The 57,279-nt window shown below is 69.5% G+C and carries 51 protein-coding genes (1 of these 51 only partly in view); 23 read left to right on the top strand and 28 right to left on the bottom strand.

Going from position 1 to position 57,279, the window contains the following annotated elements; translation table 11 throughout:
* The 6 genes from ACMCNK_RS34140 to ACMCNK_RS34115 form a co-directional block, all read right to left on the bottom strand.
* On the bottom strand, positions 1–1,245 hold the 5' portion of the coding sequence (locus ACMCNK_RS34140) for an RAD55 family ATPase (protein ID WP_412740448.1). 216 nt of this gene lie to the left of the window's left edge; the window shows 1,245 of its 1,461 coding nt (coding positions 1–1,245); the start codon lies at positions 1,243–1,245; its stop codon lies beyond the left edge, outside the window.
* Positions 1,242–1,601 carry a response regulator gene (locus tag ACMCNK_RS34135; protein ID WP_412740447.1) on the bottom strand — a complete coding sequence of 120 codons (360 nt, stop codon included), beginning with the start codon at positions 1,599–1,601 and terminating at the stop codon, positions 1,242–1,244. The genes ACMCNK_RS34140 and ACMCNK_RS34135 overlap by 4 nt, the downstream gene beginning before the upstream one ends.
* Before the next feature lie 555 nt (positions 1,602–2,156).
* On the bottom strand, positions 2,157–2,342 hold the full coding sequence (locus tag ACMCNK_RS34130; RefSeq protein WP_412740446.1) for a hypothetical protein: 186 nt from the start codon (positions 2,340–2,342) through the stop codon (positions 2,157–2,159).
* A 21-nt stretch (positions 2,343–2,363) separates the two neighbouring features.
* Positions 2,364–4,730 (bottom strand): putative bifunctional diguanylate cyclase/phosphodiesterase, encoded by a 2,367-nt coding sequence (locus ACMCNK_RS34125; RefSeq protein ID WP_412740445.1) that lies wholly within the window; start codon positions 4,728–4,730, stop codon positions 2,364–2,366.
* A gap of 59 nt (positions 4,731–4,789) precedes the next feature.
* The gene (locus ACMCNK_RS34120; protein ID WP_412740444.1) at positions 4,790–5,416 is read right to left on the bottom strand and encodes a hypothetical protein; all 627 of its coding nucleotides are present in this window, start codon (positions 5,414–5,416) and stop codon (positions 4,790–4,792) included.
* 77 nt (positions 5,417–5,493) lie between these two features.
* A complete protein-coding gene (locus tag ACMCNK_RS34115) occupies positions 5,494–6,540 on the bottom strand; it encodes a lysylphosphatidylglycerol synthase transmembrane domain-containing protein (protein WP_412740443.1) in 1,047 nt (348 codons plus the stop codon).
* Between the two features lie 494 nt (positions 6,541–7,034).
* Here ACMCNK_RS34115 and ACMCNK_RS34110 point away from each other — a divergent pair, with 494 nt between their 5' ends.
* A complete protein-coding gene (locus ACMCNK_RS34110) occupies positions 7,035–7,850 on the top strand; it encodes a hypothetical protein (protein ID WP_412740442.1) in 816 nt (271 codons plus the stop codon).
* Between the two features lie 223 nt (positions 7,851–8,073).
* On the opposite strand, the gene ACMCNK_RS34105 is transcribed toward ACMCNK_RS34110, so the two are convergent.
* The 4 genes from ACMCNK_RS34105 to ACMCNK_RS34090 all read right to left on the bottom strand — a co-directional run bounded on the left by ACMCNK_RS34105 (position 8,074) and on the right by ACMCNK_RS34090 (position 10,900).
* On the bottom strand, positions 8,074–8,469 hold the full coding sequence (locus ACMCNK_RS34105; protein ID WP_412740441.1) for a hypothetical protein: 396 nt from the start codon (positions 8,467–8,469) through the stop codon (positions 8,074–8,076).
* Positions 8,470–8,775: 306 nt separating this feature from the next.
* Positions 8,776–9,357, bottom strand: coding sequence for a dihydrofolate reductase family protein (locus ACMCNK_RS34100; RefSeq protein ID WP_412740440.1), 582 nt, complete (start codon positions 9,355–9,357; stop codon positions 8,776–8,778).
* Between the two features lie 278 nt (positions 9,358–9,635).
* Positions 9,636–10,511: a M56 family metallopeptidase gene (locus ACMCNK_RS34095; protein WP_412740439.1), complete on the bottom strand. Its 876-nt coding sequence runs from the start codon at positions 10,509–10,511 to the stop codon at positions 9,636–9,638.
* On the bottom strand, positions 10,508–10,900 hold the full coding sequence (locus ACMCNK_RS34090; protein WP_412740438.1) for a BlaI/MecI/CopY family transcriptional regulator: 393 nt from the start codon (positions 10,898–10,900) through the stop codon (positions 10,508–10,510). Before ACMCNK_RS34090 ends, ACMCNK_RS34095 begins: the two co-directional genes overlap by 4 nt.
* Positions 10,901–11,089: 189 nt before the next feature.
* On the opposite strand from ACMCNK_RS34090, the gene efeU reads away from it, so the two are divergent.
* Entirely contained in the window at positions 11,090–11,950 is an 861-nt protein-coding gene (gene efeU, locus ACMCNK_RS34085; protein ID WP_412740437.1) for an iron uptake transporter permease EfeU, read from the top strand.
* Positions 11,951–12,042: 92 nt separating this feature from the next.
* The gene (locus ACMCNK_RS34080; protein ID WP_412740436.1) at positions 12,043–12,423 is read left to right on the top strand and encodes a BlaI/MecI/CopY family transcriptional regulator; all 381 of its coding nucleotides are present in this window, start codon (positions 12,043–12,045) and stop codon (positions 12,421–12,423) included.
* Positions 12,424–12,631: 208 nt separating this feature from the next.
* Here ACMCNK_RS34080 and ACMCNK_RS34075 read toward each other — a convergent pair whose 3' ends face one another.
* Together ACMCNK_RS34075 and ACMCNK_RS34070 are read right to left on the bottom strand one after the other, a co-directional pair.
* Positions 12,632–13,510, bottom strand: a complete 879-nt coding sequence (locus ACMCNK_RS34075; RefSeq protein ID WP_412740435.1) for an alkaline phosphatase family protein — start codon at positions 13,508–13,510, stop codon at positions 12,632–12,634.
* Between the two features lie 318 nt (positions 13,511–13,828).
* A complete protein-coding gene (locus ACMCNK_RS34070; protein ID WP_412740434.1) occupies positions 13,829–14,479 on the bottom strand; it encodes an alkaline phosphatase family protein in 651 nt (216 codons plus the stop codon).
* 259 nt (positions 14,480–14,738) lie between these two features.
* Here ACMCNK_RS34070 and ACMCNK_RS34065 point away from each other — a divergent pair, with 259 nt between their 5' ends.
* A complete protein-coding gene (locus ACMCNK_RS34065) occupies positions 14,739–15,425 on the top strand; it encodes a response regulator transcription factor (RefSeq protein WP_412740433.1) in 687 nt (228 codons plus the stop codon).
* Here ACMCNK_RS34065 and ACMCNK_RS34060 read toward each other — a convergent pair.
* Positions 15,332–15,955, bottom strand: a complete 624-nt coding sequence (locus ACMCNK_RS34060) for an ATP-binding protein (RefSeq protein ID WP_412740432.1) — start codon at positions 15,953–15,955, stop codon at positions 15,332–15,334. The genes ACMCNK_RS34065 and ACMCNK_RS34060 overlap by 94 nt on opposite strands.
* A 310-nt stretch (positions 15,956–16,265) precedes the next feature.
* Here ACMCNK_RS34060 and ACMCNK_RS34055 point away from each other — a divergent pair, with 310 nt between their 5' ends.
* Both ACMCNK_RS34055 and ACMCNK_RS34050 read left to right on the top strand, forming a co-directional pair.
* Complete coding sequence (locus tag ACMCNK_RS34055; RefSeq protein ID WP_412740411.1) at positions 16,266–17,330, top strand: glycoside hydrolase family 26 protein; 1,065 nt, start codon at positions 16,266–16,268, stop codon at positions 17,328–17,330.
* A 180-nt stretch (positions 17,331–17,510) separates the two neighbouring features.
* Positions 17,511–18,221, top strand: a complete 711-nt coding sequence (locus tag ACMCNK_RS34050) for a response regulator transcription factor (RefSeq protein ID WP_412740431.1) — start codon at positions 17,511–17,513, stop codon at positions 18,219–18,221.
* On the opposite strand, the gene ACMCNK_RS34045 is transcribed toward ACMCNK_RS34050, so the two are convergent.
* Entirely contained in the window at positions 18,200–19,462 is a 1,263-nt protein-coding gene (locus ACMCNK_RS34045) for an ATP-binding protein (protein WP_412740430.1), read from the bottom strand. The two genes, ACMCNK_RS34050 and ACMCNK_RS34045, sit on opposite strands and share 22 nt — an antisense overlap.
* Before the next feature lie 88 nt (positions 19,463–19,550).
* Here ACMCNK_RS34045 and ACMCNK_RS34040 point away from each other — a divergent pair, with 88 nt between their 5' ends.
* From ACMCNK_RS34040 to ACMCNK_RS34025, 4 genes are read left to right on the top strand one after another with little or no spacing between them, the layout of a single operon-like run.
* Entirely contained in the window at positions 19,551–20,213 is a 663-nt protein-coding gene (locus ACMCNK_RS34040; protein ID WP_412740429.1) for a hypothetical protein, read from the top strand.
* On the top strand, positions 20,210–20,863 hold the full coding sequence (locus ACMCNK_RS34035; RefSeq protein ID WP_412740428.1) for an ABC transporter ATP-binding protein: 654 nt from the start codon (positions 20,210–20,212) through the stop codon (positions 20,861–20,863). Before ACMCNK_RS34040 ends, ACMCNK_RS34035 begins: the two co-directional genes overlap by 4 nt.
* Positions 20,860–21,483, top strand: coding sequence for an ABC transporter ATP-binding protein (locus tag ACMCNK_RS34030; RefSeq protein WP_412740427.1), 624 nt, complete (start codon positions 20,860–20,862; stop codon positions 21,481–21,483). The genes ACMCNK_RS34035 and ACMCNK_RS34030 overlap by 4 nt, the downstream gene beginning before the upstream one ends.
* On the top strand, positions 21,480–24,080 hold the full coding sequence (locus ACMCNK_RS34025) for an FtsX-like permease family protein (RefSeq protein ID WP_412740426.1): 2,601 nt from the start codon (positions 21,480–21,482) through the stop codon (positions 24,078–24,080). Before ACMCNK_RS34030 ends, ACMCNK_RS34025 begins: the two co-directional genes overlap by 4 nt.
* Positions 24,081–24,440: 360 nt before the next feature.
* On the opposite strand, the gene ACMCNK_RS34020 is transcribed toward ACMCNK_RS34025, so the two are convergent.
* From ACMCNK_RS34020 to ACMCNK_RS34005, 4 genes are all read right to left on the bottom strand, one after another.
* On the bottom strand, positions 24,441–25,688 hold the full coding sequence (locus tag ACMCNK_RS34020; RefSeq protein ID WP_412740425.1) for a hypothetical protein: 1,248 nt from the start codon (positions 25,686–25,688) through the stop codon (positions 24,441–24,443).
* 692 nt (positions 25,689–26,380) lie between these two features.
* Entirely contained in the window at positions 26,381–26,530 is a 150-nt protein-coding gene (locus tag ACMCNK_RS34015; RefSeq protein ID WP_412740424.1) for a hypothetical protein, read from the bottom strand.
* Between the two features lie 223 nt (positions 26,531–26,753).
* Positions 26,754–27,677 (bottom strand): transposase family protein, encoded by a 924-nt coding sequence (locus tag ACMCNK_RS34010; protein WP_412737889.1) that lies wholly within the window; start codon positions 27,675–27,677, stop codon positions 26,754–26,756.
* 414 nt (positions 27,678–28,091) lie between these two features.
* Positions 28,092–29,312: a glycosyltransferase 87 family protein gene (locus tag ACMCNK_RS34005; RefSeq protein WP_412740423.1), complete on the bottom strand. Its 1,221-nt coding sequence runs from the start codon at positions 29,310–29,312 to the stop codon at positions 28,092–28,094.
* A 651-nt stretch (positions 29,313–29,963) separates the two neighbouring features.
* On the opposite strand from ACMCNK_RS34005, the gene ACMCNK_RS34000 reads away from it, so the two are divergent.
* Complete coding sequence (locus ACMCNK_RS34000; RefSeq protein ID WP_412740422.1) at positions 29,964–30,182, top strand: hypothetical protein; 219 nt, start codon at positions 29,964–29,966, stop codon at positions 30,180–30,182.
* Between the two features lie 587 nt (positions 30,183–30,769).
* Here ACMCNK_RS34000 and ACMCNK_RS33995 read toward each other — a convergent pair.
* Entirely contained in the window at positions 30,770–31,714 is a 945-nt protein-coding gene (locus ACMCNK_RS33995) for an alkaline phosphatase family protein (protein WP_412740421.1), read from the bottom strand.
* A gap of 488 nt (positions 31,715–32,202) precedes the next feature.
* On the opposite strand from ACMCNK_RS33995, the gene ACMCNK_RS33990 reads away from it, so the two are divergent.
* Both ACMCNK_RS33990 and ACMCNK_RS33985 read left to right on the top strand, forming a co-directional pair.
* Entirely contained in the window at positions 32,203–32,910 is a 708-nt protein-coding gene (locus ACMCNK_RS33990; RefSeq protein ID WP_412740420.1) for a DNA-binding response regulator, read from the top strand.
* 47 nt (positions 32,911–32,957) lie between these two features.
* Entirely contained in the window at positions 32,958–34,541 is a 1,584-nt protein-coding gene (locus tag ACMCNK_RS33985; protein WP_412740419.1) for a glycosyltransferase family 39 protein, read from the top strand.
* Between the two features lie 101 nt (positions 34,542–34,642).
* On the opposite strand, the gene ACMCNK_RS33980 is transcribed toward ACMCNK_RS33985, so the two are convergent.
* Positions 34,643–35,281, bottom strand: coding sequence for a DedA family protein (locus ACMCNK_RS33980; protein WP_412740418.1), 639 nt, complete (start codon positions 35,279–35,281; stop codon positions 34,643–34,645).
* A 98-nt stretch (positions 35,282–35,379) separates the two neighbouring features.
* On the bottom strand, positions 35,380–36,804 hold the full coding sequence (locus tag ACMCNK_RS33975) for a sensor histidine kinase (protein WP_412740417.1): 1,425 nt from the start codon (positions 36,802–36,804) through the stop codon (positions 35,380–35,382).
* 167 nt (positions 36,805–36,971) lie between these two features.
* On the opposite strand from ACMCNK_RS33975, the gene ACMCNK_RS33970 reads away from it, so the two are divergent.
* The 3 genes from ACMCNK_RS33970 to ACMCNK_RS33960 all read left to right on the top strand — a co-directional run bounded on the left by ACMCNK_RS33970 (position 36,972) and on the right by ACMCNK_RS33960 (position 40,509).
* Positions 36,972–38,156, top strand: a complete 1,185-nt coding sequence (locus ACMCNK_RS33970; RefSeq protein ID WP_412740416.1) for a glycosyltransferase — start codon at positions 36,972–36,974, stop codon at positions 38,154–38,156.
* Positions 38,153–38,914, top strand: a complete 762-nt coding sequence (locus tag ACMCNK_RS33965) for a polysaccharide deacetylase family protein (protein ID WP_412740415.1) — start codon at positions 38,153–38,155, stop codon at positions 38,912–38,914. The genes ACMCNK_RS33970 and ACMCNK_RS33965 overlap by 4 nt, the downstream gene beginning before the upstream one ends.
* Before the next feature lie 344 nt (positions 38,915–39,258).
* On the top strand, positions 39,259–40,509 hold the full coding sequence (locus ACMCNK_RS33960) for a hypothetical protein (protein ID WP_412740414.1): 1,251 nt from the start codon (positions 39,259–39,261) through the stop codon (positions 40,507–40,509).
* Here the strand turns inward: ACMCNK_RS33960 and ACMCNK_RS33955 are convergent.
* Together ACMCNK_RS33955 and ACMCNK_RS33950 are read right to left on the bottom strand one after the other, a co-directional pair.
* Positions 40,483–41,589: a M56 family metallopeptidase gene (locus ACMCNK_RS33955; protein ID WP_412740413.1), complete on the bottom strand. Its 1,107-nt coding sequence runs from the start codon at positions 41,587–41,589 to the stop codon at positions 40,483–40,485. The genes ACMCNK_RS33960 and ACMCNK_RS33955 overlap by 27 nt on opposite strands.
* 2 nt (positions 41,590–41,591) lie before the next feature.
* A complete protein-coding gene (locus tag ACMCNK_RS33950) occupies positions 41,592–42,128 on the bottom strand; it encodes a BlaI/MecI/CopY family transcriptional regulator (protein ID WP_412740412.1) in 537 nt (178 codons plus the stop codon).
* 429 nt (positions 42,129–42,557) lie between these two features.
* Between ACMCNK_RS33950 and ACMCNK_RS33945 the strand changes: the two genes are divergently transcribed.
* Together ACMCNK_RS33945 and ACMCNK_RS33940 are read left to right on the top strand one after the other, a co-directional pair.
* The gene (locus ACMCNK_RS33945) at positions 42,558–43,622 is read left to right on the top strand and encodes a glycoside hydrolase family 26 protein (protein ID WP_412740411.1); all 1,065 of its coding nucleotides are present in this window, start codon (positions 42,558–42,560) and stop codon (positions 43,620–43,622) included.
* A gap of 187 nt (positions 43,623–43,809) precedes the next feature.
* The gene (locus ACMCNK_RS33940; protein WP_412740410.1) at positions 43,810–44,382 is read left to right on the top strand and encodes a phosphatase PAP2 family protein; all 573 of its coding nucleotides are present in this window, start codon (positions 43,810–43,812) and stop codon (positions 44,380–44,382) included.
* A gap of 133 nt (positions 44,383–44,515) precedes the next feature.
* Here the strand turns inward: ACMCNK_RS33940 and ACMCNK_RS33935 are convergent, their stop codons facing one another.
* Both ACMCNK_RS33935 and ACMCNK_RS33930 read right to left on the bottom strand, forming a co-directional pair.
* The gene (locus tag ACMCNK_RS33935) at positions 44,516–45,178 is read right to left on the bottom strand and encodes a response regulator (protein WP_412740409.1); all 663 of its coding nucleotides are present in this window, start codon (positions 45,176–45,178) and stop codon (positions 44,516–44,518) included.
* Positions 45,166–46,404 (bottom strand): sensor histidine kinase, encoded by a 1,239-nt coding sequence (locus ACMCNK_RS33930; protein WP_412740408.1) that lies wholly within the window; start codon positions 46,402–46,404, stop codon positions 45,166–45,168. Before ACMCNK_RS33930 ends, ACMCNK_RS33935 begins: the two co-directional genes overlap by 13 nt.
* 110 nt (positions 46,405–46,514) lie before the next feature.
* On the opposite strand from ACMCNK_RS33930, the gene ACMCNK_RS33925 reads away from it, so the two are divergent.
* Together ACMCNK_RS33925 and ACMCNK_RS33920 are read left to right on the top strand one after the other, a co-directional pair.
* Positions 46,515–47,267, top strand: coding sequence for an ABC transporter ATP-binding protein (locus tag ACMCNK_RS33925; protein ID WP_412740407.1), 753 nt, complete (start codon positions 46,515–46,517; stop codon positions 47,265–47,267).
* Entirely contained in the window at positions 47,264–49,663 is a 2,400-nt protein-coding gene (locus tag ACMCNK_RS33920; protein WP_412740406.1) for an ABC transporter permease, read from the top strand. The genes ACMCNK_RS33925 and ACMCNK_RS33920 overlap by 4 nt, the downstream gene beginning before the upstream one ends.
* 15 nt (positions 49,664–49,678) lie before the next feature.
* On the opposite strand, the gene ACMCNK_RS33915 is transcribed toward ACMCNK_RS33920, so the two are convergent.
* A complete protein-coding gene (locus ACMCNK_RS33915) occupies positions 49,679–50,737 on the bottom strand; it encodes a LacI family DNA-binding transcriptional regulator (protein WP_412740405.1) in 1,059 nt (352 codons plus the stop codon).
* A 354-nt stretch (positions 50,738–51,091) separates the two neighbouring features.
* Here ACMCNK_RS33915 and ACMCNK_RS33910 point away from each other — a divergent pair, with 354 nt between their 5' ends.
* On the top strand, positions 51,092–52,474 hold the full coding sequence (locus tag ACMCNK_RS33910) for a DUF1996 domain-containing protein (protein WP_412740404.1): 1,383 nt from the start codon (positions 51,092–51,094) through the stop codon (positions 52,472–52,474).
* 79 nt (positions 52,475–52,553) lie between these two features.
* A complete protein-coding gene (locus tag ACMCNK_RS33905) occupies positions 52,554–55,283 on the top strand; it encodes a discoidin domain-containing protein (protein WP_412741075.1) in 2,730 nt (909 codons plus the stop codon).
* Positions 55,284–55,373: 90 nt separating this feature from the next.
* Here ACMCNK_RS33905 and ACMCNK_RS33900 read toward each other — a convergent pair whose 3' ends face one another.
* On the bottom strand, positions 55,374–56,336 hold the full coding sequence (locus ACMCNK_RS33900; RefSeq protein WP_412740403.1) for a patatin-like phospholipase family protein: 963 nt from the start codon (positions 56,334–56,336) through the stop codon (positions 55,374–55,376).
* A gap of 436 nt (positions 56,337–56,772) precedes the next feature.
* On the opposite strand from ACMCNK_RS33900, the gene ACMCNK_RS33895 reads away from it, so the two are divergent.
* Positions 56,773–57,144, top strand: a complete 372-nt coding sequence (locus tag ACMCNK_RS33895; RefSeq protein ID WP_412740402.1) for a VOC family protein — start codon at positions 56,773–56,775, stop codon at positions 57,142–57,144.
* Between the two features lie 4 nt (positions 57,145–57,148).
* On the opposite strand, the gene ACMCNK_RS33890 is transcribed toward ACMCNK_RS33895, so the two are convergent.
* Complete coding sequence (locus tag ACMCNK_RS33890; protein ID WP_412740401.1) at positions 57,149–57,277, bottom strand: hypothetical protein; 129 nt, start codon at positions 57,275–57,277, stop codon at positions 57,149–57,151.
* Positions 57,278–57,279 lie beyond the last annotated feature (2 nt).

The following is a 57,279-nucleotide window of genomic DNA, read 5'->3' as shown; positions in this document are numbered from 1 at the left end:
GATGACGTTGTGGAACAGGTACATGAGTCCGGCCAGGGGCTCTCCGATCGGCCCGAAGGTGTTGGTGGCGCTGGTCACCCAGAGGGAGGCACTGGAGGCCCGGACCACGCCGAGGATGCTGCGCAGGTAGGCGGGGAACCGTTCGGTTTCGCGGGCGGTGGCGGCCATCTCGGCCAGGCTGTCGATCACGACCCGGGTTGTCGAGCCGTCGGTGAGGCGGTGCCGGACCACCGCCGCCAGGACGTCGAGCTCGAGTTCGCCGACCGGAACGTGGGCGATCATGAGCTGGTCGCTGCGGCGGGCGGCGGCGAAGTCCCAGCCGAAGTTGCCGGCTGTGGCGATCAGCTGGTCGGAGGTGTCCTGGAAGGTCAGGTAGAGGCAGCGTTCGCCGCGGGCCAGGCCCTCGGCGATGAAGTTGAGACAGCCGATGGTCTTGCCGACGCCGGAGGGGCCCAGCACGAGCGTGGCGTCCGAGTCCGGTATCCCGCCGCCCATCAACGGATCCAGGCCGGCAATGCCGGTGGGGACCCGTGCGCCCTTCGACGGCACCTCCTCGGGCCGTAGTGCCTCGACGCGGGGATACACCTGGAATCCGTCGGAGCTGATCTGGGCGGTGTGGGCGCCGTTGAGGTGGATGGAACCGCGCATCTTGGCCACGCGCAGGGTGCGCCGGTCGACGGGCTCGCGGGACTGGTAGGACAGGTGCACGATCGCATCGGCGAGGGTGAAGTCCGCCCTGGTCTGCGTCTCCTCGGCGGTGTACTCGCCCAGGAGCAGCAGCACGGCACCGCTGTGCGCGACCCGGCTGGTCAGGTCGTACAGCGCCGTGCGCAGAGCATGACTGCTGGAGAAGTCCCGCAGCATCTTGGTGCTGTCGATGACCAGCAATGCCGGCTCTTCGTCGACAGCTTTGCGGACCACCTCGTCCACGAATGGCCGCAGGTCGTCGCTGGCGTGATTGCGCAGCATATCTCCCAGGTGCACGTACTCCACCTTGGCTCCCAGCGCCTGCGGATCGAAGAACGCGAACTCGCGCAGGTGCTCCACGAGCTTGGAATGCGGCTCCGACAAGGTCGTGTAGTACACGGCCTTGTGCTCGACAGTGGCGCAGGCGAAACACATCTGTTGCGCCAGGATCGTCTTGCCGGACCCGGGCGGCCCGGTGAACACGACCGTCGAGCCCCGTTCGAGGCCTCCGCCGAGGATCAGGTCCAGGTCCGCCAGCCCGGTCGACAGCCGTTTCACCGCCCGTCACGTCCCTTCCGGAGGAGGTCGTTGACTACCGCGAGCAACTCGGTACCCTGCCAGGGTTTGGCCAGCGTGGCGTCGGCGCCGACCGCCAGGTGCCAGTCCCCGGTGACCGCCAGGATGGGGATCGCGGCGGTTTCCGGGTCGACCCGCAGCCGGCGGATGAATTCGACGCCGCCCATCACGGGCATCATCATGTCGGTCACCACCAGGTCCGGCAGCGACTCATGCACAAAGCCCAGCGCGGTGGCACCATCGCCGGCGTCGGTGACCTCGTGGCCCGCCGATGCGAGGACGCGCCGCAGCAGAAACCGCAGATCCGGCTCATCGTCGACCACCAGAATCCTGCCCATCGAAGCCACCCGCTCATCAAACGCTGCGCCTCCGCAGACTCCATTCCCGCCCCGGCACCGGCGAAACAGCATCACAGCGGCCTTTCTTGCTCGCTGGAAAGTCCCTGCCTGAATTACCGTCAGCGGAAAAGATGGCTCGCAGCCACGACCTTTCCGGCTCGCCGTCGAGACGCCGAGGCCGCGGGCGAGAGAGCTCAGACCGAGGGCGGCAGACCCGATACAACGTCAATGTGGGGCTCTCTAGTCCGCACACGGTGCCTTCCTCGGCCTCGGGGCAGCCCCCGCCACACGCGTACCGCTCCGACGAGCGCCAGTACCGCCTCGCCCCAGCCGGTACTCGGGCGGACGGCCTGGGCGCGCTCAAGCTCGGCATGACCGGAAAGGCGGCTGAGAGCACCGGCCTGGTGGCCAGGACCGGCGCCCCGCAGCCGACCAGCGGCTGCGGGATGCCGTACACGCTGAAGGGCGCAGGCAGCAGAGCTTCCGTGTTCCTCTCGACCGGGCGCGGCATCGTGTCGATCACCGCGTACCCGGAACTGGCAACGCCGGAAGGGATCAAGCTCGGCAGCTCGGCGAGCCGAACTCGGCGGCGCCGGCCAGCAGGCCCGCCGCGCCGCCCTCCGGGTACGCCCATGTGCTCAGGCCGCCGCCGACCTGGAGTCCCCGCACCGTGCTGGCCGGCAGGCCGGGCGCAGCGGTATCCCAGCCGTCATCGCGCAGCCGGCGCGCCCGTGCACCCACCGGAGGACGACTCGGCAGCGATCATCCCGCGGCGGTTGCGCGGGTCTCGGCAAGTTCGACCAGTTCCTCGGCGGGCATCGGCCTGGCGAACAGGTAGCCCTGGCCGGTACCGCACCCCAGTAGCTGCAGCTCCGCGGCCTGCGATGCTGTCTCGACGCCCTCGGCGATCGTGGTGAGATGCAGTACCTGGCTGAGCCGTAGGATCGCGCCGGCGATGCCCGAGCCCTCGGGTGTGCCGTTCAGCTGCGCCACGAAGCTACGGTCGATCTTGAGGATGTCAACTGGCAGCCGGGTCAGGTAGTGGAGCGACGAGTAGCCCGTACCGAAGTCGTCGATCGCCACCCGAATGCCGCATTCGCGGAACTCGCGCAGCATGGCGATCCCGGTGCTCTCGTCGACCAGCGCCGACTCGGTGATTTCCAGGACCAGACGGTGCGGCTCCAGCCCGGTGCGTGCCAGTACGTCCAGCACGTCATGCACCAACGTCGGTTCCTGCAACTGCCGCGGCGAAAGGTTGACACTGACGTAGAGGTCGCCCCACTGTGCGACCTGGCGGCACGCCGTCTTCAGCACGAACAGGCCGATCTCGGCAATCGCACCCGTACGTTCGGCGACCGGGATGAACTCCGCGGGCGCGATGCTGCCCAGTCGCGGGTGCTCCCACCGGAGCAGCGCCTCGACGCCGACCGGCCGGCCGTCGGCGAGGTCGACCAAGGGCTGGTAGACCACGTGCAGCTCGCCGCGCTCGAGCACGCCGGTCAGACCCTCGACGAGCGGGGACTGCGCCGTGCGCCGGTCGGTCATGGCTGCATGGTGTACCTGGACGCCGTGTTTGCCCAGGTGCTTGGCCTGGTACATGGCGGTGTCGGCGCGGCGCAGCAGTTCCTGCGGGGTGTCGCCGACGCGACCGGTGGCGACGCCGATGCTGGCCCGGATGGTCTGGGCGTCCTCGCCCATGCGTACGGGTGTCGCGGCCGCGCAGGCCAGGATGCGTTCGGCGGTGGTGACCGCGCTCGCCTCGTCGGGTACGTCGGTGAGCAGCACGACGAACTCGTCGCCGCCGAAGCGGGCCACCACATCACCGGCACGGGTGCTGGCATGCAGGACCCGGGCGAACTCGGTCAGCATCGCATCCCCTGCGGCGTGCCCGTAAACGTCGTTGACCAGTTTGAAGCCGTCCAGGTCGATGAGCAGCAGCGCGATGTCCGTGTTCGGTCCCACGCACTCGGCGAGTCGGGCGTCCAGCCCGGCCCGGTTGGCGAGGCCGGTCAGCGGGTCCTGCAGCACCATTCGTTGCAGTTCCAGTTCGCGTTCGCGCAGCCGTGTCTCGACCTGCTCGCGGCGTTCGATGTCGTCGCGCAGGGCGGCGGTCGCGGCGTCGACCTTGGCCATCGCCCGGTTCCGGGCGCTCGCCAGCAGACCGACGATCAGGGTGAGCAGCGCGGTGATCGTCATCGCCACCCGGAAGGTGGTGCCGACGATGCCCTGCCGGGATTCGCGAAGCAGCGCGTCGGTCGGGTACACCTCGAACGTCCAGGTATGCGCACCGATCGTGATACGCGCGACCCGGTCCAGCGACGCAGAGTAGTCGTGGGCGCGGCCGGCGGAGGCCGCGGCGACCGTCTGCACGACCGTGCCGTTCAGCTCCGAAAGGTCGGCGGCGACGGCGCCGGACGTCTGCGCCTGCAGCATCGCGGTCAGCAGGTCGTGGCCGTGCACACCCATGGTGAGCCAGCCGCCGAACCGGTTGCCGGTGTGATACACCGGGACGGCGAGCCGGAACGAGAGCTGCTGCTGTGCGACAGGCAGGGTGCGATCGGACTGCAGCACGTACGCGCGGCTGACCGCGAAACCGCCGGAGGACCGCGAGTCCCGCAGCGCCTCCGCCGCCTCGGGAACCGCGTACAGATCTGTGCCGCTGGGCCGGTTCCGGCCGTCGAGCGAACGTCTGAGGACCGTGAACGCGTGCCGGCCGCCGGAGGCGAGCGGTTTCAGCGTCAGGTTGCGCGCGCCGCGCTGGCGCCAGGAAGACTGCAGGCCGGCGACACCGCTGTCAGTCGACTCCGTGACCAGGTCGAACGACGTGGCGCCGGGCAACCGGCGGTTGCTGACCGTATTGGTGATCCAGGTGAAGTCAGTGGCGGTGAGGTCGGGTTGCGCCCCGACGGCGACGGCCACGTCGGTGAGCATCTCGCCGTACCGTTGGATCTCGGTGCTGATCGCCCGGCTGACGTCGCTGGTATAGCGGTCCATCAGATGGGCCGCGCTGCGCCGTTCGTCGGTACGTTGGGCAGCCCATGACGCGCCGGTGCCGGCGAGGGCGACCACCACGACGAGAGCGATGCCGGTCCAGCGTCGCCAGCTTGGCCGGACAAGCATCCGCAGCATGCCCGACAAGATCGGTCGACGGGCCGCCGACTGAAGGATTCAGGCACTGCCGCGCTGAGTCAGATCAGCGGTACGGCGGCGACGGTCTCGTCCGGCTGATTCTCGATCGTGCAGTACCGCCACTTCCCGTCGGCGCCCTTGTCGAGGGTCACCTCGAACAGTGCCGACGGGACCGCGTCGTACGAACCGATCGTGACCTTGCCGGTGGCGCTGCTGACCACCGGCTCAGCCGGGCGCGCGGCCGTGACCATCAGGACCTCATGGCCGTACGCCGGGGTCGGCGCGGTCACCACGGAGAACACCGGCGGGGCGGGCGTCACGTACGCGTTCTCCGTGATCAGCGACTGCACCTGCTGGGCCAGCAGCTGTGCGACCGGGCACCCCGGGGTGGCCACGTTGCCGACGAGTGCCGGGTTCGGGTTGGCCAGTAGCCACTGCCCGTAGGCGCTCAGCGAAGCGAGCACCTTTGGCCACGAGGTCCCGGTGGTCGCGAGCGCGGGCGGCGCCGTACGCGGCTTGGGCACGCCAGCCGTGATTGCCTTGAGTGGCAACGGCGGCACGGTAAGCGTCGGAGCGGGCGGCGCGGCCGCACCCGTCGCCGTCGCGGCCGTCATCGCGCAGCCGCTCAGGCTGGCCAAGGCGGTCGCGGCGATCAGCAGGCCGGAAACGAGACGAGGCACGATCATGTCAATCGGCAACCGCGCCGCTGTCCTGAGCGTTCACCAGCCGCCGGGCGTCCTGCACGGGGGTACGTAAGAGCGTGCTAAGAAGCGGTGGCCGTGCGGCGTAGCCCGGCCCAGCACACCAGACCGACCGGTAGCACGGCCCAGCACGACAACAGCCGGTAGACCAGCACCGCAGCGGTCGCTGCCACGGCTGGCGCACCTCCGGCGGTGAGCGTGACGATCAGGCCGGCCTCGATGACACCGATTCCGCCCGGCGTGAGTGGGATCTGCCGGGCGAGTTGCACCGCGAAGTATCCGGCGGCCATGACCCGCAACGGGACCGACAGCCCGAGGGCGTGCACGGCGGCACCAAGACACGCGAGGTCGGCCAGCCAGTTGACCGCCGCAAGCGCGATGACGGCCGCCCACCGGTGTGCCGGAACGAGCGCCGCCATCGCCACCGTGTGCGGCACCGACCGCCACACCCGGCGGGACAACGAGCTGGCGCGCATGTCGTGGAGGCCCGATCCGCCGCTGGCCGGCCGGGGCGCGAACCGCCATGCGAGCCACGCGAGTGTGGCACCCCCGGCAAGAATGGCCAGGCGTTGCATGCGACTCGCCGACGACAGCAGGTCACCGGCGTACAGCGCGGCCAGGCCGAGCACCGACGCCAGCCCGGACAGCAGCATCACGGCCGCGGCAACGGAATGGCGCGCGCCGTGCAAGCGGAACCGGCGGAAGGCGTAGCCCGCCGACACTGCCGTGCCGGCGGGCATGGCCGTCGACATCGCGGAACGAGCGTAGGTCGTGGCCAGGGACACACCTGCTGGGATCTGCACGCCGAAGGCGGCGAGCAGGCTTCGCTGCTGCTGCGAGAAGGCCACCATCGAGATGATCTGTAGCGCGGCGGCGACAGTCAGCCAACTCGGCTGGGCCTGCCGCAGCACCGTCCAGGTCGACGAGGCAGCCGGCAGACGCCCGTGCAGTTCGGCGAGGGCCAGTGCGGCAGCACCGATCGCGAGCGCCGGCCGCCACCAGTGACGGCGCCGTCGCGCCGCCGGAGCCGAGGCGGACGTTGCCGTGGCCAACACGGCAGGTGAGCCGATCGGTGTCGGCGCCGCGGCAGCCTCAACCGTGTCGATCATGACGAGGTTCCCTCTCGAAGTGCGGACCTCATCACGATCGGTCGCGAGGGTAAGAGCACAGGACGTCGCCGGTTAAGAAGTGCGTGAGAAAGCCAGGCCGGAACCGGACATCGATCGCGCGGTGTCAGCCCGGTAGAACCGGTCGACGACGTGCGGCCGGTCCTGTTTCATCGATCCCCGGCCCGGATCCGACCGTCAGCACGCACCGCCCCGACCCGGTGGTCCGGAGCGCGGTGTGCACGTCGCCGAGGGCGGGCTCCACTTCGCCGCGTTGTCCGGCACGTTCACCACCATGCGTTCGAGTTCGCCGGGGCGTTCGCAGACGGTTGCCAACTCGAGTTCCGTGCGGAAATGCAGAGCCGGCCCGCTGCCGTGAGCTGCCCCGATCGAATGAACGAAACCCCTACCTAGCAGGTGCAAGATAAGAATTCGCTGAAGACGACGCTCGTGGCGACACGCCGGGGCCGGCGGCCCGGCGTGCCAGAGTCGCGGCCATGACGATCAGCCAACGCCGCCCAGCGTCCGCGGCCGCTGTCACTCAGCTGGTGCGCAGTAAGGTTCCCGAGGTCACCCTCTTGTTCTGGGTCATCAAGGTGCTGACCACCGGGATGGGCGAGACGGCGTCGGACTTCCTGGCCCACCACGTCGACCCGGTGGCCGCGGTCGGCTTGGGTGGCGCTGGCCTGTTGGTCGCGTTGGTGGTTCAGTTCGCCGTGCGGCGGTACCTGGCGTGGGCGTACTGGCTGGCCGTGGTGATGGTCAGCGTGTTCGGCACGATGGCCGCGGACGTGCTGCACGTCGCGCTAGGCGTGCCCTACGCGGTCTCCACTGTGATGTTCTCCGTGGCGTTGGCGGCGGTGTTCGCCCTCTGGTACCGCGTCGAACGGACGCTGTCGATCCACGCGATCACCACACCGCGGCGTGAACTGTTCTACTGGGCCACCGTGCTGATCACGTTCGCGTTGGGCACGGCCGCCGGGGACCTGACAGCCACGTCGATGCGATGGGGGTATCTGGTCTCGGGGTTGGTGTTCGCGGTGGCGATCGGAGTTCCGGCGCTTGGGCACCGGTGGCTGGGCTGGAACGCGGTGGCGGCGTTCTGGGGCGCGTACGTGATCACCCGCCCGTTGGGCGCATCGTTCGCGGACTGGATGGGCGTATCGGTGCACCGTGGCGGATTGGGCTGGGGCACAGGACCGGTAACGCTCGGCTGGGCGGCGGCAATCGTAGTGTTGATCGCGGTGCTGGCGGCAAGCGGTATTGACCGGCCGCAGGTGGAGGCCGCGAATCAGCCGCCGTCGTTGCACTGAGGATTTGTTGTCGCACAAAGGGAATTTAAGCGCCTTTGAGCGGGAAGGCTGGGACCGGTCCGCGATCTCATCCACCGAGTCGGAGACCTGTTCTGCGCCCGGCCGCCCTTGCCCTGATCCAAGCCCCAGCTCTTGCGGCAGTGGGGGCATCGGGTTATCCCCTTTACGAAAAGTCCGGGTCGAGTTTGAGCTCGACCCGGACGCTAGGCAAAGGGGACGAATATCAATGGGGGCGTGCGGCAGTGAGATCGGAACGGAGCTTGACGCGCTTGTCGTGTAGGGCCACCAACAGCGGGCGATCCGCCCGGATCTGGTCCATGGTGGTATCGGCGTCGATCTTCTGCCGCGCGGCCACGGCGGCGTTCAACAAAGCGACGATATCGGCGTCGAGCAGGCTCTTCTGCGCCGCGGTGTAGCGCTTGTTCGCCGCAACGCGCGGCCGCAGCACGGCCAGGCGGCTCACGATGTGTGCCACCTTCTCGTTGACGTGCTGCTGGATTTCGGCGACGGTGTGGTGCGGAAGTTTCTGCGGCGGTGCCGCCGCCGCGGGTGAAATTGCGGATGCCGACACTGCGCCCGCAGCGACAATGGAAGAAACAACATACCGAATGGTTTTCACGCCAACTCCCGATATGACGATGCGTGACTGACATTCTCTATTGTGTACTTCACCGTGCCGGCGTCGGCCATGGCACGCCGCCGTGCATCAAATCAACCCGCACGTGGGACTCGTGCGCCCGGACCGATGCCAGCAATCACGAAGCGAATTCGACCGTCGCATGTCAGAATCGGGCATGTCTCTGGGTTCGTCCTTGGCCTGGTCTGGTCTGGCCACGAACCCTGGTTAGTAGCAACGGCCACTGAGAAAATGGTCCGATGTGGGCGCAGAATTTCGATCGCCGCCTACCGCACCCGCTCAGACCGGTCAACGGCGTACCTGATAGCGCAGGTGAAGCACGCGGTTGCTCTGAATCACCACGTCAGGATCCTCCAACAGGTGCTGCGCGTGGACCGACCCGAAGTATCGCTTGCCGGACCCGAACACGACGGGTACGACGTCCATGCGCACCTCGTCGACCAGGCCCGCGGCAAGCGCCTGGCCACCGACGTTGCCAGCGGCGACCTCGACCATGCGGTCACCCGCGAGCTCCTGCGCCCTGGTCACGGCTGCCTCGACGCCGTCGACGAAGTGAAACGGCGCCGCGGGGTCCCAGCCCTCGGGCTGCGGCCGGTGCGTCACGACGACCACGTGGTCGATCCCGGCCGGAGGCTTCCCGCCCCAGCCGTCCGTCATGTCGAAGACGTGGCGGCCGACGATTGTCGCCCCGATCTGGTTCCAGTACGCCCGGGTGTAGTCGTAGGACACCTGCGACACTTTCACCTCGCCGCTCTCGTCCAACGGAACGTCGCCACTGGACAACCAATCGAACAGTGGTCCGGGCTGATCGTTCTCGTCCGCGACGAAGCCGTCCACCGACACCGAGCCGTACATGACTACCTTGCCCACGGGGCTCTCCTCTACTTAGGGATGGCCCCAAATTAGCGCCCGACCTCCCGGTACGCCTTGTAGATCTGGTTTTGCGCGAGTTCGACGACAACCGGCGGTCAGCGTCACCGCAGTCACCTTGCATTGTGAGGAGCCGGATTCGTGCAGCGTGCTACCGCTTCCACCGTCCGGACCAGTGCGCCTGGTCGGCGGATGGGCCATGGTCATCGGCGAAACCCGTTCACCGCGCGTCATGCGCTCGCCAAGGCAGAGCGCAATGCTGTCTGGCGGGCTCGTCTTCAGAGCCAGGCTCGGGCGAGCTCGATGAATTCGAGTGTGGCCGCTGCCGACGCGACCAGTATCCCGGCGGATACCACGACTGGCCCCAGCAGGCGCTGGTGTTGTGGGGCGGGGGCGGGTTTGCGAAGCTCGCGGACACGCCGCACCGCTGCGCTGCCGCTGATCGAGAGTGCCGCCGGGCCGGTGGCCATCGCGAGGGCTGCCCTGGCGACGGCATGGGCGGTCAGGTCCCGGTCGCCAACGACCACAGCCGCCTCCTCATCGGCTTGCCGCTCGAGGAGGTAGGCAACCGCGTTCCGTACGGGGATGAGTATGGGGTTCAGAGCAGCCGCGGCGGCTGCGGCGCTGGCGAGCGTGTAGTGGTGGTGCTGGAGGTGAGCTTGCTCGTGTGCGAACAGGACCCGTCGTTCGTCCGCATCGAGGAGTCGGAGCATTCCGGACGTGACCAGCAGGTGGCCGGGTCGGCCGGGGATGGCCACCGCGATCGGTTTCGACCAGTCGGCGATCACCATGCCGTCATGGGGTTCGCCCGCACGGCGCAGTTTGTTGATCAGCCGGCCTCGGTGGCGTTGGTCCCGAAACAGCCGTATGACGGCGCCCAGCAGCCCGAGGCCGGCGAACAGCGCGATCACTCCCGGTACTGGCTCGGGCAGCTCGATTCGTGGGTGGTTGTCGAGGGCGGACAGTGGCGGAACGTCGTCCAGCATCGTGAGGGCCAGCAGGAGCAATGACCAGGTGGAGGCGGCCGCGGCGACCACGGCGGCGGCCGTCAGAACTCGTGCTGCGGTGCCGGGCGTGCCGCGGGAGGTGATCCACCGTGTGGACAAGGCGACGGCCGCCGCCAAGGCAAGGGGCAGATAGATCTCGAGGGTCATTTCTTACGCCTGGCTTCCGCGCCGAGCAGGTGGCGCAGGACGGCGGCGTCGGATTCGTCGAGCCCCGCGGCGAACTGTTGCAGTACGGCGTTCCGGTCGATCTGCTCGCCGAGCGCGGAGCGCATCCGTTCCGCTGCCGCGGTGGCCGCGTCCTGCACGGGCCAGTAGAGGTGTCCACGCCCGGCTTTGCGACGCAGGACAGCACCCTTCTCATGCAGGCGGATGAGGATCGTCTGCACGGTGTTGTATGCGAGATCCCCACCCAGGGCGGTCTGCACGTCGGTGGCGCTCAGGGGTGCGCCGTGCTCCCAAAGCACGCCCATGACCTCGGCTTCCAGCCCGCCCGGGGCTCGGCGCCGGTGATTCGTCGTCATCTCGCGGACCTCCACCGCGAGCGTACGCGGCCGGATCACCGTCACGCGGCGGCGGCACAAGCACCCACGGTGCGTAGGAGTGCGGTCGTGGGTGGAGCAGGTTGCCACGGCGGTGCTCGGGTCGGAGGGAATTTGCCACGCTCGACCCCTAAGGTTAGCCTTACCGAAAACCTACAGGATGTAGTAACACGGAAGGTGGCCGCGATGCTGGCGAACTACCTGATCGGCCTCCGCGAGGGGCTCGAGGCCGCACTGGTGGTGAGCATTCTCGTCGCCTACCTGGTCAAGGCACAGCGACGGGACCGGCTGGCGATGGTCTCCGGCGGAGTAGCGCTGGCCGTCGCCGTCAGCGTCTCGTTCGGCGCATTGCTGACCTACACGTCCACCACCCTGCTGTCGGACTTCCGTAGCCAGGAGCTCTTCGGCGGCATCATGTCTGCGCTGGCCGTGGTGTTCGTGACCTGGATGGTCTTCTGGATGCGCCGCACCGCCCGCGGCATGCGGGCCGAACTCGACGGCCGGTTGTCCTCGGCGCTGAAGGTCGGCGCCCTGGCCGTCGGGGTGACTGCCTTCCTTGCCGTCGCCCGTGAGGGACTCGAGACGGCCCTGTTCTTCTGGTCGGCAGTCCAGGCCGCCGGCACCGCACTGGGTCCGATCGCCGGATTCTCCCTGGGCATCCTCACCGCGGTGGTCTTGGCCTGGCTGCTGTATCGGCGTTCGGTGAAGCTCAACCTGGCACGGTTCTTCACCTGGACCAGCGCTGGACTGATCGTGATCGCGGCCGGGGTACTGGCGTACGCCGTGCATGACCTGCAGGAGGGTGGGCTCATCGGGGGCCTGCACTCCCTCGCGTTCGACGTGAGCCGGCAGATCCCGCCGAGCTCGTGGTACGGCGAGCTGCTCAAGGGGGTTTTCAACCTCAGCCCGCAAACCACCGCCGCCCAGGCGATCGCCTGGATCGCCTACATCGTGCCGGTCATGGCGCTGTTCTTCCTCGGCGGACGATCGGCTCCGCCGCGGCCCGCCGTGGCCGAAGCGGAAGCCGCGTCACGGATATCGGCCTGACCTCCATCTGCCGGAGCACCGCGCGCAACATCAGCCGTCTTGGCGTCCGAGTACATGCCGGCGGCGGGATACCCTGTCCGTGGAGGTGCAGGGTGGACAACCACGGGCCGCGGCGGGCACGGGGCAGCCTGGAGGCACGGGTCATGGGCGTGTTGTGGGCCGCACAGGGACCGATGACCGCCAGCGCCGTGCAGGCCGCGCTCGATGACGGGCTGGCCCACAACACCGTGCAGACAATCTTGACCCGCCTGCACGAGAAGAAACGGCTGCGCCGCGAGCGTGTTGGGCGCGCACACGCGTATTGGCCGGTGCTGGACGCCGCCGCAGCAGCTGCTGCGCGGATGCAGGCGGCCTTGGGCGAGCGGCACGACCGCACTGCGGTCCTGCAACAGTTCGCGGCGTCGCTGGACGCTGAGGATGCCGACGTCCTGCACGAATTGTTGTCCTTCACCAGATGTCAGCGGCGGGCATGACCATCATGGTGCATCTGCCGCTGCTCGCCACCAACCCGCGGTTCAACGTCAAAATCGCCTAACCAGAACACACCAAGCACCACCACGATGCCGCCGGCAGGCACCACCGGCCGGCGGCATCGTGGTACACCCACCAACCGACAGTCCCAGCGCCTCGTCGGGACCGATGGCACGGCCGGGTCTCGCCCGCCGGGCTGGTGTCATGTGGTCAGTGCGTCCACAGGCTCGTCAGGGCGGGCCGTGCGGCACTGTGACCAGTGGGGCGCAGCCGGTACATCGCCTGGATCGTTCGGAGCAGGTGATAGTGATCGAGCCGGGACGAGTACTGGCCAGGCTTGACGCCGGCGCCCGCAATGATCGTCGGGATGTGGTTGTGGTCTGTCCGGTTGTCCTCGTCGAAGGTGAGGATGAACAGGCTGTTGTGGGAGGCGGCCCAGGAAACGTAGGGCGCGAGGTGCTTTTTCAGCCATCGGTCGGCCTGTTCCTTGGGACAGTCGTGCATGTCATGGCACAGGTCTGGGATGACGAACGCGACGTCGGGCAGTTTGCGGAAGTCGGAGGGGAATGCGGTGAAGGACTTGTGGACGCTCGACGGGACGTTGCTGAAGTTGACCCACGGGACGTGACGGCGCACGTAGCGGCCGGAGGCGCAACCCCGGTAGCCCGTGTGGGGCAGCCCCTCGGAGTAACCGGTGAATGTGTAACCGGCATCCAATAGCTGCCGGGCCAAGTTAGGGCGGTTGCCGAGGCTGTGGGGGCAGTTGTTGTCCTTGACCCCCTGAGTCGAGCCCGAGAACAATGCCAGGTAGTTGGGCTGGCTGGGGTGGGTCTCGGCGTAGAAGCTGTTCATGTTGGCCCAGCGGCGCGCCAGTGACGACACCCAAGGGGTCTTGGGATGTCCGATCACGGAGTCGTACCGCTTGTTCTCCAGCATCACGACCACCACGTGGTCGAAGCGGGGGATCGAAATCAGGGCGGTCGGTGCCCGCTCCAACGGTGCCATGGCCGCAGCGGATGCGGGGGCGATGGCTGCGTCGATCAGTAACAGCGCGGCAACCGCCGTTACCCACTTCCCGATGCTTCTCATCTTCGCTCCATAGTTGTCGCATATGATGACGAAACGTACTCCTACATGATGTGGGAGTAACGTGTGAGGATCATGTCGACACGCCACGGCCGAGATGCAGAGGTGAGTCGCCCGACGTGCCGAGCGCACGGCGGCTCGTGGTGCGGGACCGGTGTGAATGAACGGCAGGCCGGGTAGGTAACCAACCGCAGCGGCGTCAGCAGGACCTTCACCCTCTTCCTGCCGGCCGACGAGCCCGCCACCCACGATTTGCTTGCGCGTCCGTCACCGGACACCACGGCGATTCCGGCGCAGCCGGACCCATGACGGGCACGCGGGTCACAGCCGGAAGGCGGTGGTCATCGAGTGGGTGGTCCGGGCGCATCCCAGGGCCGGCAGCCGCAGCAGGTCCTCGACGGTTCGCAGGGTGGAGCAGTGGGTGTACGGCTCATCCGCGGTCACGTGGCTCGTCCCGGGAGCGATCACAACGGTGGGGATGTGGTTGTCGGCGTCGCTTCCCTCGTCCCACGTGATGATCACAACGAGGTGCCCGGCCCGGTAGTCCGGCCCGGCCAGAATCTGTGGAATCCAGTCCCGCAGCCAGCGATCGCCATTAGCGGTACGCGACAGCGGGCAGGGCGCTGCGCCGTGCATGTCGTGGCAGGCGTCCGGGCTGACCAGACCAAACGCCGGCAGGGTCCCGGCGGCGACATCGGTGTGCAGTGCACCAGCCCCCGGGTGACCCAGCGGCACCGCCCACTTGGTGCACTCGGCACGGTCGAGCGTGTAGTAGGCGGCCGGGACGTGCCGGACGAGATACCGGCCCTGGTGAGCGTTGGCCAGAACGCAGGTGCCCGGGGCGGACTCGGCGTAGTCGCGCCACTCGCGGCCACTGGCAGTGACCTGGTGGAAGAGATTGTCGCCGGTGAGCGGGTGGTACTTGGGTGCCTTGTCGTCGCAGATGCCGTGGGTGGATCCGCTGGTGAGCAAGACATAGGCCGCCAGGGACGGACACGCACGCGGGTAGCGTGGGGGGACAGGGTCGGGCTGTGGTGACTGCGTCCCGCGAGTGGTCAGATCCCCGGTGCTTTGCGGCCAGGTTCGCCGGGTGGAAGTGGGTAGGACGAGGTGTTGGGGTCGGGCGCTGACGGCGCCTGGTGTCTCTTGCTGCCCGGGGTGCGGTGGCTATGCTGGCGACGCCTGTCGTTGTCACCCGTGTCGCCTGTGACGCCAATCAGCGGGAGGATTCATGCGGGTACTGGTTGTCGAGGATGAAGTCGCATTGGCCGAGACCTTGCGCGACGGCCTCGGACAGGCGGGCTTCACGGTCGACGTGGTGCATGACGGGGTGGACGGGCTCTGGACCGCCACCGAGGCTCCGTACGGCGCCTACGACGCGATCGTGCTCGACATCATGCTGCCGGGGCTCAGCGGGTACGAGATCTGCCGCCGGATGCGCGCCCGCGAGGTGTGGACGCCGGTGCTCATGCTCACCGCAAAGGACGGCGAGTACGACCAGGCCGACGCATTGGACCTGGGCGCCGACGACTATCTCAGCAAGCCGTTCTCCTTCGTCGTGCTCGTCGCACGGCTGCGCGCGCTGATTCGGCGCGGCGCCCCCGCACGGCCCGCGGTACTGGCAGCAGGCGATCTGACGCTGGATCCAGCGCAGCGGCGCGTGGGCCGGGGCGACACCACGATCCCGGTGACACCCCGGGAGTTCGCCATGCTCGAGTTCCTGATGCGACACCGGGGCAACCCGGTGCCCAAGACCGCGATCATCGAGAACGTGTGGGACGCCCACTTCACCGGGGATCCCAACATCGTCGAGGTCTACATCGGCTACCTGCGCAAGAAGATCGACCACCCGTTCGGCCGCGCGGCGATCGAGACCGTGCGCGGAGCCGGGTACAGGATCAATCCTGACGGTGGGTGACCCATGTCACGGGCCACCGGCGGCGAACCTTTCAACGTTCTGAATTGACCCTCTGCGAGCGTCATGGACGCTGCATCACGCCATGCTGCCGCTGCTCCGACGGAAACCCGGCCGCTGACCCACACACACCGGCACGGCTCGGAAACCCACCGGAACCGGCTGCATGATGCCGGCCACGGGTTCGCCGTAGGCGCGGATTCCTGAGAATTCGATGAATCCGACTCGAGGGGGAGCCGTACCCGCATAGCCGCACCGTCGTTGCGGTCATCGACGGCCAAGGGGCCGCCGTGGGCGGCGATGAGTTCGTGGGCGATCGGCAGTCCGAGCCCGGCGCCACCGCCCGTCCGGGAACGGCTGCCGTCCAGCCGGACGAACCGGTCAAAGATCCGCGTACGGTCGGCTGCGGCGATCGGGGCGCCGTCGGTCGGGCCCGGCCGCAGCACCGCCGCGAGCGCATTCGGGTCGGTGCCACGCACGGCGGCGACAACCTGACCGGTACGGTCCTGGGCAGCCGTGTTGACGTTGTCCATCCGGACCCTCCTCCCGTCGTCGGCGACGACACCATAAGCCTCGCGAGCTGAGCGCGGGCGGCAGTGGCGGTAGGGGGTGTGTTCGGGACGGCGGCACCCACACTGGACCTACAGGATGTAGGAACAGAGTCAGGCCGACACCAGGACAGTCTCCGGCCACGAAATCGGCAACCCACCACCGAATCCAAGGCTTCCCGCCACCCGCAACCCGCAGGCACCCCCACGGGACCAGGACCCACACCCCACGACCCCGAATCTCCTTCATGTGACCGGCTGACATGGGCCGGACCAACTCGGGGGAGACATCGTCTTGGGCCGCAAGGTGAACAAGGTCGTGACCATGCTCGGCGCGATGCTCGCCGGCACCACCGCCGTCATCGGCGCCGCAGGCGCCGCGCAGGCCGCCCCCGCCGCCACGCCGAAGCCCGCCAAGCAGTGCACCACCAACAACAAGCTCGTGCCGTCCTGCGGGGTGCTGTGGGGCGCCGCCGCCGGCGGATTCAGCTCCCTGCCCCGCGACCAGGAACTCAAAACCTGGGAAAAACTGTCCGGCCGCACCTCGACGATCTACCACACCTACCACAAGGGCGACGAGGTGTTCCCCACCCCGGCCGAGATCGCGATGACCCGCGACCCGAAAAACCCGCGGGTCCTGCTCCTCAACTGGCGCGTCGAGTACGGCTCCACCTGGGCCAACGTCGCCGCCGGCAAACTCGACGCCCGGATCGACAAGTTCGCCACCCACATCAAGGCGACCTACCCGAACCAAAAGTTCTTCCTGGTCCTCAACCACGAACCCGAGGACGACGTCAACCCCAAAGCCGGCTCCGGGATGACCGCCAAGGACTTCGCCGCCTCCTACCGCCACGTCATCCAGCGCCTACACGCCAAGGGCATCAACAACGCCATCAACGTCGTCGCCTACATGGGCAACGAAAAGTGGATGGCCCAGTCCTGGTGGAAAGACCTCTACCCCGGCGACGACGTCGTCGACTGGATCGGCCTCGACTCCTACGTGTCCGCCGAAAAGGGCTACTACCACTACGGCAAATTCAACGACCTGCTCGACCGCAAGGCCAAGAACGGCGGCCAGGGCTGGTACCAGTGGGCCACCACCAAGCACCCCAGCAAGCCCATCATGATCGCCGAATGGGGCGCCTACCACCGCGTCGGCAAAGCCACCGACAAGACCGCCCAGTTCAACAGCGTCCTGCCCGAACTCGCCAAGCGCCCCGCCATCAAGGCCATCGTCTACTTCGACACCAAGAACGACGCCTTCGGCGACCGCGACATCAGCATCAACAGCTCAGCAACCAGCCTCACCACCTTCCGCAAACTCGCCGCCAACCCCATCTTCAACATCAAACTCGCCTAACCCAGAATCACCGCCTGTCTCGCGAGCCGCCCGGCACCACGCCGGGCGGCTCGCGGGCTCGTGTCGGTCTGTCTCGTGCTCGGCCGCGCCGACCGCCACCTAAACAGCGCAGGAGAAACCTGAAGATTGCCTGAGTTGGCGGTGTACAGAACCGGCACAGTGGCGGGATACCGTACGGATATGGGCGACGTGCTCGCGAACAGCCCGGCTGTCCCGTCGAAGGTGCTGGTCGTCGAGGATGACCCGGGCGTCGGGTCCGGCCTTGCCGGCATCCTCGCCGCGGACGGTCATGAGGTCCGCTGGGCACACACGGCCGCCGACGCCCACCGGCTGATCGCCGATCGAGTGCCCGATCTGATCCTCCTGGATCTCGGGCTCCCCGACGCCGACGGCCTCGAGCTGTGCGGGAAGATCCGCGAGCAGAACGCGGACGTCGTCGTGGTCGTGGTGACTGCCCGCACCGATGAGACGGACGCGGTTCGTGCGCTGGACGGTGGCGCCGACGACTTCGTGACGAAGCCGTTCCGTCAGGTCGAGCTGCGCGCGCGGCTACGGGCCCATCTGCGGCGGCGGGGCGAGGCCGGACCGCCGGAGCTGCATGCCGGCCCAGTACGGCTGGATCAGGGGGCCCGGCGGGCCTGGGTCGGCGAGCGGGAGATCACGCTGCGGCCCAAGGAGCATGAGCTGCTGGCCGTCCTGGTGGCCTCGGCGGGCGAAGCGGTGCGCCGGGAGCACCTGATGGACGTGGTGTGGGATCAGCACTGGTGCGGCTCGACGAAGACGCTGGACGTGCACGTGGCCAGCGTTCGCCGCAAGCTGGCCGATGCTGGCGACCGATGGGACCGGATCGCGACCCTGCGCGGCTACGGCTACCGCTTCGAGCTCGACTGAAGCACGCCCTCTGACGCCGGTGCTCCAGGTACCAGCAACGCCACCCGCGGCTGGCAAGCGCGGCGGCGGATCAGCAGTGACCCGCCGGCGCGCTCGATCACGCTCGTCGCGAGGTTCAACCCCGTTCCGAAGGCCGCATCGTCGGCGAACCCCGGGCCTTCGTCGGCGACCTCGATGAACACGCTGTCGCCATAGGGCTCAACGGTCACAGTGACGGTGCCGCTGCCGTGGCGCAGCGCGTTGTCGATGAGCACGTCGAGGCTCTGTCGGAGGGCGGGCCCGCTGATCGCCACGGACCGATCGCTGTCGCTGCGCAGGACCACGGGCCGGCCGGCGGTACTCCACCGCTGGACCGCCGCCTGGGCGATCTTGACCGGGTCCGCGGTGCCGTGCCCGGTTCGGCGTCGCAGCAGGACCAGATCCGCGATCGTGGCCTCGAGATCTCGTGCTCGAGCGACGGCCGTGGGCACGTCGGGCTTCGGTTGCTCCAGGGCCAGCAGCACAGCGGCGAGTGGCGTCCGCAGCTGATGAGAAGCGTCGCGAACGAAATTGCGCTCGTGGCGTAGCAGCTCCTCGATCTGCCGGGCGCTGTCGCGCAGCGCGTCACCGGCCGCGTCGGCCTCGGTGATTCCCGACCGTGGCAGGTGCACGTCGTACTGACCGACGCCCAGGCTGCGGGCGGCCGTGGTCAGGTTCTCGAACGGCCGGGCGATGCGGATCGCCGAGCGCCGGGCCAGCAGCACCGCCACAGCGATCACGAACACCGCCAGCACGGTGAGCAGTCCCCAGATCCGATAGGTCTGCGCCCGAAGCCGGGCCAACGGTACGCCGGCCCGGACGCTGCCGGCGATGCTCGTGTCGGACAGCACCGGCACGACGACCGCAAGGTCGGCCCCGTCGTGCCCGTCGTGCTCGTGCCCGTCAACCGCCCGGGCGGCGAGCGCCGACCGCTGCGGACCGGCGCCGGCCACCCAATCCCCTTGCGCGTCGTAGACCGAGATCAGGGAGTTGTTAGTCCCGGTGGGCACTCGCACCGGCGTGCCGGCCTCGAGGACGTTGTCCGGCACTGCCGCCACCCCTCTGGTCGCGTCCCGCTGCAGCCCGGCCAGGGCCTGACTCGTGACCAGCCGATCCAGCACCACCGCCAGCGGCACCCCGAACAGCACGAGCGCCAGCGTCACGACCAGCACGATCGCGTGGTGAATCCGGGTCCGGGTGCTGCGGATTCGCGATCGCCTCATGCTTTGGACTGTATGGCGGACCAAGGCAAAGCGCGCCTTTACCCTTCGTTGTCCGGACGCTGGCCGGCCACCGCCTAGCGTCGCCGGTATGACACGACCACATCCGCACACCGCGACGGTCGTGCTGGTCGCGCTGGTGGCCGGGTGCAGCTCCGGCTCCGGCAGCCACACCGCCGCGCCGACGGCCAGCGCGCCCGCGGCGACCGTATCCGCGGCACCGACCAGCGCCGCGCCGAGGGCAGAACCGAGCGCCGTGCCCCAGTCCGCCGTCGCTGCCGAGAGCAACCCGCCCGGCGACATTCCCGACAACCTCGCGTTCATCCCGTACTCGAACACCGCCGGGCGATACCGGTTCACGCACCCTGAGGGGTGGGCCGAGAAGACCCAGGGCTCCACCGCCGCCTTCACCGACAAGCTCAACGGCGTGCAGGCCGCCACCGGCACCGCCACGACCGCACCGACCGTCGCAACCGCCAAACAGCAGGACGTGCCCGAATTGGCACGCAGCCAAGCCGCGTTCGAGCTGCGCACCATCACCGACGTGAGCATGCCGGCCGGGCGCGGCGTCCGGATCGTCTACCGCCGCAACTCGGCGCCCGACGCGGTCACCGGGCGGCAGTACCGCGACGAGGTCGAGCGCTACGAATTGGTGTCGCACGGCCGTGAGGTCATCGTCGAGCTGTTCGGCCCGGTCGGCGCCGACAACGTCGACGCGTACAAAACCATGATCAACAGTCTGAAGATCCAATGACACCGCTGGAGGCCCGCGGGCTGCACCGCTTCTACCGGCGCGGGGACACCGAGATCCCGGCCCTGAAGGATGTCTCGGTCGTCTGCGCGGCGGGCGAGACCGTGGCCGTCACCGGGCCGTCCGGTTCGGGCAAGTCGACGCTGCTGAGCCTGCTGGCCGGCCTCGACGACCCGGACGGCGGCTCCGTGCACGTCGCCGGTAAGCGGCTCAGTCATCGCAGCCCGGCGGCCGCGGCCCGGATCCGTGCCGAACACGTCGGCATCCTCACCCAGAGCAGCGGCCTGCTCGGCCACCTGAACGTGCGGGAGAACATCCAACTGGCGGCCTCGCTCGGCCGGGCCGGCGGGCCGAGCCCCGCCGAGCTCATCGACGGGCTGTGCCTCGCGACGGTGCGCAGGAGCATGCCCCGCACGCTGTCGGGCGGCGAGACCGCCCGGGCCGGCCTGGCGGTCGCGCTCGCCGGCTCCCCTACCCTGCTGCTCGCCGACGAACCCACCGCCGAGGTCAGCCGCGACGAGGAGAGCACCATCCTCGACCTGATCGGCACCTGGCGCCCCCGCGACGGCGCGGCCGTCATCGTCACCCACTCCCCAGCGGTCGCCGCCCACGCCGACCGGGTACTCCACCTGGTCGACGGGAGGCTGACGTGATCCTGTCCGCCACGAACGTCTCGGTCAGCCTCGGCGGCCGGATGGTGCTCGACGACGTATCCCTGCAGCTCGCGGCCGGCGACCAAGCTGCGGTGACCGGCCGCTCCGGCTCCGGCAAGACCACCCTGCTGCTCGTGCTAGCCGGGCTGATCGCCCCCTCGGCCGGAACGATCGACCTGCGCCTGAAGCCGGAAGAGATCGTCTACGTGCCCCAGGCCCCGTCCCTGGTGCCCGAGCTGACCGCCCTGCAAAACGCCACCCTCGGCCTGCGGATCCGCGGCATCACACCCGCCGAGGCCGCCGAACACGCCCGGGAGCACCTGGCCTCGCTCGGACTCGACAACGTCGACGACGCGCTGCCCGCCGAGCTCTCCGGCGGCATGCAGCAACGGGTCGCCCTCGCCCGCGCGCTGGCGGTCGGGCCGCGCCTGCTGCTGGCCGACGAACCCACGGCGGCCCTGGACCAGACCAGCGGCGCCCAGACGATCAACACCCTGTCCGCGTACGCGTCCAGCACCGCGATGGCCCTCGTCGTCGCGACGCACGATCCGACTGTCGCTGCCCACTTCCCCGCCCAGGTCGCGATCGCCGCGCGGACCGACCAGGAGCTGGCCCGATGACCGGTCGATACGTGCTGCAATCACTGCGGCGGCGCCCGGCCGAGACAATCGCGGCCGCGGTGTCCGTCGCGCTCACCGTCGCGTTTCTGATCCTGCTCGGATCATTCACCGCCCGGACCGGAGCGCGGCTGACGCTGCGCGCCGCCGACCGGGTCCCGGTCGACTGGCAGGTCCAGGTCACACCCGGCAGCGACCCCGCCGCCGCGGCCGCGGCCCTGCGCGGCGTGCCTGGACTGCTCGGCTTCCGCGCCGTCGACTACGCCAAGGTGCCCGGGATCAGCTCCGTCTCCCCGGATGCCGAGACCCGCACCACGGGCGTGGCCTACGTCGTGTCCCTACCCGACGACTACGGGTCGTTCGCCCCCGGCGAGATCCGCCGGCTCGTCGGCGCCGCCGGCGCGGTGGTCCTGCAGCAGCAGACGGCGTCCAATCTGGGCGCCGGCCCGGGCACGACGGTGACCGTTCTGGGCGCACGGCAACGCGCGCAGGTCACCGGCGTGGCCGACCTGCCCAACGCCGATTCGTTCTTCCAGGTCGTCGGAGCACCCGCCGGATCCGGCGCCAGTGCCCCACCCGACAACGTCGTGCTGGTCAGCCCCGCCCGATTCGCGGCGCTGACTTCCGGCGCCACCGTGGTGCACCAGTTCCACGTCCGGCTCGATCGCGCGACGCTGCCCACCGATCCCGCGAAGGCGGCCGACGAAGTCGCCCGCCGGGCCAACCATTTCATCGCCGCGGTGGCCGGCGGCGCTCTGATCGGCGACAACCTCGAGACCTCCTTGTCGGCGGCCCGCGAGGACGCGATCTACGCCCGACTGCTGGTTCTGCTGCTCGGCGTGCCCGGGTTGTTGCTGGCCGGCGTGGTCACCGCGCTTGTCGTCTCGCTGCGCAACGACCGGCAGCGCCGTGACCTAGCACTGCTGCGGCTACGCGGCGTCGGTCCTCGGCGGGCGGTGATCCTGCTCGGCGGCACCGCATTGCTCGACGGCCTGCTGGGCGCGGCCATCGGATCCGGCGTGGCCCTGCTCGCACCCCGGCTCGGGCCCTACGGCAATCCGTCGGGGAGCTGGCTGATGGCCGGAGCGCTGGCCGGCGTACTGCTGGCGGTGGCCACGGAGCTCGCACCGCTCGCCGGGACGCTGCGCGGGACGGCGCCGACGGTACAGGCGGGCGTGAATCCGCTGCCCTCCACCCGCATGCCACTCGTGCTGCGCCTCGGCCTCGACGTGCTTCTGCTGGCCGGCTCCGCGATCGTGTTCTGGCTCACCGCCCGCGCCGGCTACCAGGTGGTGGTCGTTCCCGAGGGCGTACCGGTTGCCTCGGTGAACTACGCCGCCCTGCTGGCCCCGGCCCTCGCGTGGCCGGGAATGGCCCTGCTGATCTGGCGGATCACTCTGCTGACCCTGAACCGGCCCGCCCGCATCCCGCCGGCCGACCCCGGCGGGCGCCTGCCGGACCTGCGTCACGACGTCGTCCGCCGCCGCCGCGTCCGGGTGGCTCGCGGCGTCACCGGCCTGGCGATAGCCGTCGCCGTCACCGTCTCCGCCGCAGTGTTCACCCACACCTACGACCAGCAGGCACGCCTGGACACCGCGCTCACGGTCGGCTCGGACGTCGCCGTCACCCTCCCGCCGGACAGCAACACCGGCCTCAATCCGGCAATCGCCGCCGTCCCCGGGGCCGCGGCCGTGGAACAGGTCAGCCACCGGCTGGTCTACGTCGGACCCGACCTGCAAGACCTGTACGGCATCGACGCCGCCACCATCGGCCGCGCCGCTCCTCTGCAGGACGCGTTCACTCCCGGCACCTCCATCAAAACGGCGCTGGGCCGGCTCGCGGCGACACCCGACGGCGCCCTGCTCTCCCAGGAGACACTGCACGACTACCAGCTGCACACCGGCGACATGGTGCAGCTACGCCTCAAGGACACCCACGGCGCCTACCGCAAGACTCGGTTCCACGTCGTCGGCGTGATCACCGAGTTCGCCACCGCACCGCGCGACAGCTTCGTGCTCGCCAACCGGTCGTACGTAGCCGCCGCTACCGGGCTCTCCGCCGCGCAGACCCTGCTGGTGCGTACCGACCGACCGACCGCCGTGGCGGCGGCCATCCACGCCCCGGCGGCGGCGCTGGTCAACGACATCACCGCACCCCGGGTCGCCGTGCCCTCCGCCTCCGGCCTCGCCGCCGGAAGCTTGTCCGGCCTGTCCCGCCTGACCCTCGCCTTCGGGATTCTGCTGGCCGCCGCCAGCGCCGGGCTGGTACTGGTGGTGGGCGCCACGCAACGGCGGCGCTCGACCACCGCACTGGCGGTCCTCGGCGCGTCAACCCGGCAACGGGCCGGCTTCCTCTGGACCGAAGCACGGGCGCTGACCATCGCCGGCACCGTCGGCGGCCTCGCCGCCGCCGCGGTGATCGCCGCCGAACTGATCAAGGTGTTGAACGGCATCTTCGATCCGCCGCCCCAGCATCCCGCCGTGCCCTGGACTCTCGTCGCCGCCGTCCTGCTGGCCGTGGGCTCAAGCGCGGCACTGGCCACGGCCCTGGCCACGAAATGGGCCGGCCGAGTCGACGCGTCGCGCCTGCGGGATCTCTGAGCGCCAGCCGCCCCGGCCCGACCGCTACCGGTCCGCGCCTCAGTCGGAGCAGATCGCCATTCAAAGTTCCTCACCGCACGTCACGGCAGGGGTTCCCGAGCACGATCTCGTGTCGCAGGACAACGGTGACGGTTGTCCGAACGGTTATGACAGCCTGGGTCAGGCAACCGGGCCGGGGAACTGGCCACCGAGGCAGGCGGACGCTGGGGACTGCCGCCCGGCCGCCTGTTTTGCCCTGCGGGTAGCCGGGCGCCGCTCGTAACCCTGCGACGCCGAACATCCGGCACGGACCAGCGCCGTCGTGTGGTGGGGCGACCAGCGCACCACCACACGACGACATCACCATCTGGATCGAGCCGGTCAGACGCCGTCGAACTTGTTCAGCGTCGTGAGCAGGGTGGCGAGCGCCGCCGAGCAGTCGGACTGGCTGGGGCTGCCGGCCCGCAGCACGGTAAGGGCGGCATCGATCTGGTCGTCGAGCTGGTGCCACTTGCCGGAATCGCGCGGCTTGAGGCCGGCCTCCGCGTCGTCCCATGCCACCTCGAGGTCCTTGATCCGGTTCTTGCCGCCGGCCAGGTCGTTCTTGGCGACCTTGCCCTTAACGTCGGTCACGATCCGGGCGAAGGACGTCAGGTCGCCGAGCTTCGTGGTCGGATGCGCCTTCCGCGCGGGCACCGCCCCGCCGATCTTGCTGCCGGGCTGCCCGTTGGCCGGCTGCCCCTGGTCGGCGGCGACCAAGGTGCTGCTGCTGGTGTCGTCGGTGGAGGTGGCGTGCGTGCTGCTGAGTCCCAGCCCTAGGGCGGCGACCACGACCAGGCCGGCGCCCGCCCACAGGTAGTCCGCCCGGTGCCCACCGTGCGGCCCCCTCCCCTTCTCGGCGACCCCGTGCCGGTTGACCAGCAGCTGCTCGCGGGTGACCAGGACGATAATCACGGCAAAGAACAGCATGCTCGTCGCGCTGGCGCCCAGGGCCAGACCACCGAACTGCTTGTCCTGGGTGAGCAGGTCACCGATCGAGGCGCCGAGCGGGCGGGTGAGCACGTAGGCGATCCAGAAGGTCAAAACCTGGCTCACCCCGAGTCTGTACGCGATCCAGGTGGCCAGGATGAGCCCGCCGAAGATCAGCACCCCGTTGCGGAAGCCCAGGTTGAGCGCCTCGGTGGCCAGGTCGCCCGCGGCGGTGCCGAGCGCGAACGTGGTGAGGATGGCGGCCCAGTAGAACGCTTCCCGACGGGGGGTGTTGATCGACGTGATCGCGAGGGTGCGCTCCTGGCGGTGCCAAACGACGAACACGACGGCGAGCACGACGGCGAAGACCCCAGTGCTCAGGTAGAGGCTGACGCCGAGGGTGTCGGTGAAGAAGTCGGTGATCTGGGTGCCGACGATGCTCACGAGCACGACGCACAGCCAGTAGATCCAGGGCGTGTACGCGCGGGTGCGGAACTGGATGATCAGCGCGGTGGCGAGCACGGTGGCCATGACGGCGTCGGTGACCAGCGGTCCCAGGCCGACATTTACCGCCAGGTAGTCGGCGAACGTTTCGCCGATGGTCGTGGACAAAACCTTGATCACCCAGAATGTCGCGGTGATCGCCGGAACTTTGGTCAACCAGACACGCGAGCGATCAGCGGTGGCATAAGTCACCGACATCGTTTCTCCTTCACGGAACTTCGGAATGGCATGGCCATCGCACGGTGCAAGTGCGACGGAAATGAAGTCGTCAGCGCTCCGACGATGGTTGCGCCGGACTACAAGCCAGAGGAGTCAAGTAGCTTCTGAGGCGTGTCAGGCTCGAAGGCAGACGTCATGAGGGCCAACCCTCCAGCAAACGGCCTTAAAGGAAGCTGAAGGCCGCCGTTGAACCGCAGCGGGGACCCCTGCCACGGCAGACCCGGTTCCGGTGTAAGGGCGGGGCCGGATCCGGCTCGTGACGTCGTCGCCGGCCGTAAATTAGCGCAAACCAGCGAACACATGTCTCCGAGCCGAACGCCTCGAATGAGGATAAATGGCGCCACGCCATTTCACGTTTCGACTGCAGTGCAATTGGGTTGCGGCGGGCGGCGATTCACACCCGACGGGAAAGGTTCCTGGCTCGGCCGGCAGAAGCGGTTCGTTGCAGGAGTTTCCGGGCGCCGCGGTCCACAAGTACGTCAGGAAGGCCGCCAGGCCGGCGATGACGAGACCGCAAACCTGGCATAGACCACGGATCCGCGGCCAGCGACGACTACACCCCCCGAGGCCAACAGCTTCACCGGACTGGGTACGGCTCGACATCGGCGGAAACAGCCAGGACCACCTGATCACCCGAAGACCGCCTCCGAGCCGCCCTGGTGCGCCAATAGATCCACCAACCGATCGACGTCTTCGACGGCCGCAGCGCTGCGACCTGCTGCAACCCGGGGTAGCCGGTGGGCGTTGACGGTGCCGAAGACGACGAGGTTCTTCAGCACCGCCTGGCTCTCCGGCCCGGCGACCGCCGTCTCCGGCCGCGCCGCGCCGCGTGGACCGACCCCGGTCAGGCAGACGATCCCACCCGGAGATACGGCTTTGATCGCCGAACACTTCCAAGCCTTCGCTGACCTGGGCTGTCTCCTGCTCGCCTACCGCCGACTCACCAAACACAGCCATCTGGGATGAGCCCTTACGACCTGGTGCGCAGTAGTTGATGGCGTGTTACCAGGTGAGGCCGGCGGACCTGTCCGAGACGAGGCCGGCGATGGCGTTGATGGTCTCGGGGAGTAACTCGCGGCGGCCGGTGAAGCGTTGCAAGACGCGCCACCATTTCAGCTCCGCGATGGCGTGTTCGACCGCGATCCGCTGCGAGGACTGGCGTTTGCGGTCGTGTTCCCAGGCGGCCTGCTGCTCGGTCGGTGCCCCGGGTCGCAGCTTCAACGGCGGCGCGGACACCTGGTCGTGGTGGTCGCGGGCCAGCCCTTGATAGCCGGCGTCGACCAGGACCTTGACGCTCGGGTAGGCGTCGAGCAGTGCGTCGACGCCTTCGACCCGGGCGGTGGTCACGTCGTGCATGCGGCCGGGGCGAGTCGCGCCGCACCACAGGATCGCGCCGTGGTGGTCGGCGGCGAGGGTGGTCTTGATGGTGTTCTGTTTGAGCTTGCCGGACACGAACGCTTTGCGGCCTGGGCGCCCTTGCCGGGGGCGGCGTACCCGGATCTCGGTGGCGTCTATGCGCAGGGTGACGCCTTCGGCGGCGGCGTAGGCGAACACGTCGGCCAGGGTGTGCAGCCGCGTCCCGGCGGGGGTGGCGAATCCGCGTCGGGCCAGCAGCGGGCGGATCTGTGTGACGGCGCGGGTCACCGTGGCCCGGTCGACGCCGTATGCGACGGCGAGGGCGGCGTGTGGGATCGCCAGGCGTAGGTGGACCAGGGTGATTACGACTCGGTCGGTGAAGCTCAGCCGGGGTCGGCGGCCGGCTCCTGGCTTGCGGATCCTGGTCCGGGTGCGGCGGGCGTGCAGCCGGTCCTCTCGTGCGGCGGTCCAGGCGGGTAAGAGATCGGTCAGCAGTAGGCCCAGGTGGTTGCGGCTGAGGCCGGTGAAGGCACAATGGGCGAAGGCCGCGCGGATGGTATTGATCGACACAATCAACACATCTGCGCGGCCGTCTATGTCTCGGTCAAGCCGCCACGCCAACGGGCTCTACTGCGCACCACGTCGTTAGCGATCGGCTCGTACCTGCCGGCCTGTCCGGTCCTGTCGATGACGGCCCGTCCGTAGGTCCAGCGGCACCCCGCCATGCGGTTCACGCCGACCCGCCGGCACGCCTCTGAGTTGCTCAGCCCTTGCGCCATCAGCCGAAGAAACTGTTCACATTGTCGGTCAGTGGAGCAGGTCCGCGCGTCCGCCATGTGCGGCGGGGTTCGGTCATTGCAACGCCCCTGTGGGTCAAGTGTTGCGACCCGCTGATGGAGTCCAAGCCGTCCGAGTGGGGCCACTGATGACCGTCAGAACCACTGATCGTGAACCCACGGCGCGGCGTGTTCCGTCGTGGATGGATCACGGATACGGCGCCCTCAGCGACCTCGTCAACGGCACGCGGCCGTCGACCCAACCGACCGGCGTAAGCAGCAGAAGGGTAATACACAGCCAGACGTAGACGTTCGCTGGCACGAGCTCCACTATTCGTCCATGCGGAACGGCACGGATCCACCAAGCCCGACTGGCCAAAATCAGGTAGCCGGTCGCCGCGAGGTACGTCTGCCAAGACCGCCCGAGCCGCCAGGCGGGAAGGCGGACGGCGTCGACATACCTGACAAGCGCTGGAACGGCCCACACCAGGTGGTGGATCCAGGTAACCGGGCTGATCAGGCACCCCAACAGGCCAGTCAGTGCGAAGCCGCCGGCATCGTCGCCTGTCGCGGCTGCCCGGCGTACCCGCACCAACCAGCACCACGCCACGAGCAGGACCAGCAGCACCCAAAGCACGGGCGTGGCGTGGCCCAAGTGCAGGCGCGCCACGAGCCCCCGCAGCGACTGGTTGTTCGGGTTCGAGGCACGGCCGACACGACTGGTATCCCACAGCGCCATCGTCCAGTACACGCGGGAGGTGTCCGGGGCGATCGCCGCACCCGCAACGGTCGCGGCCGCAACCGTTGCCGCGGCGGTGGCCGCGGCCCTCCAACGGCCCGCGATCAGCAGATAGACGACGAACACCCCGGGCGTCAGCTTGATCGCAGTGGCCACACCGATACCCACGCCGGCCCATCGTGAGCCCCGCACCACGCCGTACCTCAGATCGAGGACGACCAGGGCCAACAGCAGCATATTGATCTGTCCGAAACCGATGGTCTCCTGGACGGGCTCAAACAAGAGAGCGAGACATACGGCGACCAGGAACGCAAACCAGATGGGCTGGCCGGACTTCCGGATGATCCGCTCTGCCAGCAACCGCAGGACCATGGCTGTAGCCAACACGGTGGCGGCGGTAACCGCTGCGACAACGACGGTGAAGCTCAGGAATGCCATGGGCGCCATGAGCAGGCCAGCGAATGGCGGATAGGTGAAGCCGTACCGGGTGCCCGGCCGAGTCCATGCGTATACCATCCCGCCGGCCCGGAACCAGAACCGAAGGGCGCCGACATAGACCTTGGCGTCAAAGAATCTGTGGTACCGCACCGAAAGGCGCGCCGCTGTCAGCGCTGCCGCGGAAAGGACTGCCACGATCACCACTCTGATCGCCGCGGTAACCCGCGCCGAGGCTAAGGTACGTGCCTGCACCACCCCATCATTCACGGGCTAGAGCTGAACCGTGTGGGAAGACATAGGTCCCCTAAGTTTCGTATCGTGGCTGACCCGCTTCGGCGTACATCTTGTCCGTCGAAACGGTCAAGCCCATTCCTTCACCACGTGAAGTGGTGTCCATCAGTTGCGGCGTGTTGCGAGTGGCGGGTTTGCCATCCGCACCCGTCAGCGACGCGATCGCAATTCGCGAGGGTGGCCGCTAGGCGATCCCGCGCCGACTGTGCCAAGGGGCGTGGTCACGCAGGTTGGCAGTAGGCCCATCCACGCGATGGCCCCCCGGTGCGAACCTCAGCAGCCTCAGCGCGTCCCCGCGCGCGCTGAGGCGCCGCCAAATTTGTCGAACAGTAGTCATGCAGGGATCGGGCTACACTCCCGGCCTCACGCGCCCCTGGGCATAACACCTAGCACGGGTGGGCCTGCCCTACGAACCGGCCCGTGATTGGCTAAGACGAGCGAGGCATGCCGCGGGCCCGTATTCCGGAGGCGACCACCGCGTCGGCGGATCCGGCGGATAATCGGATGATGGAACCAAGACGTCCTCACAAGACCTCCCGGCCGCCTCCGCAGCCGACATCTGAGCACACACACAGGTGGTGGCCATCAGCGATTGTCAGCGCTATGCCGCATATGCTGATCGCAGCAAGCATCGTTCGTGCGGAGAAGACACGAACAGCTGACCTCAACGCCGCACAATATTCCACCTATCTTGAGGTCTACATCATTCTATTCGCACTGTTTGTCGGCAATTCTGTTGCATTTTCCCCAGACACGCGCGCCTGGAGCGGGGGAATTCTTGTCGGCACTGCCGTAGGCATGCTCGCCGTCGGCCTCGCCCTTGGTATGTAGCCACAACCCGGTGTCACTGATGGGACGGTCGGCGACAACGCTTTGCCCCTATCCGTCCCGCGCCGTTGACCCACATCGTGAAGCGGGTCTGTTCGTCCAATGACGACATAAACCACCTTCCCAGCCGGACAACCTCGTCGCCGGAAGGGCTGGCTGACCGCTCCGTGCCGGCGCCACGACCCGGCTGCGCGCTGCCGTGCAGTGCAGTGCAGTGCAGTGCAGTGCGCCATTGAAGTCCGCCCCCGCGAAACGGGCGACATCCTCGTTATTTCACCAACCATCTCGGTCCGTCCTGAACTGCGACAACCCCCGAAGACGCCGACACGGCCATGGTGCGCGTTTCCCCCGCTATCCGCTGAGCCAGCCTGGTCGTCGCGCCAGGAGCCCGGCACCTCACGGATCCCACAGGCCCCGGTCAGGACACCGGCGTATGCGACAGAACCGCACCGCGGCCCAGCTGCGTCCGCACGATCACCCAGTTCGCGGCGGAAGCGCGACCAGCACGGCAAGCCTCTACGCTTCCGTAAGGTACGCCTCAAGGGCCGTAAAGGCTTGCACAAGCCGAGACGAGTAGACCCGGCCACGGGTTACAGCCGGAAGGCAGAGATCATCGAGTGGGTGGTCCGGGCGCATCCCAGGGCCGGCAGCCGCAGCAGGTCCTCGACGGTTCGCAGGGTGGAGCAGTGGGTGTACGCCTCATCCGCGGTCACGTGGCTCGTCCCGGGAGCGATCACAACCGTGGGGATGTGGTTGTCGGCGTCGCTTCCCTCGTCCCACGTGATGATCACAACGAGGTGCCCGGCCCGGTAGTCCGGCCCGGCCAGAATCTGTGGAATCCAGTCCCGCAGCCAGCGATCGCCATTAGCGGTACGCGACAGCGGGCAGGGCGCTGCACCGTGCATGTCGTGGCAGGCGTCCGGGCTGACCAGACCAAACGCCGGCAGGGTCCCGGCGGCGACATCGGAGTGCAGTGCACCAGCCCCCGGGTGACCCAGCGGCACCGCCCACTTGGTGCACTCGGCACGGTCGAGCGTGTAGTAGGCGGCCGGGACGTGCCGGACGAGATACCGGCCCTGGTGAGCGTTGGCCAGAACGCAGGTGCCCGGGGCGGACTCGGCGTAGTCGCGCCACTCGCGGCCACTGGCCGTGACCTGGTGGAAGAGATTGTCGCCGGTAAGCGGGTGGTACTTGGGTGCCTTGTCGTCGCAGATGCCGTGGGTGGATCCGCTGGTGAGCAAGACATAGGCCGCCAGGGACGGACACGCACGCGGGTAGCCGGCATCGACGCGGCGTGCGGTGCCATATCGGCTCGCGAGCTGGTTGATGTATCGGGCTTCCGGGTCGCCGATGATGTCGCCGTACTCGTGGTTCTCCTCCATGATCATCAGCACTTTGGTGGCCGGGGCGGGCGCCGCCGCCACGACGGCGGGCGCGGAGGGCACCACCCGCGCGGCGCAGCCGGCAAGCGCCAGCGCCAAACCCGCGGCCAGCGTCAGGGCGACGCGTCCCCGCCGGTGGCACCGCAACCTCACCCGCCTGATCTCGCCCCCAGGCGGATGGCTGCCGAATCGCGAGTAAGGAGCCGAAGCCGACTCACGCTCCAAAATAGCCGTTGGCCGGTTCTGCGCAATCCTGCTGTTGCATCTATTGATCATTGGAAGAACCCTGCCGAGACTTCGCTGAGAGAACGCTGAACACAGTGCTGCCGGTTCACTCATTTGTGTCGCCCCAAGCATTTCAGGGATGGCCACGCCACCGAAGTTCGTCAGTTTGGGCGACGGGAGCAGTCCGACGTCCTATCGGTCCTCGCAACGGGTCAGCTCCCGATGCTGACGGCCGGTCCCGTCCCGGTACGGCATCGGGTAACCGCCTTCCTGCCGCAGCGTTGGATCAGGAGGAGTTGTCAGGGTAGCGCACCTATGAACATCGTGTTGCCGCCCGGCAAGCAGTGACTATTCTGCCTGTGGCCCGTCGTTGTCACCCCGCGTCGCCATGTGACGCCGATCAGCGGGAGCGTTCCATGCGGGTACTGGTGGTCGAGGACGAAGTGGCGCTGGCCGAGACCTTGCGCGACGGTCTCGGCCGGGCGGGGTACGCGGTCGACACGCCCCACGACGGGGCGGAAGGGCTCTTTCATCCTGCTCCTCGCGCGGCTGCGCGCCCTATCCGGCGCGGCGCCCCCGAACGGCCCGCCGGGCTGACCGCCGGGGATCTCACCCACGATCCAGCGCAGCGGCGCGTGGGCCGCAGTGCCACCACCATCGCGGTGACTCCACGGGAGTTCGCCATGCTGGAATTCCTCATGCGGCATCGGGGAAACCCGGTGACCAAGCGGGCAATCATCGAGAATGTGTGGGACGCGCACTTCTCCGGAGATCCGCACATCGTCGAGGTCTACATCGGCTACCTGCGCAAGAAGATCGACCACCCGTTCGGCCGCGCGGCGATCGAGACCGTCCGCGGCACCGGGTACCGACTCAATCCCGATGGGGGTGAATCCAGGGCACGGCCCGGCTGTAGCGCTGCGGCGGGAGCTGAACACCCGATCGAAGGTCATGGGCACGAAACGCGGCGCAAGATCATTTCACGAGGGTCTGACGAGCCAACCGTGAACGCCGCCTGCGGGTGTTCCGGCCCTGACCGGCACAGCCCGCGTCGGCCTCGAACGGTATCGCGGATACAGGCACTGACCTACTCATCATCGTCCAAGCGCGATCTGGTGCATTGACCATCGGCGAGTGCCAGGACAGAGGAATGAAGCCGATGGTCCAACAGATGAGATTGAAGGGCAGCCGGAGGGTTGCCGCCCCGTGGCGGATACGGCCGCTGCCGGACCGGATGGGTATCCGCACCCGCCGGGGCGTACCGCACTGGCTGACGCTTCTCGGCCCGTCGGTAGGTCCGGGCCTGCTCATGATCGGGATCGCCCTGATCCAGGCCGGGCGTCCCGTGCTGAGCTGGGACGAGATCGCGACAGCGGACGCCGCGACGCGGACCCCGGCCCAACTGTGGCACCTGATCCATCAGGTCGACGCCGTCTTCGGCGCCTACTACCTGTTCATCCACTACTGGACCGCGCTCGCGGGCACCAGCGAGATCGCCCTACGCCTGCCGTCGATTCTCGCGATGGGTACCGCGGTCGCCCTGACCGGCGAACTCGGCCGCCGCTACTTCGGACCACTCACCGGCACGGTCGCCGGCCTGCTGCTGTGCCTGATGCCGAACACTTCCCGCTACGCCGCCGAGGCCCGCCCGTACGCATTCGCCTGCTTCTTCGCCCTGCTGGCCCTGCTTCTCCTGCACCGGGCCGTGCACCAGCCGCGACCCGCCCGCTGGATCGCCTACGGCACAACAGTCCTGCTGCTCGGACTCAGCCACGTCATCGCCCTCACCACCCTCGCCGCGCACCTGGTCGTCATCGCCCAGCACCGCACCCGGCGCATCCTGATCGCCTGGGGCACAACGGTCGGGTGCGCGCTGGCCGCCCTGACACCGCTGCTGTGGCTGGGACTGCACGAGCGAGACACGCAGTTGTTTTGGGTCAAGCCACTGACTCCAGGCGCGCTGTTGGGGTTGCCCGGCATGCTGCTCGGTTCGGTACCCGCCGGATGGCTGCTGATCGGGCTGGCGATCCTCGCGGTCTGGCAACCACGCCGGCACGTCACGGAGTTGACGGTCATGGCGCTCGTGCCGGTCGCCGTCCTCGCAACCCTGTCGGTGCTGGTCGCACCGTACTGGGTCGTCCGGTACCTGCTGATCGTGCTCGCACCGCTGGCACTGCTGGCGGCAGCCGGGCTGGTACAGCCGTTCGGCCCGGGCCCCGCCCCCGCCGCGCCCGTCCAGCCGACCGGCGCGGGCTACTCTTCGGCCGGGTGGCGCAGCCGCTGCACCGTCGCACTGCAGCTTGTGACCGCGCTCGCGGTGCTCGGCCTCGCGGTCCTCCCGGATCAACGGGCCGTGCGCGGCGCGACGGCCAAGATCGGCAGTGACTACCGCACCGCTGCGCAGCTCGTCGGCCGCTTCCAGGAGCCCGGTGACGGGATCATCTACACGGCCCGGTCGAGGACGATGCGCACCGGCCTGGAGTACTACTTGCGCCACGATCCGGGCAGGCCTCGTGACCTGCTGTTGCAGCGCTCGGCTGCCGACGTGGGCACACTGCTCGCCGAGGAATACTCAGACCCCGGCGAGCACCTTGGCCACGCCACGCGGATCTGGCTGTTCGCTTACGGAACTGAGCCCGACCCGGCCGCGGCGCGGCCGGATTTGCGCGCGCTCCGCAACCGGTACCAGCCGCTGAGGATCTGGACGCTCCACGACGCCACGCTCGCGCTGTTCCTGCGGCAGTCCGGCCGATAGCTTCATCGGTGTGGCTTCCGGGGCGCCCTCCGGAACCTGCTGATGGTGGAACGCCGATCCCGGCCATGTCGGCCGCTACACCGGGAAGGCTGCAGCTCCTGCTAGCCCACGGTACGCCGGCGGGCTCGGAGTGCTTCGACAGCGATCGGCGCCAGCGACCCGGCGACGATTCCGGCCAGGATCAGCTCGATATGCGAACGGACGAACGCCACCCGGCCGAGGAGTGCGCCCAGCACGGTGACGCCGCAGGCCCACGTGACACCGCCGATAACGTTGTAGAGCAGGAACGGTCGATATGGCATGTCGCTGGCGCCGGCCACGATCGGGGTGAAGGTGCGAACGATCGGCACGAACCGGGCGAGCACGATCGAGCGTGCTCCGTGGTGCCGGAAGAACTCCCGAGACCTGGCCAGGTGCTGCGGCGTGAAAATCCGGGACTTCGGCCGGCGGAACAATGTGCTCCCAAATCGTCGGCCGAGCAGATAGCCGACCTGGTCGCCCAGGATCGCCGCCAGCGAAATCAACAGGCAGGCGACCCAGAGTGGCAGGTGCAGGTAGGTGTCAGCGGCGATGAGCAGACCGGTGGTGAACAGCAGGGAGTCACCGGGCAGGAAGAACCCGATCAGCAGCCCGGATTCGGCGAATACCACGACAAGGATCCCGAGCACGCCGAATGCGGTGATGAGGTTTTGAGGGTCGAGGAAAGCCGGGCCGAGGGCGTACGTGGGGTCGCTGGGCATATGCCGCCTCTCGGTCGGTCGGAGTCTCCCACCCGTCCTCGGGCGGTCGGTGCCCCGCCCGCGGCGGCGGGTGTCGATGTGGGCCTTGCGCGTGCCGGCTACGGGTGCACCGTAGGCGCGGATTCCTGAGAATTCGATGAATCCGACTCGAGGGGGAGCCGTACCCGCATAGCCGCGCCGTCGTTGCGGTCATCGACGGCCAAGGTGCCGCCGTGGGCAGCGATGAGTTCGTGGGCGATCGGCAGTCCGAGACCGGCGCCACCGCCCGTCCGGGAACGGCTGCCGTCCAGCCGGACGAACCGGTCAAAGATCCGCGTACGGTCGGCTGCGGCGATCGGGGCGCCGTCGTTCGCGACGACGATCTGCGCCCGCGTACGGTCGGCGAGCAGAGTGATGCTGACCCGTTCACGGGCGTGCCGGGTCGCGTTGTCGACGAGGTTGCGCAAGGCCCGCTGTAACGCGTCGGCGTCGCCGCGGACCCGTACCGGGTGGACCTCGCCATCCACCCGAAGGCCGGGGTGTTGCAGCGCGATCCGCTCGCGTTCGGCATACACGAGGTCGTCGAGGTCGACGTCCTCGCGGCGCAGCCGCAGGCCGTGGTCGTCCGCGCGGGCGAGCAGCAGCAGATCCTCGACGAGGCGGGCCATGCGGGTGGATTCCTCGTGGATACGGTGCACCGGGCGCGCGGCCGGCTCCACCGCGCCGGTGGCCTCGAGCAGCTCGACATTGGCCCGGATGGTGGCCAGTGGACTGCGCAGCTCGTGGCTGGCGTCCGCGACGAACCGGCGCTGGGCCGCGGAGGCGGTCTCGATGCGGTCGAGCATGGTGTTCATGGTCTGGGCGAGCGCGGCGACCTCGTCGTCGACCGCCGGTACCGGCAGCCGGGTGTGCAGGTTCCGGGAGGTGATGGTGGCGGCTTGGCGGCGCATCGCCTCCACCGGTTGCAGGGTGCGCCCCACGAAGAAGAAAGTCGCCGCTCCTACCACGAGCGCGAGCACCGGAAAGCCGACGAGCAGCGCCGCAATGACCGCTTCGGTGCCGTCGTCGACGGTGTCCAACGACTCCCCCACCAGCACGGCCCGCGGTCCGGCCGCGGTGTCGACACCGGCCGCCACGATGCGGAACGGGTCGTCGTGCGCCTCGGCCAGCCGCCGGGTCTCGGCGCGGCGCTGACCAGCGGCGGGGCGCAACGGCGAGATCGCGGGCGCCCCCGCGATCGCGTCCGAGGCGGCGACGACCCGGCCGGCCTCGTCCAGCACCTGCACAATCGTGCGCTGGCGCGGGCCCGGCCGCAGCACCGCCGCGAGCGCATTCGGGTCGGTGCCGCGCACGGCGGCGACAACCTGACCGGTACGGTCCTGGGCAGCCGTGTTGACGTTGTCCAGCAGGATCTGCCTGGTGATCGCGAGCAGTGCGCCGCCGGAGAGGGCCGAGGCGACCGCGACCACCGCCGCGGCGGCCAGCGCCGAGCGCATCCGCACCCCGAAGCGTGGCCGCCTCCTGGCCAGCTGTCGCAGGCCCATCCCAGACCCCTCCTCCCGTCGTCAGCGACGACACCCTAAGTCTGGCGAGCTGAGCGCGGGCTGAAAGCGGCTGATCGGGCAGGCTGCCGGCCTGCCGGGGGCGGTCACCCCGATCTGCGCGGTCGGGTTCAGGGTTTTCTCAGGCGCCGCCCGTCAGCCTTGCGGCCATGACAGCCGACACGGTGCCCGCGAGCGCCACACACGTCGCCGGGCCCAGCGACCGGTCCGCGCGCAGCCGGCCCCGGATCATGATCATGTCGGCGAGCATCGGTGGCGGACACGATGGGGCGGCTGACGTGATCAGCCAGCGCCTGAACACTCTCGGCTTCGCGATCGACCGGTGCGACTTCCTCGACCTGCTGCCGCCGCGCTGGGGGACGCGGCTGCGCGACAGCTACGCGTCGCAGCTGCGATACGTTCCCGCGACGTGGGGTTGGCTGCTGCGAGCCGTGGCCGGCCGGCGGGTCGCTCTGGGCGCGGCGGCCTTGTCGTACGCTGCGGCGGCCGGCCGGATGCGCGCCGCCGTGCACCCTGCCACGGCCGCTGTGGTATCCACCTACCCGTTGGCCAGCCAGGTACTCGGACGGCTGCGGCGCACCGGTCAGCTGGCCGCGCCCGTGGCCGCGGTCATGACCGATCCATCCGTGCACCCCCTGTGTGTGGCCGAGGGAGTCGACGTGCACCTCGCCGCCAGCTGTCACGCCACGGCCGCCGTCACGGCTCTGGGCGGCGCGGGGGTGACGATCAGCCCGATCGTCAACTCCGCATTCCGGCCGAGCCACCAGCCGGGCGAAGCGGCGGCGGCACGGCAGCAGTTCGGTCTTCCGCCGCACACTCCGCTGGCCGTTGTGGTCGCAGGCTCGTGGGGCGTCGGTGACATCGGCGCGACCGTACGCGACATCGCCGCCACCGGGACCATGCTTCCCGTGGTGATCTGCGGCCGTAACGGCGCGCTGCGCCGCCGTCTCGCCGCAACGGGACACGCACTGGCGCTGGGCTGGGTCGACGACATGCCAACGCTGCTGCGCACCGCCGACGTCGTCGTGCACAACGCGGGCGCGCTGTCCAGCCTGGAGGCGATGGCCAGCGGCGTACCCGTGATCAGCTACCGGTGCCTGCCCGGCCACGGCGTCGCCAACGCGTCCGTACTGGAGGAACTCGGCCTCTCGCTGTGGCCCCGCAATCCCCGCGACCTCGCGGGCGCGCTGACCGCGGCCGCCCACAGCGACCTGCGGGCGCGTCAGCACCGGGCGTACCTGCAGCTGTGCGCAGCACCCGAGACCGCGACCATCATCGCCGGCCTCGCCGGTCACCCGGCCCTCGACCGCCCGACCACGGCGGTGTACGCATGAGTGGGCTCCGGCGCGCGGGCACAGCGGCTGCGGTGGCAGCGTCGGCGCTGCTGGCCGCGCAAGCCGCGCCCGCGGTCACGGCCGTCGGCCCGCTGCGCCGCACGCTGTGGCCCGGACTCTCCGGACGCGGAAGCCCGGGCCACGTGGCGCTGACCTTCGACGACGGCCCTCACCCGGAGGCGACCCCGCAGGTGCTGCGGATACTGGAGAACGCCGGCGTCCGGGCGACGTTCTTCCTCCTCGGCCGGATGGTCCGCGAACATCCCCGGGTAGCACGGGCCATCGTCGCCGCCGGCCATGAGGTCGCCGTGCACGGTCACGAACACCGGCTGCTGCTGCGCCGCAGTCCGGCCGCGACCCGCGCCGACATCACCCGGGCAGCGGAGGTGATCACCGAGGTCGCCGGTACCACCCCGCGCTGGTGGCGGCCGCCCTACGGGGTGGCCACCACTGCAGCGCTCCACGCGGCCCGGCAGCTCGGATTGACACCGGTCCTATGGACCCACTGGGGGCGCGACTGGACCCGGAAGGCCACCCCGGACTCGATCGCCCGCAGCGTGCTGTGGCACCCGGTCGACGGCAGCACCATCCTGCTGCACGACAGCGACCACGCCGCCGTACCCCGATGCTGGGAAGCCACCGTGGCCGCACTGCCAGGGCTTCTCGTCGCCTGTCGCGCCCGCGGCCTGGACGTCGGACCGCTGCGCGACCATGGCATCGCGGCGGCGGCAAGGATCGGGCACGACCGGACGCGCTGACCTCGAGCCGCGAAGGCCTTCATCCACGACGCCGCCATCAGGGGCACCTGGACGACAGCGCACGGCATACCTCTGCACTTGGCCCCCGGCCTGCCGAAAGACACGGAAGATCGGCGGCCGTCCGGTCGAGCAAGCACCGCCGAAACGGCTGACTTCGGTGGTCCAGCAGGACGCGCCGCGGCGCGGCGCGGCATGGAACCATGGGATTGCTACTACTTATGTGAGTAGTATTTGGCGCGGCCCGCCCTGCATTGCCAGGCCGGCCCAACCTCGCCGGCGACGGCGTCCCTTCTGTCTGGAGCGTGCGTATGGCGTCCACCATTGCTGCCCGTAGGGCACGATCGATGGCGAACAAGGTGCCGACGGTCACCGCGATCTTCTGGGTCGTCAAGATCCTCTCGACCACGGTTGGTGAGACCTTCGCCGACTACCTTGCGGTCAACGTCGGTCTGGGCCCGGCAGTCACCGACACCCTGGTCTTCGCCGTCCTGGCCGTCGCCCTGGTGGCGCAATGGAGAACACGCCAGTACACGCCCTGGACCTACTGGCTGTGCGTCGTGCTGGTGAGCATCTCCGGCACACAGATCACCGACTTTCTCACCGACACCCTCGGGGTGAGCCTGTACGCCAGCACAGCGCTGTTCGCGGTGATCCTGGCCGTGGTGTTCGTCGTCTGGTACCGCCAGGAGATGACCCTGTCGATCACCGCCATCAACACGCCCCGCCGGGAGGCGTTCTACTGGGCGGCCATCCTGACCACCTTTGCGCTGGGTACCGCGGCCGGCGACCTCGCAACGGAAGCGCTGAACCTGGGCTTCCGCAACGGTTCCCTGATCTTCGGCGGCGCCTTCCTCGTCACCCTCGCGCTCTGGCGGGTTCAGGCATGGCAGGTGCTGGCGTTCTGGGCCGCGTACATCCTGACCCGACCGATGGGCGCCTCGATCGGTGACCTGCTCACCCAGGACCGCACACTCGGAGGTCTCGGCCTCGGCGCCAACCGAACCAGCTTCCTGTTCTTCGCCGTCATCGTCGCCCTCGTCGCCCGCGAACAGGTGGTGTCGACCCGGGCCCGGCGAGCGGGCGCGGACCCCGTGGCCGGCAAGGGAAGTCCGGGCCTCGGCCGGCGTTCCGACCTGGTGTGGGCCGCAGCCGGCATAGCCGCCGTGGTCGGATTCGGTAGCTGGCTGTCGATCGGAGTCCCCAAGGGAACACCCGCCGCCGCCAGCACGGTCGCCGGCACCGCCGGGACCACGACCACTGCGCATGGTCCGGCTGCTGCACCGGGTACGAAGGCACGGCACGTGGTGTCCGCAAAGCTCGGTGACCTGACGTCGTTCGCCGTCATCGTCGACGACGTGAACACGAAGACCGTCAACGGCGACCTCGCCGGCGCGAAGAAGCGGATCAAAGACCTTGAGGTGGCGTGGGATGCCGCGGAGGCGGGCCTGAAGCCACGCTCACCCAAGGACTGGCACGCACTGGACGACGCGATCGATGGCGCCCTGACGGCGCTGCGCGCCGGCAGCCCGAAACAAGCCGACTGTACGGCCGCGATGCGGGCTCTCGAATCAGCCCTGAATCAGCCGCATAACTGAGGGACACCGCAGCGACGTGCCCACCGGTGACGTGCCGCCTACTCGAGGGGGTAGGCGGCACGTCACCGCGGACGGGTCGGTGCCGTGATGCAGTCGTGCTGGGTGTGCGCCCGCCTCAGCAGCGGCGCCCAGGACCACGGGCACCTCGGCTCGGTCAAGGCGGTCGTCCAACTGGTCTGCGGTGGCCGAGGAGCCCACGAGCGTGATTGCGGTCAACACCAGCAGGGCCGCGCCCAGCAGGCGCCTCGGTCGCGGCGCCGGCGCCAACAGCGCCGCGGCGCGCCGGGCGATCTGTCCGTCGGTGGCTGGGAGGACAACGGGGGTGCCGACGAGGGCACGATCAGTGGGAGTCCGCCGCGCGGCCGCCTTCGCCAGGGCCGCCCGGGCCAGCGAGACAGCGACGAGGCGACGGCTTCCCACTTCGCTGGCCGCAGCCTCGTCCGCAGCCCGCTCGACCGCGTACCGAACTGCGCGAGCGGTGGGGCGCAGTACGGGGTTGGCCGCGGCCACAAGGCGGGTCAGCTGGGTCCACAGATGATGGCGGTCCGACAGATGCGCACCCTCGTGGGCCAGAACGGCACGGCGTTCGTCATCGTCGAGCGTGTGCAGCAGGGCCGTGGTCACCACGATGCGGCCCGCGGTTCCTGGCAGGCCACCGATGGCGTAGGCGTCCGGCACCGCATCGGCCACCACCACGACCCCGTCGACGCCCGGAGTCAACCGACGGCACACACCGGCAGCCCGGGCCAGCTCGCCCAGGACCCGCACGGCCACCACCACACCGGAACCGAACAACGCCACAGCGCACACCCCGGCTGCCGCCTCGACGGCCACCGGCACCGGCGGCTGATCACCCACGCGATGCGCGGACCAGCTTCCGAGATACGCCACCTCGGGCACCTGCGCCAGCAGGAGGAAGCCCAGCGCCGCCAGCACGACTCCCGTGCCCACCGTCACCACGACCATCGCGGTCGGCAGCGACCGCACCGCGGCCCGCGGCGGGAGCGAACGGGCGATCCACGGCCCGAGCAGGCCGAGCGCGAGATTGGCCATCAGTGGTGACCACGCCAACCATGCCATCGTCAGCCTCCCGCTCCCGTAGGCCTCTCGGTGGCATCCCCCGGGGTGCCGCCAGAACGCCGACGGGCATCGTCGCGGCCCGCCCCACGCGCACGCTTGCCACCCGCGCCCGGGTTGCTGTCGCCGCCTGATCTGAGGTCCGCCAGCAGTTCGCTGAGTAGCCGCTCATCCTCCGGGCCGAGGTCCGCCACGAAGTGCGCCAACACACCAGCATGATCGTCGCCCGCCATCAGCAGCCGGTGCATACGCGTCGCGACCGCGATCGCCTGCGCCGGGCCGGGGTCGGGCGCCGCGCTGTACGCATATGCCCGTCCCGCCGTCTCCCGGACGGTCAGTCCTTTCTCAAACATCCGCGCAAGTGTCGTCATGACCGTGGTGTAGGCGAGATCCTCGCCGAGACTGTCGAGCACCTCGCCAGGGGTCAGCGGCCGACCGGCCGATGCTAGGCAGGCCAGGATCTCGCGCTCCAGCGCGCCGCGTGGTCGGCGACCGCCCCCACCGCGCCCTGCCTCGGGCGCCGGCGGCTTCGATCTTGCCATTCCAACCCCCATCGCGCTCAGCTACTACAGCCAACAATCGTACGACGCACGCTTGTATTGAGGCCCTCGACCGACCGGGCAAGCGCGTGCGGGGCAGCTACTCGAGTGCGTTGGCCGCGTCCGCCATCGCTCGGATGGTGCGTCATGGCGCCTGGGCGTATGAAAGCCGCGTTGGTGCTGCTGATGGCGGTAGGGGTGTGTTCGGGACGGCGGCACCCACACTGGACCTACAGGATGTAGGAACAGAGTCAGGCCGACACCAGGACAGTCTCCGGCCACGAAATCGGCAACCCACCACCGAATCCAAGGCTTCCCGCCACCCGCAACCCGCAGGCACCCCCACGGGACCAGGACCCACACCCCACGACCCCGAATCTCCTTCATGTGACCGGCTGACATGGGCCGGACCAACTCGGGGGAGACATCGTCTTGGGCCGCAAGGTGAACAAGGTCGTGACCATGCTCGGCGCGATGCTCGCCGGCACCACCGCCGTCATCGGCGCCGCAGGCGCCGCGCAGGCCGCCCCCGCCGCCACGCCGAAGCCCGCCAAGCAGTGCACCACCAACAACAAGCTCGTGCCGTCCTGCGGGGTGCTGTGGGGCGCCGCCGCCGGCGGATTCAGCTCCCTGCCCCGCGACCAGGAACTCAAAACCTGGGAAAAACTGTCCGGCCGCACCTCGACGATCTACCACACCTACCACAAGGGCGACGAGGTGTTCCCCACCCCGGCCGAGATCGCGATGACCCGCGACCCGAAAAACCCGCGGGTCCTGCTCCTCAACTGGCGCGTCGAGTACGGCTCCACCTGGGCCAACGTCGCCGCCGGCAAACTCGACGCCCGGATCGACAAGTTCGCCACCCACATCAAGGCGACCTACCCGAACCAAAAGTTCTTCCTGGTCCTCAACCACGAACCCGAGGACGACGTCAACCCCAAAGCCGGCTCCGGGATGACCGCCAAGGACTTCGCCGCCTCCTACCGCCACGTCATCCAGCGCCTACACGCCAAGGGCATCAACAACGCCATCAACGTCGTCGCCTACATGGGCAACGAAAAGTGGATGGCCCAGTCCTGGTGGAAAGACCTCTACCCCGGCGACGACGTCGTCGACTGGATCGGCCTCGACTCCTACGTGTCCGCCGAAAAGGGCTACTACCACTACGGCAAATTCAACGACCTGCTCGACCGCAAGGCCAAGAACGGCGGCCAGGGCTGGTACCAGTGGGCCACCACCAAGCACCCCAGCAAGCCCATCATGATCGCCGAATGGGGCGCCTACCACCGCGTCGGCAAAGCCACCGACAAGACCGCCCAGTTCAACAGCGTCCTGCCCGAACTCGCCAAGCGACCCGCCATCAAGGCCATCGTCTACTTCGACACCAAGAACGACGCCTTCGGCGACCGCGACATCAGCATCAACAGCTCAGCAACCAGCCTCACCACCTTCCGCAAACTCGCCGCCAACCCCATCTTCAACATCAAACTCGCCTGACCAAACACACCAACATCACGATGCCGCCGACCGGAACCCACCGGCCGGCGGCATCGCCCACAACCCCACCCCCCAGGCAACCACGACCGCCGTCAGCCGCCGGCCGCCGTCGCCCGCGACCGTGGTGATTGATCTCCGCCACGGCTCGTTCAGCGTTTCCTCAGGATGTCCGGGCGATGATCCGTCAATGAACTACGGGTTGTTCGAGGCCCTCAACGGATTCGCTGGACGGGTCGATGGCATCGACGACCTCATGGAGTTCAGCGCCGTCTGGCTCATCTACGCTCTCTTCGCTGTGGTCGCAGTCCTGGTCGCCATCGCGGTGTGGAGGCGTCGGCTACGCCCGGTGATCGCGGTCGGCGCATCGGGAGTCATCGCGTTTGCCACGGCGACCCTGATCGGGCGGTTCGACACTGAGGTGCGCCCTTTCCAGTCCCACACGGTGCACCAGCTGATCGCCCACGAGCCCGGGTCGTCCTTGCCCAGCGACCACGCCACCGCAGCATTCACCCTCGCCCTGGCAGTCGGGGCATTCCTGTACCGCCGATGGGGACTGATCTTGGGCGTGGTCGCCCTCGTCATCGGGGTGTCGAGGATCTGGGTCGGTGTGCACTACCCCGCCGACATCGTCGCCGCCGCGCTCATCGCCGTGCTGTCGGTGGCCGTTGTCAACGTGGCCAGCCGCGGGCCGCGGCCACGGCATCGACCAGATGCGGCATCACGAACGCCCATCCGCGCAGCCACCGACGTCACGCCATGAACCGCCTCAATCCAGTGCACACCCACGACTGACGGCCACACATCCGTTTGCGGGGTCGCCTCCCGGGCGGGCACAGGTTCTCCGTGCCGGACCGGGAAAGGGGGTCATGCGATGAGGGCAGACCACGTTCGGGCTAGCCACGCAGATAGGCCAGGACCGCGAGCACCCTGCGGTGGTCGTCGTCGGCCGGTGGCAGGTCGAGCTTGGCCAGGATGCTGCCGATGTGCTTGGCGATCGCGGCCTCGCTGACCACCAGGGCGCGGGCGATGGCCGCGTTGGAGCGGCCCTCGGCGGCCAGGGAGAGCACCTGGAGTTCCCGGGCGGTCAGCCGGCGCAGGGGATCGCGGCGGCGGCTCAGCAACTGGCGGACCACCTCGGGGTCGACGACGGTGCCGCCCGCCGCTACCCGGTTGACCGCGTCGACGAACTCGGTCACCTCACCGATCCGGTCCTTGAGCAGGTAGCCCACCCCGGCGCCGCGGTGCGAGTCGAGGAGTTCGCTGGCGTATGTCTGTTCGACGTACTGGCTCAGCACCAGCACCGCCAGCGACGGCCGGTGGGCCCGCAGGGCCACGACCGCCCGCAACCCCTCGTCAGTGAAGCCGGGGGGCATCCGTACGTCGGTGACCACGATGTCCGGCTCGTGTGCCGCCACGGCGTCGCGCAGCGCGGCGGCGTCGCCCACTGCGTCGACGACGGTGTGCCCGAACCGTTCGAGGAGACCGACCAGCCCGGCGCGCAGAAGCACGGCGTCCTCGGCCACCACGACCCGCAGCGGACGGTCTACTCCGGGCATGGAATCTCCACGGTGATCAGGGTCGGCCCGCCGGCCCGGCTGGAAACCGTCAGGGTGCCGTCCGCCGCGGCGGCCCGATCGGCCAGGCCCGCGAGGCCGGTTCCCGCGGCCGGGTCGGCGCCGCCGACGCCGTCGTCGCGGATCTCGACGACCAGGCACCCGCCGAGCAGGCGGCCGCGTACCGATGCCCGGTTGGCCCGGCTGTGCTTGGCGACATTGGCGAGTGCTTCGGCGATGACGAAGTACGCCGTCGCCTCCACTGTGGAGGGCAGACGGGCGGGAAGGGTGACGTCGACGTGGACCGGTACCGGCGAGCGGCTGGCGATGTCGGCCGTGGCCGCGGCCAGTCCTCGGTCGGTGAGGATCTGGGGGTGCACCCCGCGGATCAGCTCCCGCAGTTCGGCCAGGGCGAGCCTGGCCTGTTCGTGGGCCTCGTCGACGCTGTTCGCGGCGGGTGAGTCGTCCGACAGGTCGAGCCGCGCCAGCCCGAGTGCGAGGGTGAGGGCGACCAGCCGCTGCTGGGCGCCGTCGTGCAGGTCGCGCTCGATCCGGCGACGTTCCACCTCGAACGCGTCGACCAGCCGGGCCCGGGAGCGGGACACCTCGCCCAGGCGGGCACCCAGCTCCACGTCGCGCGGGGACAGGACGCTGCGGGCCAACGCGGCACGCGCCCCGGCCCAGACGGTGATCGGATACGCCGCGACGACGAACAGCGCGGGCGTCACGATCGTCAGGAAGACGATCCCGAACCAGGGCACCTCCCGGTCGATGATGATCGAGCCGACGGAGAGCACCGGCAGGCTCAGCGACAATGCCAGGACCGCGAAGTCGATCCACCACAGCGCAAGTGCCGACACGGCGACGTAGCCCAGCTCGCGCCATGTCTGCTGCTCGCGGAGCCGGACGGCAACCCACGCCCGCCAGCCGGGCTGCTCCGGCGCGCGGTGCGGGTCGGGCGCGGGGTCGAGGTCGACCAGCTGGAGTCGCATCCGTTCGAACCGGGCGACCACCGGGCCCGAGAGCGCCGCCGCGAGCAGCAGCGCCAGCCCGACCAGCGCCACGGCCAGCAGCGTGCCACCGACCAGCAGAATCACCAGCGAGGCGACCGTAGCCGCGCCGACCAGCACCCCCGACGCCAGGTACGCCAGTGACCGCCACGGCCACGACGACGCCAGGAAGCGGACCGGACTCTGCAGCACGGCCTGCCAGGCGGTTCGGACGATCACGGGCCGAACGGTACAGGCGTCCCGGGACGTTGCCGGTAGACCCAGCACTACCTGTGAATCTCCACCCCGCGCCAATGCCTGCGCCCGGCCGCGACGGTTGGCTCAGACCCATGACGATCACCACCGCGCAACGGTCCGATGCCGTCCAGCTCTGGTCGGTACGCCGGACGTACGGAACCGGCGACAATGCGGTCACCGCGCTGGACGGGGTGACCCTCGGGTTTCCGACCGGCACGTTCACCACCGTGATGGGCCCGTCCGGCTCGGGGAAGTCCACGCTGCTGCTGTGCGCGGCCGGACTGGAACGGCCCACCGAAGGCACCGTCGTCGTGGCCGACACCGACCTCGGCCCGCTCACCGAACGCGCCCGGACGATCCTGCGGCGCGACCGGATCGGCTTCGTGTTCCAGTCGTTCAACCTGGTCTCCGCGCTCACGGCCGAACAGAACGTGGCCCTTCCGCTGCGCCTGGCCGGGCGCAGGCCCGACCCGGGAATCGTCCGCCGCGCGCTTTCCGAGGTCGGGCTCGCCGACCGGGCCACCCACCGGCCCGGCCAGCTGTCCGGTGGGCAACAGCAGCGGGTCGCCGTCGCCCGGGCCCTGATCACCAGACCGGCGGTCGTCTTCGCGGACGAGCCCACCGGCGCCCTGGACACGGTCAGCTCCCGCGAGGTCCTCCGGCTGCTCCGCGACCTCGTCGACACGCACGGCCACACCGTGATCATGGTGAGTCACGACCCGGTCGCGGCAGCGTACGCGGACCGGCTGGTCCTTCTCGCCGACGGTCGGGTGGCCGACGTGACCGGCGCGCTGGACGCCGGGTCCATCGCCGCGCGCATGGCCGGTCTGGAGACCCGCGAATGATCGCGCTCGCCACCATCCGCCACCGGTGGGCCGCCTTCGTCGGCACGTTCGCCACGCTGACGCTCGGGGTCGCCCTGATCTCCAGCACCCTGCTGGTGTATCTGTCCGCCGCCCCCCACGTTCCCGGCCGGTACGCGGGTACCGGCGTCTTCGTCCAGAACACCGGGGTGCCCTGGTCGCCGGAGGCGGTGCGTACCCTGACCGCCCGGCTGCGCGACGTCCCCGGAGTGACCGGCGTGGTGCCCGCCCGCTCCTTCTACGCCCAGCTCGTACGCGACGGCAGACCGGTCGGCCTGGCCGATCCGGAGGATCCACAGGGGCATTCGTGGTCCACGGCGGGGCTCGCGCCGTACCCCCTCCGTTCGGGGCTGGCGCCCGCCCGTGACGGCGAGGTGGTCGTCGGTCGCGCCCTCGGCCTGCCCCCGGGCTCCCCGGTGACGCTGCTGACCGCGGCGGGGCCGCAGGCGTACACCGTGACCGGCACCATCGACGGCCCCGGCCTCTACGTCAGCGACGCCGCCGCCGACCGGCTGGCCGGCGGTGTCCGCCTGCTCGGGGTGCAGGCGGACCCCGATGCCGATCCTGCCGCGATCCGGGCCGCCGCGGGCGCCGCCCGGGTCGTCACCGGCGACGACCGTGACGCTGCGCTGGAGGAAGCGAGCGAGACGCGTACCCGAATGATCGGTGCGCAGCTGCTGACCGGGATGGTGACGTTGGGCGCTTTCGTGTCGGTGTTCGTCGTGGCCGCCACCTTCGCGCTCGCGGCCGGTCAGCGGCGACGGGAATTCGGCCTGCTGCGGGCCATCGGCGCCACACCGCGACAGGTCCGGCGCACCGTGTACGGCGAGGCTGTCGGCATCGGTGTCGTGGGCGCCGCGGTCGGCGTGCTGCTCGGCGCCCTGACCGCACCCGTTCTCGGTGACATCCTCGTCGACGGCGGCTTCGAACCCCCGGGGTTCGCCACCCAGGTCCGGCTCGGCCCCCTGGTCCTGGCGTACGTCGCCGGGATCGTGGTGGCCGTGCTCGGTGCGGTGTCGGCCGCCTGGCGGGCGAGCCGGATCGCGCCGATCGAGGCGCTGCGCGAAGCCTCTGTGGACGAGCGGCCGATGCCCCGGGTACGTCGGCTCGGCGGCGCTCTGGCGGCCACGATCGGTGCCGCGGTGGCGGTCTGCACATCGGCCGCCCAGGCGGAGGACATGATCACCATGTCGATGCTCGCCGCGATGTCGTTGATCACCGGCCTGACGCTGCTCAGTCCCGCGATCATGCCCGGGCTGGTACGGGTGGTCACCTGGCCGTTGCGCCGGTTCGGCGGCATCACCGCCACCCTGGTCCATGCAGGCAGCGTCACCGCGGTCCGGCGCACCGCGGCCACGGCCGCACCGGTGATCGTCACGGTCGGGCTCGCCACGCTGATCCTCGGTCAGGTGGCGACGATGTCCGCCCACGAGCCCGGCACTGCGGCGGTGCGGTCGTCCGCCGTCGTGCAACCCGCGGGCACTCCCGGCCTTTCCGACGCCGTGCTCCGTGCCCTGCCCGCGGGCAGTTCCGTCGCCGTCACCCCCACCGAGCTCTACGCCGGGGGCGACCTGTACGGCGGCGCCGGTGTCGACCCGGCGACGCTCACCACCGGCGGCCAGGCGGCGGCCGTACGTGCCGGCACCCTGTCGGACTTCGGCGCCCCGGACACGCTGATCGTCGCGGATCAGGCTTGGATCCCGTTCGCGCTCGGCGACCGAGTCCCGATCACCTTCGCCGACGGGCGCAGCATGACCATGCGTGTCGTTGCGACCGTGGACTGGGCCGCCGCGACGGGTCCGCTGCTGCTGCCCCGGGCGACCGTGCGAGCGCACGATCCGTCGGCGCTCACGCCGGCCGTCTACGTCGACGGCGTGCCGCTGGCCACGCTCCGGGCCGCGGTCGACGGGCTCGGCGCGACCGCGGTGCCCGCCCGCGAGCACCGGTCGGTCCGCTCCGTGCGCGAAACCGCGCTGACCACCGTGTTCACCACGCTGCTGATCGGCCTGTGTGTCGGATACACCGGCATCGCCATCATCACCACCCTGGTCTTGGCCACCGCCGGGCGGGCTCGGGACTTCACCGTCCTGCGGCTGTCCGGTGCCACCGTCGGGCAGGTCCTGCGCACCGTCGCCGCCGAGGCGACACTCACGGTCGGCCTCGGTGCGACGCTCGGCCTGCTCGTCGCGTTCACCGCCCTCGCCGGGGTTCGGAGCGGGGTGTCCCAGGCGGTCGGCGCACCGGTTGAGCTGAGCCTGTCCCACGCGGGCGTCGCGACCGTCATCGCGGCCTGCTGGACGTCGGCGCTCGCCGCGAGCCTGATACCCGCCTGGCTGGCCGCACGCCGACGCGGTCGATTCGCCACGGGGGAGCATTGATGCCCCGTACCCGGTTTAGGTGGACCGGCGCAGCACCAATGCCGGTTCGTAGATGACCGAGGACACCCGCAGGCCCGGGTCGTCGATGTGGGTCAGCAGCAGCCGTGCCGCCTCGGCGGCCATGTCCTCCAGCGGGTGCCGGACCGTGGTCAGGGCGGGGTTCGCCGCGGTTGCCGCGCTGCTGTCGTCGAAACCCACCACCGCGACGTCCGCCGGCACGTGACGCCCGGCCTCGCGGAGGGCGACGAGAGCGCCGAGTGCCATCAGGTCGTTGGCGACGAAGACGCCGTCGAGCCCTGGGGTCTCGGTCAGGAGCGCCTGCATGGCGGTGTACCCGCTCTCCTGGGTGAAGTTGCCCGCCGCCTGGGGCAGCCAGGCGTGACCGTGCCGGGCCAGGGAACGGCGGAAACCGGCGATGCGGTCGCTGCTCGCCGGTACGTCCACCGGTCCCGAGATCATTCCGATCAGTTGGCAGCCGCGCCGGACGAGGTGATCGGCGGCCAGCGCGGCGCCGGTGTCGTGGGCCAGGTCGACGTAACTGATCGGCACCGGCTCGCCCGGGCGCCCGATCATGACGGCGGGGACTCCGGCGTCGGTGAGCATCCCGGGCAACGGGTCATGGCCGGGCAGGGAGACCACGATGACGCCGTCCGCCTGGCCGTGACGCAGGTCGCCGACCAGGCGGGCGCGCTGCTCCCCGGTGCCGACGAACTGCAGGGCGAGCTGGATCCCGGCCGGGTGCAGCACCCGCATCAGCCCACCGACGACCCGGCCGAAGTAGGGGTCGGCGAAGAACCGGTTCAGGAACGGGTCGTCGTCGTGACTCTCGGAGTCGGAGACGACCAGGGCGATGATCCCGGTGCGACGGGTGACCAGCGAGCGGGCGAGGCGATTGGGCACGTACCCGGTGCGCTCGACGGCGTCCCAGACCACCGCGTGCAGCTGGGGATCGACGTTGCGGATCCCGTTGATGGCACGCGACGCGGTTGCGCGGGAAACCCCGGCCGCCCGGGCGACATCGTCCAATGTCGGCAGCCGTCCACCGACCGGTGGGCGGCGGCCCGTGGTCGTCATCGCACGGCGCTCCGGCAACGCATGCCGTCTTTATAGCACGGTGGAAAGCGCTCTCCATCGAGCGTGTTCCACAGGGCCGATGGCCGGGAGCGATGCCGGCCAAGGGGCACGGAGGCCGTGTCGACGATTCGGATCGAGCCGGGTACCGCCCACTATGTACATTCATGCCCGAGATAGTTCCGGAACCAGCCCGAGATATTGACGCCCGTGCAACACCGGCGTAACACTGCGGGAAAGCGCTTTCCCGCACCCCGCAGCCGGATTCCCCTCCCCCGCCCGGCGCGATGACCGCCGCCAGGCAGAGCCATCTCCCGCGCGCCGAGTGGGAAGCCCGGCCATCCCCCTGGAGATCCCATGAGACGAACGCTCGTTGGGCTCATCGCACCGATCTGCGCCGCCGTGCAGCTCTCGGCCGGCATCCCACCGGCACACGCCGCCGACGCCCTGCTGTCACAGGGCCGACCCACCCTCGCCTCGTCGGCAGAGAACGGCGAATCACCCGCCGCGGCCGCCGTCGACGGCCGACTCGACACCCGCTGGGGCAGCCAATGGTCGGATCCGCAGTGGCTGCGGGTCGACCTCGGCGGCACCGCGACGATCACGCAGGTCGTGCTCGACTGGGAGACCGCGTACGCGAAAGCGTTCCAGATCCAGACGAGCCCGGACGGCACCACCTGGACCACCATCTACGACACCACGAACGCCACCGGCGGCACACAGACCCTCGACCTGTCCGGCGACGGGCGCTACGTGCGGATGTACGGCACCGAACGCGGCACCGGCTACGGGTACTCGCTGTTGGAGTTCAAGGTCTACGGTTCGCTCGCCCATGTCCCGCCGACCGACGGCGACGGTTACGTCTACGCGAATCCACCGGTCACCGGCGTGGTCCCCTCCATCGCCGTGCCACCGGCGACCAACCCGCCGACCACCCACCACGAGTTCCAGGCGAACTGCTCGGTGAGCCGCTCCAACCTGCCCGACGACCCGATCGTCTTCCCCAACCTGCCCGGTGCTTCGCACTTGCACACCTTCCTGGGCAACACCACGACCAACGCGGCCACCACATTGGCCAGTCTGCAGGCGGGACAGACGTCCTGCATCACCCCGGGAGACCGGACCGGGTACTGGATGCCGACGGTGCTCAACGGCGACACCGCGGTGCAGCCCGTCGGCCGGCAGGTCATCTACTACAAGAGCGGCGTGATCGACTACCGCAGCGTACGGCCGTCGCCGCTCGGCCTGCGTTACGTGGTGGGCAGCCATTCCGCGACGATGGCGGAGTTCGCGAACGCTCCCGGCGCGGTCGAGGGCTGGGAGTGCGGCGACAGCACCCGCCACTGGGACTTCCCGGCGAGTTGCCCGGCCGGCAGCCAGCTCAACATCCGATACCAGGCGCCGAGCTGCTGGGACGGCATCCACCTCGACACACCGGACCACAAGAGCCACATGGCGTACCCGGTGGTCGGGGTGTGCCCGGCCAGCCACCCGGTGGCGGTGCCGATGATCGAGTTCAAGATGGCCTTCCCGGTCAGCGGCTCGATGATGAACGTGCGGCTGTCCAGCGGGCGCGGCTACACATTCCACTACGACGTCTACAACGCGTGGGACCCGCCGACGCTGGCCGCACTGGTCACCCATTGCATCAACGGCGGACTCCAATGCGATCCGCGCGGTTTCGACCAGTACAAGCCGGACCGTGGTGCCGCTCTGAACGAGAACTACGAGCTGCCGTGAATGGTCGCCCGGGTTCGGACGATTCGACGGTCCCGCCTGCCCCCGATGCAGTCTCCGATCTGAGGAGTACCCCGTGCACATGCCGCTCCCCCAGGCATCGCCGATCATCCCCGGCACCCGCATGCGGCGCTGCCCCCGGCGGCTCGCCCCGGTCGTCGTCATCACGATCGTCGTCGGCTACCTTGCGGCCGCGCAATTCCCGGCGCACGCCCACGGAACCCTGCTGTCCCAGGGCCGCCCGGTGCTCGCGTCCTCTGAGGAGGGTGCCGGCGTCACAGCGGCCGACGCCGTCGACGGCAACACCGGCACGCGCTGGTCGAGTCAGTTCTCCGACGGCTGGACCACCGTCTGGAGCGACGACTTCACCGGTCCGGCGAACACCGCACCGAACCCCGCCAACTGGCTCATGCGTACCGGTACGTCGTACACCGGAGGCGCCGCCAACTGGGGCACCGGCGAGGTGGAGACCGCATCCGACGCGAGCACCAATGTCGCGCTGGACGGCACCGGCAAGCTGGCCATCACCGCGATCCGGGACGGCGCCGGAAAATGGACGTCCGGCCGCCTCGAAACCCAGCGCACCGACTTCGACCCACGCCCCGGCGAACTCCTCAAACTGAGCGCGGTCCTCCGGCAACCCGACGTGGCCGACGGGCTCGGCTACTGGCCCGGATTCCGCGCCACCGGCGCCGCCTACCGGGGCGACTACACCAACTGGCCCGCCGTCGGCGAAACCGACATCATGACCGACGTCAACGGGCGCAACCAGCTGTCGCAGACCCTGCACTGCGGCACCGCCCCCGACGGCCCGTGCGCGGAATACGACGGCCGGACGAGCGGCCTCGCCAGTTGCCCCGGCTGTCAGAGCGGCTACCACGAATACAGCCAGGTCGTCGACCGGACGAAGACCGACGAGGAGATCCGCTTCTACCTCGACGGCCGGCAGACGTGGGTGGTGCGTGAGTCGCAGGTCGGGGTCGCGGCGTGGAACGCCGCCGTGCACCACGGCTTCTACCTGCGCCTCGACCTCGCCATCGGCGGATCGCTGCCCGACGCCGTCGCGGGCGGCACCACACCCACGCCGGAGACCACCTCGGGCGGCGTCCTGTCGGTCGACTCGGTCACGGTCGCCCGCGCCACCGGCACCGTCCCCGCTGCGATGGCCGACCCCGCCACCCCGACCGGACCCTCGACGGTCCGGGTCACGGGCACGCAGGGCGCCTGGCAGCTCACGGTCGACGGCGCGCCGTACCACATCAAGGGTCTGACGTACGGTCCGCCGCAGGCCGCCGCCGACGGTTACCTGCGCGACCTGCGCGACATGGGAGTCAACACCATCCGTACCTGGGGCGTGGACGACACCGGCACCCCCACGCTGCTCGACAAGGCCGCACAGCAGGGCATCAAAGTGATCGTCGGGCACTGGCTGAACCAGGGCGCCGACTACGTCAACGACACGACCTACAAGACCGCGGCGAAGGCGGAGATCGTCGCCCGGGTCAACGCGTTGAAAGGCAGCCAGGGCGTGCTCCTGTGGGACGTCGGCAACGAGGTCATCCTCACCATGCAGGACCACGGCCTGCCCGCCGCCGAGGTCGAGGCGCGGCGGATCGCGTACGCGCGGTTCGTCGACGACCTCGCGCAGGCGATCCACGCGGCGGATCCGAACCACCCGGTCACCTCGACGGACGCGTACACCGGCGCGTGGCCCTACTACCAGCAGTACGCGCCGCACCTCGACCTGCTGGCGGTCAACTCCTACGGCGCGATCGGGACCGTCAAACAGGACTGGATCGAGGGCGGATACACCAGGCCGTACATCGTCACCGAGGGCGGACCAGCCGGGGAGTGGGAGGTGCCCGCGGACGTCAACGGCGTACCCACCGAGCCCACCGACCTGCAGAAACGAGACGGATACCGCAGCAGCTGGGATGCGATCACGGCGCATCCCGGGGTGGCGCTCGGCGCGACCGAATTCCACTACGGCACCGAGAACGACTTCGGCGGCGTCTGGCTCAACACCGTCACCGGCGGATGGCGGCGCCTCGGCTACCACGCGCTGCGGCAGGCGTACACCGGACAGCCATCAGCCAACACGCCGCCCGAAATCACCGCCATGGCCGTGAGCAACCCGACCGCCGTACCCGCGGGTGCGCCGTTCACCATCACCAGCACGGCCACGGACCCGGACGGCGACCCGATCCGCTACAACCTCATGTACTCCGACAAGTACCTCACCGGCGACACCGGCCTGACCAACGTGGTCTTCACCGACCACGCCGACGGTTCGTTCACCGCCCGCGCGCCGGAACGGCTCGGGGTGTGGAAGGTCTATGTGTACGCCTTCGACGGCCAGGGCAACGTGGGCATCGAACAACGCTCGTTCCGGGTCGTGCCGCCCACGGTCACGGGCACCAACTTGGCCCGCGGCCGGACGGCCACCGCCTCGTCGTACCAGCCGACCGGCGCGAACGGGCCGCAGACGGCCGCCTACGCGGTTGACGGGGACTACGGCACGAGGTGGGCCAGCGAGTGGGTCGACACCGCGTGGCTGCAGGTGGACCTCGGCTCGGTGCAGGCGTTCGACCATCTTCAGCTCGCCTGGGAGGCGGCCTACGCCAAGGCGTACACGATCCAGGTCTCGGCGGACGGCACCACCTGGACCACGCTGTTCAGCACCAGTACGGGCAACGGCGGCTTCGACGATCTCGACGTCACCGGCTCCGGCCGGTACGTCCGGGTCACCGGAACGGCCCGCGCGACCGGGTACGGCTACTCGCTGTGGGAGTTCGGCGTGTACCGCACCTGATCCGACCGACAAGGCCGCCCACTGCTTGCCGGGCCGATCAAGTATCGCGAGATCTGGAACCCGTGCGGTCTCTTCGGGGCGGCGTCGGACTCACGGGTTCCATTCGGCGAGTGCCTTGCCGGCCTGCTCCCGGCCGTACTCGATGATCTTCTTCGCCCGGCCGGGTTCGAAGTTCAGGAAGTCGTTCACGCTGAAGCCGAGTTCGGCCGGTTCTATCAGCAGAATCGGAACGTCACGCTTGACCGTGGCCTCGGGCGCGGCGCGGGCCAGCTGGTTGACGGTCTTCGCGTGGTCGAGATCAGCGGTGAGCGCGAAATGGACCACGTTGTCGGCCAGCAGCGCCATGGCGGCACCGAGCGACGTCGGTGTCGGCGCGGGGCGGGTGATGCCGGCGCCGGAGGCCACGATCACCCGGTCCGGCTGGTACCGCATGGCCGGTGCGAGCGGGGTGTTCGTCACCAGGCCGGCGTCGACGAGTCCGTGGCCGTCGCTGTTGCTGCCGGGCGGGAACAGCATCGGCACCGCGGCGCTGGCCAGCACGTGGTCGACGGTGAGGTCGACTGTCCGGAACGTCGCATCGTACCGCTCCGGCGGGGGCGGCGCGGAACAGAAGCGCACGACGTTGCCGGTGCTCTGGTCCACGGCGGAGACCACGACCGTGACGCCGGACCGCGGCTGGATCGCCGTCCCGCCGAGGTAGGTCGCGAGTGTCCGGCGGGCCGGAGCGGTGTCCAGCAGCCAGGTCCATCCGACCGCGTCCAGGGCGTACTCGACGAGGTTGAGCCTGGGCCGCAGCAACTGCCGCACATTGACCGCCCGCCACAGGTCCAGCCGCGGCCGGTAGATGTCGTGCCAGCGGATGTCGCACCACATCCTCGCCAGCGTCTCGGCGTCGGTGCCGGCGCCGACCACGCAGGCGTTGATCGCACCGGCCGACACCCCGGACAGGACGGTTGGCCGCTCCCCCGCCTCTTCCAGGGCCCGGATCACCCCGGCGCCGAAGTACGCCGCGGGTGCCCCGCCGCCGGAGAGGACCAGCGCCGTGCCGGTCATGACGAGACCTTGGCCCGGTGCGGCCCGTGCCCGATCGGGCCGAGGCGCTCGCCCGCGAACCCGTCCCTGCGCCAGCCGGGACGACCTCTCGCCTGATCGGCGTCCCGCATGCCGGCACAATGTGAAATCCGGCGTTCCATGAGGCCCCCGTAACCCGCGCGCCGAATGATCCCCCGCCATCCGAAGGTTACCGAGGGTAGTCGTCTCCGCGGGGGCGCGTGGGGGATTCCAGCGATCCGTCCCGGCCTAAGCTAGTCGTTTAACCTCCGGTCCCCATCCGGCGCCACGGCTAGGCAGCCGATGCGTCGTCGACGGCGACTACAGCGAGTGCCGGTCGACCAGCCGGGGCGTGGGCAGAGACCGGGCCAAGCGCGCCTTCTCAGATCCGGATATCCGCGGACCGGCATATGCGCGGCGCAGGCCGTAGGGTGCCGTTGTGACTGAGTTTCGCCCGGTGAGGCTGGTGGCCATCTCGCTGGACTGTCCCGACCCGCAGCGGCTTGCCGACTTCTACCGGGGGCTGCTTGGGGGCCGCCAGTTGTGGGCGAAGGAGTCCAGTGTCGGAATCGAAGTGCACGGGGCTGTGCTGGTAGCGCAACAGGTCGCCCGTCATGTTCCCCCGGTTTGGCCGGGAACGGCGATCGTGCACCTCGACCTCACCGCCGACGATCTCGGGACGGCTGAGGAGCGGGCGGTAGCGCTCGGGGCCACGCTGCCTGAGCAGCCCGACTCGCGGTGGCGGGTACTGCTCGATCCGGCCGGCCATCCGTTTTGCCTGACACCGTTCACACCGGACTCGGTAGCCTGACCGATCATCCGCAGCCGGCGGGCCATGAGGGCAGGTTCGCCCAGGTGATGTGCGCGTCGGAGTGTTCCGGGAGGCGTTCGTGGTCGCGGACGTTACGGCGGGCGCGCATCAGCCAGGACAGCGACCGTTCCACGA

The organism is Krasilnikovia sp. MM14-A1259, from assembly GCF_047159535.1.
Taxonomy (GTDB): domain Bacteria; phylum Actinomycetota; class Actinomycetes; order Mycobacteriales; family Micromonosporaceae; genus Actinoplanes.
This window is presented reverse-complemented; position numbering and strand designations above follow the sequence as displayed.

What these genes read in the sequence shown, in the direction of transcription:
- ACMCNK_RS34135 (WP_412740447.1), bottom strand. Translation starts at nt 1,601, where the DNA reads ATGGGCAGGATTCTGGTGGTCGACGATGAGCCGGATCTGCGGTTTCTG.
- ACMCNK_RS34125 (WP_412740445.1), bottom strand. Translation starts at nt 4,730, where the DNA reads ATGCTGCGGATGCTTGTCCGGCCAAGCTGGCGACGCTGGACCGGCATC.
- ACMCNK_RS34120 (WP_412740444.1), bottom strand. Translation starts at nt 5,416, where the DNA reads ATGATCGTGCCTCGTCTCGTTTCCGGCCTGCTGATCGCCGCGACCGCC.
- ACMCNK_RS34115 (WP_412740443.1), bottom strand. Translation starts at nt 6,540, where the DNA reads ATGATCGACACGGTTGAGGCTGCCGCGGCGCCGACACCGATCGGCTCA.
- ACMCNK_RS34110 (WP_412740442.1), top strand. Translation starts at nt 7,035, where the DNA reads ATGACGATCAGCCAACGCCGCCCAGCGTCCGCGGCCGCTGTCACTCAG.
- ACMCNK_RS34095 (WP_412740439.1), bottom strand. Translation starts at nt 10,511, where the DNA reads ATGACCCTCGAGATCTATCTGCCCCTTGCCTTGGCGGCGGCCGTCGCC.
- efeU (WP_412740437.1), top strand. Translation starts at nt 11,090, where the DNA reads ATGCTGGCGAACTACCTGATCGGCCTCCGCGAGGGGCTCGAGGCCGCA.
- ACMCNK_RS34075 (WP_412740435.1), bottom strand. Translation starts at nt 13,510, where the DNA reads ATGAGAAGCATCGGGAAGTGGGTAACGGCGGTTGCCGCGCTGTTACTG.
- ACMCNK_RS34065 (WP_412740433.1), top strand. Translation starts at nt 14,739, where the DNA reads ATGCGGGTACTGGTTGTCGAGGATGAAGTCGCATTGGCCGAGACCTTG.
- ACMCNK_RS34060 (WP_412740432.1), bottom strand. Translation starts at nt 15,955, where the DNA reads ATGGACAACGTCAACACGGCTGCCCAGGACCGTACCGGTCAGGTTGTC.
- ACMCNK_RS34050 (WP_412740431.1), top strand. Translation starts at nt 17,511, where the DNA reads ATGGGCGACGTGCTCGCGAACAGCCCGGCTGTCCCGTCGAAGGTGCTG.
- ACMCNK_RS34045 (WP_412740430.1), bottom strand. Translation starts at nt 19,462, where the DNA reads ATGAGGCGATCGCGAATCCGCAGCACCCGGACCCGGATTCACCACGCG.
- ACMCNK_RS34040 (WP_412740429.1), top strand. Translation starts at nt 19,551, where the DNA reads ATGACACGACCACATCCGCACACCGCGACGGTCGTGCTGGTCGCGCTG.
- ACMCNK_RS34035 (WP_412740428.1), top strand. Translation starts at nt 20,210, where the DNA reads ATGACACCGCTGGAGGCCCGCGGGCTGCACCGCTTCTACCGGCGCGGG.
- ACMCNK_RS34025 (WP_412740426.1), top strand. Translation starts at nt 21,480, where the DNA reads ATGACCGGTCGATACGTGCTGCAATCACTGCGGCGGCGCCCGGCCGAG.
- ACMCNK_RS34000 (WP_412740422.1), top strand. Translation starts at nt 29,964, where the DNA reads ATGCTGATCGCAGCAAGCATCGTTCGTGCGGAGAAGACACGAACAGCT.
- ACMCNK_RS33990 (WP_412740420.1), top strand. Translation starts at nt 32,203, where the DNA reads ATGCGGGTACTGGTGGTCGAGGACGAAGTGGCGCTGGCCGAGACCTTG.
- ACMCNK_RS33985 (WP_412740419.1), top strand. Translation starts at nt 32,958, where the DNA reads ATGAGATTGAAGGGCAGCCGGAGGGTTGCCGCCCCGTGGCGGATACGG.
- ACMCNK_RS33980 (WP_412740418.1), bottom strand. Translation starts at nt 35,281, where the DNA reads ATGCCCAGCGACCCCACGTACGCCCTCGGCCCGGCTTTCCTCGACCCT.
- ACMCNK_RS33975 (WP_412740417.1), bottom strand. Translation starts at nt 36,804, where the DNA reads ATGGGCCTGCGACAGCTGGCCAGGAGGCGGCCACGCTTCGGGGTGCGG.
- ACMCNK_RS33970 (WP_412740416.1), top strand. Translation starts at nt 36,972, where the DNA reads ATGACAGCCGACACGGTGCCCGCGAGCGCCACACACGTCGCCGGGCCC.
- ACMCNK_RS33965 (WP_412740415.1), top strand. Translation starts at nt 38,153, where the DNA reads ATGAGTGGGCTCCGGCGCGCGGGCACAGCGGCTGCGGTGGCAGCGTCG.
- ACMCNK_RS33960 (WP_412740414.1), top strand. Translation starts at nt 39,259, where the DNA reads ATGGCGAACAAGGTGCCGACGGTCACCGCGATCTTCTGGGTCGTCAAG.
- ACMCNK_RS33955 (WP_412740413.1), bottom strand. Translation starts at nt 41,589, where the DNA reads ATGGCATGGTTGGCGTGGTCACCACTGATGGCCAATCTCGCGCTCGGC.
- ACMCNK_RS33950 (WP_412740412.1), bottom strand. Translation starts at nt 42,128, where the DNA reads ATGGCAAGATCGAAGCCGCCGGCGCCCGAGGCAGGGCGCGGTGGGGGC.
- ACMCNK_RS33940 (WP_412740410.1), top strand. Translation starts at nt 43,810, where the DNA reads ATGAACTACGGGTTGTTCGAGGCCCTCAACGGATTCGCTGGACGGGTC.
- ACMCNK_RS33935 (WP_412740409.1), bottom strand. Translation starts at nt 45,178, where the DNA reads ATGCCCGGAGTAGACCGTCCGCTGCGGGTCGTGGTGGCCGAGGACGCC.
- ACMCNK_RS33925 (WP_412740407.1), top strand. Translation starts at nt 46,515, where the DNA reads ATGACGATCACCACCGCGCAACGGTCCGATGCCGTCCAGCTCTGGTCG.
- ACMCNK_RS33920 (WP_412740406.1), top strand. Translation starts at nt 47,264, where the DNA reads ATGATCGCGCTCGCCACCATCCGCCACCGGTGGGCCGCCTTCGTCGGC.
- ACMCNK_RS33915 (WP_412740405.1), bottom strand. Translation starts at nt 50,737, where the DNA reads ATGACGACCACGGGCCGCCGCCCACCGGTCGGTGGACGGCTGCCGACA.
- ACMCNK_RS33910 (WP_412740404.1), top strand. Translation starts at nt 51,092, where the DNA reads ATGAGACGAACGCTCGTTGGGCTCATCGCACCGATCTGCGCCGCCGTG.
- ACMCNK_RS33905 (WP_412741075.1), top strand. Translation starts at nt 52,554, where the DNA reads ATGCCGCTCCCCCAGGCATCGCCGATCATCCCCGGCACCCGCATGCGG.
- ACMCNK_RS33900 (WP_412740403.1), bottom strand. Translation starts at nt 56,336, where the DNA reads ATGACCGGCACGGCGCTGGTCCTCTCCGGCGGCGGGGCACCCGCGGCG.